The organism is Paraburkholderia sp. GAS348 (assembly GCF_050434205.1).
In the GTDB taxonomy this organism is placed as follows: Bacteria; Pseudomonadota; Gammaproteobacteria; order Burkholderiales; family Burkholderiaceae; genus Paraburkholderia.
The window spans coordinates 226,996-282,923 of record NZ_JBNPVT010000001.1; the positions used below are offsets into that span (position 1 = coordinate 226,996).

At 60.4% G+C, this 55,928-nt stretch carries 55 protein-coding genes and 4 pseudogenes (2 of these 59 only partly in view); 30 read left to right on the top strand and 29 right to left on the bottom strand.

The genetic code is table 11. The features are described 5' to 3' along the window. The 4 genes in view from P3T22_RS01045 to P3T22_RS01060 are tightly spaced (at most 25 nt apart) and all read left to right on the top strand, a layout consistent with a single transcriptional unit that may run on beyond the window. Window positions 1-180: the 3' portion of an aldehyde dehydrogenase gene (locus P3T22_RS01045; RefSeq protein WP_429323969.1), read on the top strand. Its footprint begins 1,311 nt before the window's first position; the window shows 180 of its 1,491 coding nt (coding positions 1,312-1,491); its start codon lies beyond the left edge, outside the window; it ends in the stop codon at window positions 178-180. 17 nt (window positions 181-197) lie between these two features. Then, entirely contained in the window at window positions 198-1,163 is a 966-nt protein-coding gene (locus tag P3T22_RS01050) for a VOC family protein (protein WP_063500484.1), read from the top strand. Next, window positions 1,156-2,421, top strand: a complete 1,266-nt coding sequence (locus P3T22_RS01055; RefSeq protein WP_063500483.1) for an NAD(P)/FAD-dependent oxidoreductase — start codon at window positions 1,156-1,158, stop codon at window positions 2,419-2,421. Before P3T22_RS01050 ends, P3T22_RS01055 begins: the two co-directional genes overlap by 8 nt. Before the next feature lie 25 nt (window positions 2,422-2,446). Continuing rightward, window positions 2,447-3,850: an MFS transporter gene (locus P3T22_RS01060; RefSeq protein ID WP_429323970.1), complete on the top strand. Its 1,404-nt coding sequence runs from the start codon at window positions 2,447-2,449 to the stop codon at window positions 3,848-3,850. Window positions 3,851-3,996: 146 nt separating this feature from the next. On the opposite strand, the gene P3T22_RS01065 is transcribed toward P3T22_RS01060, so the two are convergent. From P3T22_RS01065 to P3T22_RS01080, 4 genes are all read right to left on the bottom strand, one after another. Continuing rightward, window positions 3,997-4,458: a GNAT family N-acetyltransferase gene (locus P3T22_RS01065; RefSeq protein WP_063500906.1), complete on the bottom strand. Its 462-nt coding sequence runs from the start codon at window positions 4,456-4,458 to the stop codon at window positions 3,997-3,999. Window positions 4,459-4,753: 295 nt separating this feature from the next. Further along, entirely contained in the window at window positions 4,754-5,857 is a 1,104-nt protein-coding gene (locus P3T22_RS01070; RefSeq protein ID WP_429323971.1) for an NAD(P)/FAD-dependent oxidoreductase, read from the bottom strand. Window positions 5,858-6,005: 148 nt separating this feature from the next. Then, the gene (locus P3T22_RS01075) at window positions 6,006-6,209 is read right to left on the bottom strand and encodes a DUF3562 domain-containing protein (RefSeq protein ID WP_028195916.1); all 204 of its coding nucleotides are present in this window, start codon (window positions 6,207-6,209) and stop codon (window positions 6,006-6,008) included. A gap of 186 nt (window positions 6,210-6,395) precedes the next feature. Beyond that, window positions 6,396-7,460, bottom strand: coding sequence for a DMT family transporter (locus tag P3T22_RS01080; RefSeq protein WP_063500480.1), 1,065 nt, complete (start codon window positions 7,458-7,460; stop codon window positions 6,396-6,398). Between the two features lie 310 nt (window positions 7,461-7,770). Here P3T22_RS01080 and P3T22_RS01085 point away from each other — a divergent pair, with 310 nt between their 5' ends. From P3T22_RS01085 to P3T22_RS01105, 5 genes and pseudogenes are all read left to right on the top strand, one after another. Then, complete coding sequence (locus tag P3T22_RS01085; protein ID WP_063500905.1) at window positions 7,771-8,370, top strand: cytochrome b; 600 nt, start codon at window positions 7,771-7,773, stop codon at window positions 8,368-8,370. Window positions 8,371-8,440: 70 nt separating this feature from the next. Next, on the top strand, window positions 8,441-9,892 hold the full coding sequence (locus P3T22_RS01090) for a glycosyltransferase family 2 protein (RefSeq protein WP_063500478.1): 1,452 nt from the start codon (window positions 8,441-8,443) through the stop codon (window positions 9,890-9,892). Window positions 9,893-10,084: 192 nt separating this feature from the next. After that, entirely contained in the window at window positions 10,085-11,323 is a 1,239-nt protein-coding gene (locus tag P3T22_RS01095) for an aromatic ring-hydroxylating oxygenase subunit alpha (RefSeq protein ID WP_063500477.1), read from the top strand. Between the two features lie 446 nt (window positions 11,324-11,769). Next, complete coding sequence (locus P3T22_RS01100) at window positions 11,770-12,186, top strand: rubredoxin (protein ID WP_082855470.1); 417 nt, start codon at window positions 11,770-11,772, stop codon at window positions 12,184-12,186. A gap of 55 nt (window positions 12,187-12,241) precedes the next feature. Continuing rightward, window positions 12,242-13,087: pseudogene (locus tag P3T22_RS01105) on the top strand (diaminopimelate decarboxylase family protein); the annotation flags it as partial. Between the two features lie 59 nt (window positions 13,088-13,146). Here the strand turns inward: P3T22_RS01105 and P3T22_RS01110 are convergent. Beyond that, entirely contained in the window at window positions 13,147-14,067 is a 921-nt protein-coding gene (locus tag P3T22_RS01110; RefSeq protein WP_429323972.1) for a LysR family transcriptional regulator, read from the bottom strand. 123 nt (window positions 14,068-14,190) lie between these two features. On the opposite strand from P3T22_RS01110, the gene P3T22_RS01115 reads away from it, so the two are divergent. Together P3T22_RS01115 and P3T22_RS01120 are read left to right on the top strand one after the other, a co-directional pair. Continuing rightward, on the top strand, window positions 14,191-14,958 hold the full coding sequence (locus P3T22_RS01115) for a transporter substrate-binding domain-containing protein (RefSeq protein ID WP_429323973.1): 768 nt from the start codon (window positions 14,191-14,193) through the stop codon (window positions 14,956-14,958). A 37-nt stretch (window positions 14,959-14,995) separates the two neighbouring features. Beyond that, a complete protein-coding gene (locus P3T22_RS01120) occupies window positions 14,996-16,111 on the top strand; it encodes a succinylglutamate desuccinylase/aspartoacylase family protein (RefSeq protein ID WP_429323974.1) in 1,116 nt (371 codons plus the stop codon). A gap of 195 nt (window positions 16,112-16,306) precedes the next feature. Here the strand turns inward: P3T22_RS01120 and P3T22_RS01125 are convergent, their stop codons facing one another. The 11 genes from P3T22_RS01125 to P3T22_RS01175 form a co-directional block, all read right to left on the bottom strand. After that, window positions 16,307-16,822 (bottom strand): hypothetical protein, encoded by a 516-nt coding sequence (locus tag P3T22_RS01125; RefSeq protein ID WP_429323975.1) that lies wholly within the window; start codon window positions 16,820-16,822, stop codon window positions 16,307-16,309. A 208-nt stretch (window positions 16,823-17,030) separates the two neighbouring features. Beyond that, entirely contained in the window at window positions 17,031-17,546 is a 516-nt protein-coding gene (locus P3T22_RS01130) for a hypothetical protein (protein WP_429323976.1), read from the bottom strand. A 121-nt stretch (window positions 17,547-17,667) separates the two neighbouring features. Further along, complete coding sequence (locus tag P3T22_RS01135) at window positions 17,668-18,186, bottom strand: hypothetical protein (RefSeq protein ID WP_429323977.1); 519 nt, start codon at window positions 18,184-18,186, stop codon at window positions 17,668-17,670. Beyond that, window positions 18,183-18,842 (bottom strand): hypothetical protein, encoded by a 660-nt coding sequence (locus P3T22_RS01140; RefSeq protein WP_429323978.1) that lies wholly within the window; start codon window positions 18,840-18,842, stop codon window positions 18,183-18,185. The genes P3T22_RS01135 and P3T22_RS01140 overlap by 4 nt, the downstream gene beginning before the upstream one ends. Window positions 18,843-19,003: 161 nt before the next feature. Then, complete coding sequence (locus P3T22_RS01145; protein WP_429323979.1) at window positions 19,004-19,531, bottom strand: hypothetical protein; 528 nt, start codon at window positions 19,529-19,531, stop codon at window positions 19,004-19,006. Window positions 19,532-19,734: 203 nt separating this feature from the next. Next, on the bottom strand, window positions 19,735-20,169 hold the full coding sequence (locus tag P3T22_RS01150; protein ID WP_429323980.1) for a hypothetical protein: 435 nt from the start codon (window positions 20,167-20,169) through the stop codon (window positions 19,735-19,737). A gap of 205 nt (window positions 20,170-20,374) precedes the next feature. After that, window positions 20,375-20,890: a hypothetical protein gene (locus P3T22_RS01155; RefSeq protein ID WP_063500903.1), complete on the bottom strand. Its 516-nt coding sequence runs from the start codon at window positions 20,888-20,890 to the stop codon at window positions 20,375-20,377. A 484-nt stretch (window positions 20,891-21,374) separates the two neighbouring features. Further along, window positions 21,375-21,620, bottom strand: a complete 246-nt coding sequence (locus tag P3T22_RS01160) for a hypothetical protein (RefSeq protein ID WP_429323981.1) — start codon at window positions 21,618-21,620, stop codon at window positions 21,375-21,377. Between the two features lie 121 nt (window positions 21,621-21,741). Beyond that, window positions 21,742-22,305, bottom strand: a complete 564-nt coding sequence (locus P3T22_RS01165; RefSeq protein WP_429323982.1) for a hypothetical protein — start codon at window positions 22,303-22,305, stop codon at window positions 21,742-21,744. A gap of 191 nt (window positions 22,306-22,496) precedes the next feature. Continuing rightward, the gene (locus tag P3T22_RS01170; RefSeq protein ID WP_429323983.1) at window positions 22,497-23,012 is read right to left on the bottom strand and encodes a hypothetical protein; all 516 of its coding nucleotides are present in this window, start codon (window positions 23,010-23,012) and stop codon (window positions 22,497-22,499) included. Then, window positions 23,012-25,492: a DUF6531 domain-containing protein gene (locus P3T22_RS01175; RefSeq protein WP_429323984.1), complete on the bottom strand. Its 2,481-nt coding sequence runs from the start codon at window positions 25,490-25,492 to the stop codon at window positions 23,012-23,014. Before P3T22_RS01175 ends, P3T22_RS01170 begins: the two co-directional genes overlap by 1 nt. Window positions 25,493-25,703: 211 nt before the next feature. On the opposite strand from P3T22_RS01175, the gene P3T22_RS01180 reads away from it, so the two are divergent. Further along, on the top strand, window positions 25,704-25,877 hold the full coding sequence (locus P3T22_RS01180; RefSeq protein WP_158515381.1) for a hypothetical protein: 174 nt from the start codon (window positions 25,704-25,706) through the stop codon (window positions 25,875-25,877). Between the two features lie 269 nt (window positions 25,878-26,146). On the opposite strand, the gene P3T22_RS01185 is transcribed toward P3T22_RS01180, so the two are convergent. Together P3T22_RS01185 and P3T22_RS01190 are read right to left on the bottom strand one after the other, a co-directional pair. Further along, entirely contained in the window at window positions 26,147-26,413 is a 267-nt protein-coding gene (locus P3T22_RS01185) for a cupin domain-containing protein (RefSeq protein WP_063500465.1), read from the bottom strand. A 64-nt stretch (window positions 26,414-26,477) separates the two neighbouring features. Continuing rightward, a pseudogene (locus P3T22_RS01190) lies at window positions 26,478-26,608 on the bottom strand (phospholipase domain-containing protein); the annotation flags it as partial. Between P3T22_RS01190 and P3T22_RS01195 the strand changes: the two are divergent. The 5 genes from P3T22_RS01195 (at window position 26,577) to P3T22_RS01215 (ending at window position 34,464) form a co-directional block, all read left to right on the top strand. Beyond that, on the top strand, window positions 26,577-26,807 hold the full coding sequence (locus P3T22_RS01195) for a hypothetical protein (RefSeq protein WP_429324172.1): 231 nt from the start codon (window positions 26,577-26,579) through the stop codon (window positions 26,805-26,807). The pseudogene P3T22_RS01190 and the gene P3T22_RS01195 sit on opposite strands and share 32 nt — an antisense overlap. Window positions 26,808-26,957: 150 nt before the next feature. After that, window positions 26,958-28,937, top strand: coding sequence for an amylo-alpha-1,6-glucosidase (locus P3T22_RS01200; RefSeq protein ID WP_429323985.1), 1,980 nt, complete (start codon window positions 26,958-26,960; stop codon window positions 28,935-28,937). A gap of 51 nt (window positions 28,938-28,988) precedes the next feature. Beyond that, on the top strand, window positions 28,989-31,796 hold the full coding sequence (locus tag P3T22_RS01205) for an MGH1-like glycoside hydrolase domain-containing protein (protein WP_429323986.1): 2,808 nt from the start codon (window positions 28,989-28,991) through the stop codon (window positions 31,794-31,796). A 230-nt stretch (window positions 31,797-32,026) separates the two neighbouring features. Next, a complete protein-coding gene (gene zwf, locus P3T22_RS01210; RefSeq protein WP_429323987.1) occupies window positions 32,027-33,628 on the top strand; it encodes a glucose-6-phosphate dehydrogenase in 1,602 nt (533 codons plus the stop codon). A gap of 35 nt (window positions 33,629-33,663) precedes the next feature. After that, window positions 33,664-34,464 carry an ROK family protein gene (locus P3T22_RS01215; RefSeq protein ID WP_063500460.1) on the top strand — a complete coding sequence of 267 codons (801 nt, stop codon included), beginning with the start codon at window positions 33,664-33,666 and terminating at the stop codon, window positions 34,462-34,464. Between the two features lie 49 nt (window positions 34,465-34,513). Here the strand turns inward: P3T22_RS01215 and P3T22_RS01220 are convergent. Then, a pseudogene (locus P3T22_RS01220) lies at window positions 34,514-35,509 on the bottom strand (aldo/keto reductase). 456 nt (window positions 35,510-35,965) lie between these two features. Between P3T22_RS01220 and P3T22_RS01225 the strand changes: the two are divergent. From P3T22_RS01225 to P3T22_RS01240, 4 genes are all read left to right on the top strand, one after another. Next, on the top strand, window positions 35,966-38,158 hold the full coding sequence (locus P3T22_RS01225; RefSeq protein WP_429323988.1) for a TonB-dependent receptor: 2,193 nt from the start codon (window positions 35,966-35,968) through the stop codon (window positions 38,156-38,158). 77 nt (window positions 38,159-38,235) lie between these two features. Next, on the top strand, window positions 38,236-38,919 hold the full coding sequence (locus tag P3T22_RS01230; protein ID WP_063500457.1) for a Fe2+-dependent dioxygenase: 684 nt from the start codon (window positions 38,236-38,238) through the stop codon (window positions 38,917-38,919). Beyond that, on the top strand, window positions 38,916-39,050 hold the full coding sequence (locus P3T22_RS01235) for a hypothetical protein (protein ID WP_429323989.1): 135 nt from the start codon (window positions 38,916-38,918) through the stop codon (window positions 39,048-39,050). The genes P3T22_RS01230 and P3T22_RS01235 overlap by 4 nt, the downstream gene beginning before the upstream one ends. A gap of 120 nt (window positions 39,051-39,170) precedes the next feature. Then, entirely contained in the window at window positions 39,171-39,482 is a 312-nt protein-coding gene (locus P3T22_RS01240) for a high-potential iron-sulfur protein (protein WP_063500456.1), read from the top strand. A 50-nt stretch (window positions 39,483-39,532) separates the two neighbouring features. Here P3T22_RS01240 and P3T22_RS01245 read toward each other — a convergent pair whose 3' ends face one another. Further along, window positions 39,533-39,883, bottom strand: a complete 351-nt coding sequence (locus tag P3T22_RS01245) for a DOPA 4,5-dioxygenase family protein (RefSeq protein ID WP_429323990.1) — start codon at window positions 39,881-39,883, stop codon at window positions 39,533-39,535. A gap of 964 nt (window positions 39,884-40,847) precedes the next feature. On the opposite strand from P3T22_RS01245, the gene P3T22_RS01250 reads away from it, so the two are divergent. Beyond that, complete coding sequence (locus P3T22_RS01250; RefSeq protein WP_429323991.1) at window positions 40,848-41,321, top strand: hypothetical protein; 474 nt, start codon at window positions 40,848-40,850, stop codon at window positions 41,319-41,321. A gap of 56 nt (window positions 41,322-41,377) precedes the next feature. Here the strand turns inward: P3T22_RS01250 and P3T22_RS01255 are convergent, their stop codons facing one another. Continuing rightward, entirely contained in the window at window positions 41,378-41,791 is a 414-nt protein-coding gene (locus tag P3T22_RS01255; RefSeq protein ID WP_429323992.1) for a RidA family protein, read from the bottom strand. Window positions 41,792-42,182: 391 nt separating this feature from the next. Between P3T22_RS01255 and P3T22_RS01260 the strand changes: the two genes are divergently transcribed. Beyond that, window positions 42,183-42,512, top strand: coding sequence for a hypothetical protein (locus P3T22_RS01260; RefSeq protein ID WP_063500451.1), 330 nt, complete (start codon window positions 42,183-42,185; stop codon window positions 42,510-42,512). A gap of 259 nt (window positions 42,513-42,771) precedes the next feature. On the opposite strand, the gene phoU is transcribed toward P3T22_RS01260, so the two are convergent. The 3 genes from phoU to P3T22_RS01275 all read right to left on the bottom strand — a co-directional run bounded on the left by phoU (window position 42,772) and on the right by P3T22_RS01275 (window position 45,051). Next, entirely contained in the window at window positions 42,772-43,467 is a 696-nt protein-coding gene (phoU, locus tag P3T22_RS01265; protein ID WP_429323993.1) for a phosphate signaling complex protein PhoU, read from the bottom strand. A 221-nt stretch (window positions 43,468-43,688) separates the two neighbouring features. Then, the gene (locus P3T22_RS01270) at window positions 43,689-44,603 is read right to left on the bottom strand and encodes a CHAD domain-containing protein (RefSeq protein ID WP_429323994.1); all 915 of its coding nucleotides are present in this window, start codon (window positions 44,601-44,603) and stop codon (window positions 43,689-43,691) included. A 226-nt stretch (window positions 44,604-44,829) separates the two neighbouring features. After that, a complete protein-coding gene (locus tag P3T22_RS01275; protein WP_429323995.1) occupies window positions 44,830-45,051 on the bottom strand; it encodes a GDCCVxC domain-containing (seleno)protein in 222 nt (73 codons plus the stop codon). On the opposite strand from P3T22_RS01275, the gene P3T22_RS01280 reads away from it, so the two are divergent. After that, the gene (locus P3T22_RS01280; RefSeq protein ID WP_429323996.1) at window positions 45,050-45,361 is read left to right on the top strand and encodes a hypothetical protein; all 312 of its coding nucleotides are present in this window, start codon (window positions 45,050-45,052) and stop codon (window positions 45,359-45,361) included. The genes P3T22_RS01275 and P3T22_RS01280 overlap by 2 nt on opposite strands. Here P3T22_RS01280 and P3T22_RS01285 read toward each other — a convergent pair. Beyond that, complete coding sequence (locus P3T22_RS01285; protein ID WP_429323997.1) at window positions 45,358-47,325, bottom strand: hypothetical protein; 1,968 nt, start codon at window positions 47,323-47,325, stop codon at window positions 45,358-45,360. The two genes, P3T22_RS01280 and P3T22_RS01285, sit on opposite strands and share 4 nt — an antisense overlap. A gap of 324 nt (window positions 47,326-47,649) precedes the next feature. Between P3T22_RS01285 and P3T22_RS01290 the strand changes: the two genes are divergently transcribed. The 4 genes and pseudogenes from P3T22_RS01290 to P3T22_RS01305 all read left to right on the top strand — a co-directional run bounded on the left by P3T22_RS01290 (window position 47,650) and on the right by P3T22_RS01305 (window position 50,018). Next, window positions 47,650-48,003 (top strand): YciI family protein, encoded by a 354-nt coding sequence (locus P3T22_RS01290; RefSeq protein WP_429323998.1) that lies wholly within the window; start codon window positions 47,650-47,652, stop codon window positions 48,001-48,003. Window positions 48,004-48,160: 157 nt separating this feature from the next. Further along, on the top strand, window positions 48,161-48,574 hold the full coding sequence (locus P3T22_RS01295; protein ID WP_063500447.1) for a YciI family protein: 414 nt from the start codon (window positions 48,161-48,163) through the stop codon (window positions 48,572-48,574). Between the two features lie 54 nt (window positions 48,575-48,628). Continuing rightward, window positions 48,629-48,736, top strand: a pseudogene (locus P3T22_RS01300) (glyoxalase/bleomycin resistance/extradiol dioxygenase family protein); the annotation flags it as partial. Between the two features lie 4 nt (window positions 48,737-48,740). Then, window positions 48,741-50,018, top strand: coding sequence for an RNA polymerase sigma factor (locus P3T22_RS01305; RefSeq protein ID WP_429323999.1), 1,278 nt, complete (start codon window positions 48,741-48,743; stop codon window positions 50,016-50,018). A gap of 39 nt (window positions 50,019-50,057) precedes the next feature. Here P3T22_RS01305 and P3T22_RS01310 read toward each other — a convergent pair whose 3' ends face one another. The 3 genes from P3T22_RS01310 to P3T22_RS01320 form a co-directional block, all read right to left on the bottom strand. Beyond that, complete coding sequence (locus P3T22_RS01310) at window positions 50,058-50,747, bottom strand: class I SAM-dependent methyltransferase (RefSeq protein ID WP_429324000.1); 690 nt, start codon at window positions 50,745-50,747, stop codon at window positions 50,058-50,060. A 243-nt stretch (window positions 50,748-50,990) separates the two neighbouring features. Continuing rightward, entirely contained in the window at window positions 50,991-51,569 is a 579-nt protein-coding gene (locus tag P3T22_RS01315) for a DUF4337 domain-containing protein (RefSeq protein WP_063500444.1), read from the bottom strand. Window positions 51,570-51,772: 203 nt separating this feature from the next. Next, on the bottom strand, window positions 51,773-52,738 hold the full coding sequence (locus P3T22_RS01320) for a quinone oxidoreductase family protein (RefSeq protein ID WP_429324001.1): 966 nt from the start codon (window positions 52,736-52,738) through the stop codon (window positions 51,773-51,775). Between the two features lie 232 nt (window positions 52,739-52,970). Between P3T22_RS01320 and P3T22_RS01325 the strand changes: the two genes are divergently transcribed. Both P3T22_RS01325 and P3T22_RS01330 read left to right on the top strand, forming a co-directional pair. After that, complete coding sequence (locus tag P3T22_RS01325) at window positions 52,971-54,194, top strand: cyanate transporter (RefSeq protein WP_429324002.1); 1,224 nt, start codon at window positions 52,971-52,973, stop codon at window positions 54,192-54,194. 338 nt (window positions 54,195-54,532) lie between these two features. Further along, window positions 54,533-55,069 (top strand): GNAT family N-acetyltransferase, encoded by a 537-nt coding sequence (locus tag P3T22_RS01330; RefSeq protein WP_429324003.1) that lies wholly within the window; start codon window positions 54,533-54,535, stop codon window positions 55,067-55,069. A gap of 127 nt (window positions 55,070-55,196) precedes the next feature. Here the strand turns inward: P3T22_RS01330 and P3T22_RS01335 are convergent, their stop codons facing one another. After that, window positions 55,197-55,928, bottom strand: partial view of a GNAT family N-acetyltransferase gene (locus P3T22_RS01335; RefSeq protein WP_429324004.1) — the 3' portion only. The gene runs 6 nt beyond the window's last position; 732 of the gene's 738 nt are visible here — the last part of the coding sequence; its start codon lies off the right edge, out of view; its stop codon occupies window positions 55,197-55,199.

Genomic DNA, 55,928 nt, shown 5'->3' on the forward strand with positions numbered 1-55,928 from the left:
CTTGAGACCGGCACCGTGTGGATCAACACCTACAAGCTGTTCTCGATCTCGACGCCGTTCAGCGGCTGGAAGGAGAGTGGCATGGGACGCGAGAAAGGCCGTCTCGGCATCCGCGAATACATGCAGCAGAAGAGCCTCTACTGGGGCTTGAACGACGCGCCGCTGGCGTGGGCGAACTAATACGCAAGAGGCACATTATGACGATTCTCGGCATTGAACAGATTATCTACGGCGTGACGGATCTCGCCACCTGTCGCCGCTTTTTCGCGGACTGGGGCTTGCAGGAAGTGGCGCACGACGAAACCCACGCACGCTTCGAAACGCTGAACGGCTGCACGATTCTCGCCGTCGACGCGAACGACCCGTCGCTGCCGCCCGCGTTCGAAGAAGGTCCGACGCTGCGTGAAGTGACATGGGGTGTCGCAACGAAAGCCGAACTCGACGAATTGCGCGGCCGTTTCGCCGGCCAGCCGGGTCATTTCGAAACTGACGACGCGGTGGGTTGTATCGATCCGAATGGTATGGCGATTCGCGTTGAAGTGACCCGCAAGCGAGCGCTCGATATTCACGGTTCGCCCTCGAACGTATGGGGCCAAACGCTGCGCGTCGATCAACCGTCGCCGATATACGAACGTGCTGAACCGGTTGAAGTGGGTCACGTGGTGTTCTTCACGAATCAACTCGCGGAACAGGAAAAGTTTTACCAGGAACTGCTCGGCTTCGAAATGTCGGACCGTTATCCGGGCCGCGGCGCGTTCATGCGCTGCGCACCGCACGGCGGCCACCACGACATTTTCCTGCTGGCCTTGCCGGGCGGTAAGCGCGGTCTCAATCACGTGGCGTTCACCGTGCGCGATATCCACGAAGTGTTCGGCGGCGGCATGCATATCAGCCGCTGCGGTTGGGATACGCAACTCGGTCCGGGACGTCATCCGGTGTCGTCGGCGTACTTCTGGTACTTCCAGAATCCGGCCGGCGGTTTGATCGAGTACTACGCCGACGAAGACCAGCTCACGCCCGAATGGCAGCCGCGCGATTTCGAACCAGGTCCGACCGTGTTCGCCGAATGGGCGATCGACGGCGGCATCGACGGCAATACGCGTCGCCAGAAAAACGCGAAGGCACCGGAAGGCAAGTTCATGACGGAGCGGAAAAATGACTGACGCTGCTGCTGCAAAGGCTCAAGCCGCGCATGCCGGACTCGAAGCGCCGCGCACGATCGTCGTGATCGGCGGCGGTCAGGCCGCGGGCTGGGTCGTGAAGACGTTGCGCAAGGAAGGCTTCGACGGCCGCCTTGTGATGATTGCCGACGAGATCCATTTACCGTACGAGCGTCCGCCGCTGTCGAAGGCTGTGCTCTCAGGTGAAGCCGATATCGAAACCGTGCGTCTCGTGAAGCCCGACGATTTCGATGCGCTCAATGTCGAGGCATGGCAACCGGAGTACGCGACGTCGATCGATCGTGAACAGCGCATCGTGCGCACGCAGTCGGGTCGCGAAGTGCAATACGACCGGCTGGTGATTGCAACCGGCGGCGCGGCGCGCCGTTTGCCTGACACACTGGTGAAGACCTCGCACGTCACCTATCTGCGTACGCTCGACGAAGCCGTTGCCTTGGGCGAACGCCTGCGTGCAAGCAAACGCGTGCTCGTCGTCGGCGGTGGCTGGATCGGCCTCGAGGTCGCCGCGACCGCGCGCAAGCTGGGCGTGGAAGCGACGGTTGTGGAAGGCGCGCGGCGTCTGTGCGCTCGCTCGTTGCCGCCGATGGTGTCGGATTTCCTGCTGCAACTGCATCGTGAAAATGGCGTGGACGTGCGTTTGAACGCCTCGCTCGTGTCGATTGCAGATCATCCGAACGACGCCAACCGCATTCGCGCAACGTTCGCTAACGGTTCGACATTGGACGCCGATTTCGCGGTCGCCGGCATCGGCCTCACGCCGCACACGGTGCTGGCGGAAGCCGCGGGCATCAAGGTGGAAGACGGCATCGTCGTCGATCATTTCGGCGCGACCGACGACCCGCGCATCTTTGCGTGCGGCGATGTCGCGAACCATCCGAGCGCGTGGTTGAAGCGCCGCGTGCGGCTCGAATCGTGGGCCAACGCGCAGAACCAGGCGATCTCTGCGGCGAAGGCGTTACTCGGTAATTTCGAACCGTATGCGGACATTCCGTGGTTCTGGTCCGACCAATACGACGTCAATCTGCAAATCCTCGGCGATATTCCGAGCGATGCGCAACTCGCTGTACGCGGCGATTTGCCGGGCAAACGCGCCACGCTTTTCCACCTGGAAGACAGCGCGATTCGCGGCGTGATCGCCATCAACACGCCGCGCGAACTGAAATTGTCGCGCAAGTGGATGAACCAGGGTCGAACCATCGACCTTGCCACCCTGACCGACGCCTCGACGGCGCTTGCCTAACCACACTTACGGACGGCACCACGGCATGAGAACCATCGACAACACCATGGGGGACCGCAGCAGCGCCGGTGTCTCAGGCCCCGTGACCCGGGGCTCGATCATCGCGCGTCTTGAGCGCTTGCCGAAGAATGCGATGCAGGTGCGCGCGCGCATACTGATCGGCCTCGCAACGTTCTTCGACGGCTTCGACGTGATCGCGATCGCGGCCACGCTGCCGATCCTGATTGCGAAGTGGCATCTGACGCCGTGGGAAATCGGCTTCCTGATCGGCTCCGGTTCGGTCGGACAGTTGATCGGCGCGTTCGTGTTCCCGTGGTACGCAGAGCGCAAAGGCCGCGTGAAGGCGATTGCGTTGAGTTCGGGGATTATCGGTATTACGAGTATTGCGTGCGGTTTTGCGCCGACCTTTGCAGCGTTTGTCGCGTTGCGGGTGATTCAAGGGCTCGGGCTCGGCGGCGAATTGCCGGTGGCCGCGACCTATATCAACGAGATCAGCCGTGCGCATGGCCGTGGCCGTTTCGTGCTGTTGTATGAAATCGTTTTTCCGGTTGGTTTGCTCGCATCGAACGCGTTGGGTGCATGGATCGTGCCGCGTTTTGGCTGGCAGACGATGTACTTCATCGGCGGCATGCCGTTGATCCTGTTCTTCGTGCTGCGCAAGCTGGTGCCCGAATCGCCGCGCTGGCTCGCCGAACGCGAACGGATGGCCGACGCCGATGCAGCCGTGCATGCGTTCGAACGCGTGGTGAAAGGTCCGCTGCCGCCGGTCGCCAATTCGGCTGAGTTCGAAGCGATGGTCAATCGTCATCCGAAGCGCCGCATGAGCGATCTGTTCGGCCCGGCGTATCTGAAGCGCACGATGGCGGTGGCGATGCTGTGGATGACGTGCGGCTTTATTCAATACGGTCTGTCGACGTGGCTGCCGACGATCTATCGCACGGTTTATCACGCGCCGCTGCAATTGGCGTTGAATCTGGCGGTCGCGGCTTCGGTGCTGGGGGTGGTGGGGTCGCTGACGTGTGCGTTGCTGGTCGATAAGGTGGGCCGCAAGCCGATTATCAATTTTTCGTTCTTGGCGTGTGCATTGTCGTTGCTGCTGGCGGGTGTGTTTCACAACGCGTCGGTGTATGTGGTGGCGACGTGCTGCGCGTTCGCGCTCGGCTTCCTCGCTTGTGGTTTCATCACGGCTTATGTGTACACGCCGGAACTGTATCCGACGAGTATCCGTGCGATGGGCTGCGGTGTGGGCGGTGCGTGGCTGAAGGTGGCGGCGATCTTCGCGCCGGCGATCGTGTCGAAGACGATGATCGGCGGCAATCTGCAGGTGGCGTTTTATATTCTCGCGGCTGTGCCGTTCATGGCGGCGATTGCGGTGCACTTTCTTGGTATTGAGACCAAGGGCAAGGTGCTGGAGCAGCTCGAGGCTTGATGCTTTTTGGCGTGTGATGCGTTTGGCGGGCGGTTGATGTAGTACTGCAATGGCAGGAAGGCGAAGGGCGCACTGGGTGGTGCGCCCTTTGTTTCTGGGTTAGCCGTTTCCCTTTCCGCATGCAAACATGAGCCGCGTGCGGTGTATCACAACGCCTTGCGGTACACCACGAAGCCAGAGCGTTCCGCAACCTTGTCGTACAGCTTCATCGCCGTGTGATTCGTCTCATGCGTCTGCCAGTAGACGCGCTGCAAACCGTCAGCCTTGGCGCGCGCATACACCGCTTCGATCAGTGCACGGCCAACCCCTCTGCCGCGCTCCGCTTCCAGCGTGTAGAGATCTTGCAGATAGCAGGTCGGTGCCACCATGGTGGTGTGACGGTGATACAGGAAGTGCACGAGGCCGAGCAACTGGCCGTTGCGTTCGGCGACCATCGCGTGCATGGGCTCGTAGCCGTCGAAGAAACGCCCCCAGGTGACCTGCGTGATCTCGCGCGGCAATGCCGTTTCGCCTGAGCGGCCATAGAACGCGTTGTAGGCGTCCCACAGCGGCAGCCAGGCGTCGAAGTCGGCGGGGGTGATGGGGCGGATTTGAATCGCTTCGGACATGGATGTGGTTCCTTGTGTGGTGATGGTTGCGGGCGAGTGGATCGCCGCTGCCAAGGCTGGGTCGAGCAGGCGCAGACGGCCGCGCTGTCCGTCAGCATAAGAAATTTGTGGCACCATTGTTAGCTCCACAAAGCGACCAGAATTTGGAGCCACGCATTTGGACTACGGTCTGATGATGTCGAACGCCGAACGCCGAACGTCGAACGCCGAACGCCGAACGCCGAACGCCGAACGCCGAACGCCGAACGCCGAACGCCGAACGCCGAACGCCGAACGCCGAGCGTCGAACGTCGAGCTAGGCCGCTTCCGCTCTGAGCCAACGCGCGAGCCCGGCGTCGTCATCAGTATCTAACGCTTGCGCGACCCGGCGCCCGACTGCCGCGCCGAATTTATAGCCGTGCCCCGAGCATGCCGACACCACGAGCGTATTGCCGATGCGCTTCGAGAAAAAACGGTTGTCCGCAGTGAACGTGTAAGCGCAGGTTTTTACTTCGGTAACCGTATATTCGCCGATGCGTTTAAACGGCGGTGAAAACAGCCGGCGCAGACGGTTGCCTTCTCCGGGTGCCGCGATGCGATTGGCATCAGGATCCGGCGCACGCGATTTGTGCATGCCGGCGCCGAACTTCAGGCCGACACCGTCGATTGGCGGGAGCACGTAACCGCCGTTGTCGCCACCAATATCCCCGATAGCAGGCGCATTCGACCATGCGTCCTCCAAATCCGCGGGCGGCTCCATATAGGCGACCGCGTTGCGGTAAGTCATCAGGTTTTCGGCGAGCGCGGGGAACAGTCGCAGCGTCCACGCGCCGGCGGCGACCACGAGCCGGTCGGCGCGGATGATGGTGTCGTCCTCGATTCGCACCGAGGCCGCATGCGCATCGACTGCGAGCACCTTGGCGTGGGTGCGAATCTCGGCGCCGCGCATCTTGAGCCACGCTTTCATATCGTGTGCGATGCGTTCGCTGAACAACGCGCCACCATCGTGATCGAGGTAAGCGTAGCGAAACGTGGCGGGGTCGAGAAAGGGATAACGCTCGGCCGCTTCGTGCGGGTCGAGCCTTTCATAATCGAATTTCATGCGGTCGAGGCCGGCGCGGAATTGCTCGGCGCCGTCGCCTGCGTGTTGTGAAATGCCGAGCACGCCACAGTTCGCATAGTGGGATACGCCCAGGTCATTCCACAGCAGATCCCAACTATCCAACGCCTCGGCGATGCTGCGTGCGTAGCCGTCGGCATCGCCATAGACGCGACGGATCATGCGATGCCGGTCGCCCGAAGCAGCGAGTGGATTTGGAATCGAGCCCTGCTCGATCAACGTGATGTCGTGTCCCAGCTTCGCGAGCGACCACGCCGTACTCAAGCCGGCAATGCCCGCGCCTACGATTGTCACCCGCATGCCATCTTCCCCCGAGTCGATGTATCCGGGTCAGAGTCTAGCAGTGGGAAAAATAATTCGGTACGTGTTCTGACGAATCGCCACGCGAGTCAGCGGGGGGCGATCCAGCGTGCTGCCAAGCAGGCGGTGGTCTCCGCGCACCGCCGTATCAGTGTTTGTGTTTCGACGTATGGCGCAGTTTGTCGCGAACTTTCTTCGCGGCGAACAGCGGCACGTAATCGAATACACGCGCTTCGTGCCGGTAGTCGGCCAGTGTGTCTGCGTACATCTTCGAGACCGTTTCTGTGGGCGTATCGGTTTCCTCTGCGATGCTTCTCACCACTTCGTCGACGTTAGGCTCGGGCTGGGACATAGAACTCTCCGGGGCAAGCGGGGTGGGCAGGCGGGGTTGCCATGAACAGGCGCGCACGACAGGAGCTTCATTAGAGGATGCGACTGACCGTTATGCCAATTGAATCGGTCTATCGCATAAACCGTTCCACAGAGATTTTTGTCTTGCGCTGCAGCCGCCGCCCGCGCCGTGCGGCGAGGCGAGAAATCAATGCGTATGCCGGTGATGAATATCCGGAAAATGCGCGTGCGCATGCGTGATCGGCGCATGGGAATGCGGATGGGTGTGCGGCTCCACGCCGTCCCACGCGAAATCGTGCTCGTGCTGATGATGCGCGTCGTGCCGATGACGATGCGTGTGGTCCAGCGGGGCGTGCGTGTGCGGATGCTCGTGACGTTCGCGGATATGCAGCCAGACACCCAGCGTCATCAGAGCTGCGGCCACCCAGAACAGCAGCGGCGGCATCTCCGGCCACAGCAGCCACGACAAGGTCACGCCAAATAGCGGCGCGACCGAGAAATAGGCGCCGGTACGCGCGGTGCCGAGATTGCGCAGCGCGACGACGAACAGCACGAGACTCACGCCGTAGCCCGCGAACCCCGTCAGCATGGCGAGCGCGACGGTCGCGGCCTTGGGCCATGCAGCGCCAAGGGTGAGCGCGAGCGTCACGTTGACCGAACCGGCCACGAGCCCTTTTATGCAGGCAATGAACATGGCGTCGTGAGTCGACACCTTGCGCGTGAGATTGTTGTCGACCGCCCAGCACGCGCAGGCGCCAACCAGCAGCAGCGTGCCGGGCGGCAGGCCGGCCGCGCCTGGCTGCCACGACAATGCGACGCCGCCCGCGACAATCGCGGCCATGCCCAGGAACACCTGAATGTCGACGTTCTCGCGAAACACGATCCACGCGATCAGCGCCGTCAATACGCCTTCGAGATTCAATAGCAGTGAACCGGTGGCGGCCGGCGTCGTCTTCAGACCCAGCATTAACAGAGCCGGTCCCGCGACACCGCCCGCCACGATCGCACCGGCGAGCCACGGCACTTCGCGCAATGGGAAGCGGTGGTGACTGACCGGCTGCCCGTCCGCGTGGCCTTTCAGGCGGCGCGCCAGAATCACGGCGGCGAGGCCGGTGCCGCTGCCGAGGTAGAACAGTCCGGCCAGCAGAAACGGTGACAGCGAGCCAAGCAGCGCCTTGGCGAGCGGGGTGGTCGCGCCGAACAAAGCGGCGGCAAGCAGAGCGGTGAAAGCCACGTTGAAACGGGTAGACATAGGCGGAAAATTCGGTGGGTGGAGGCGTTGCCGACACGATACCGCTATCGGGCCGTGGCCGGTCGTCGTGGCGTCGGCTGACTCGCGCATTCTGATCATCGGCCAGGCGCCTGGAGCGCGTGTGCATGCTTCCTCCAGCCATGATTCGCCGCGCGGTCGAAATAATCTGAAACACATCATTAAGCGTCTGGCGGAATAAAACGTCACACTAATGCGTTTGCTTCATATCGGCGGCGCGACCGGACCTGCTTCGGCATGGCCGAATTTTCAAACAGCTTTCGCAGAAGCGCATTTGCAGACGGAACGACCCATGAACACCCACGCCGACCCCTTGGCCGATTCGACCGGCACGCCGCTGCCGTCGCGCTATACCCGCACGGCGATGACGCTGCACTGGCTGATCGCGCTGCTGATGGTCGGCAATGTCGTACTTGGCTTGACCGCCGAATCATGGCCTGACGACTGGGTGCGTCCGGTGGTCGATACCCATAAGTCGATCGGTATCACGGTGCTCGGTCTCGCGCTGCTGCGCATCTTGTGGCGTGTGTCGCACAAGCCGCCGCCATTGCCGCGCGAGTTTCCGTCGTGGGAGAAGAGCGCCGCGCACGTCGCCCATTTTCTGCTGTATCTGTTGATGATCGCGCTGCCGCTGTCCGGCTGGTTGCACGATTCCGCGTGGAAAGACGCGGCCACGCATCCAATGCGTCTGTTCAACCTGTTCCCCTGGCCGCGCATCGGCTATGTGATGAATCTCGACCCGGGGCTCAAGGAGACCTTGCACGACCGCTTCGGCGCCTTGCATACGTGGCTCGGCTACGCGCTGTATGCGTTGCTGGCGATGCATATCGGCGGCGCGCTAAAGCATCAATGGATCGATCGCAAGTCGGTTCTGAAACGCATGGTGCCGTAGGCACCATTACGCTGCTTTCTATCTCGCTGTCTATCTGATAACCGCACCAACGACGGACTCAGCAGTCATTTTGAAGAAAACTCTGGAACAGGCGCTCGCCCTTGCATCCCCGCGTATTTTGCCGCGTCCCGCCACGCTGCTGAGCACGCTGATTCATTTCAGCGTCGTCGTGCTGTGGCTGCTGCTGTTCGCGCGTGCTTTCTTTCTGCAAGGCGTGGTGGCGTGGTCGACGGGTATTGCGTACGTGGTCTATGACACATTGCTGCTTGCGTTCGTCACGTGGAAAACGCTGCCGCTGATGCGGCCCACGCCGCCGCTCGAGCCTGACTTCGATCCGCGCAGCTTGCCGAGCATGGGGGTGATCGTCGCGTCGCATAACGAGGCGACGGTGTTGCCGGTGACGCTCGCCGCGCTGCTGCGCCAGACGCATGGCCCGGCGCAAATCGTGATCGCCGACGACGGTTCCACCGATGCCACCCACGCGCTGCTCACCGAACGCTTCGGCCTCGCTGCCGCTGCCGACGGCGTGCTGAGCGCGCCGAGTTCCGTTTACCCTAATCTGTACTGGCTGCGCGTGCCGCGCGGCGGCAAAGCGCGTGCGCTGAACGCAGCCATCACGGTCATGACCACCGACACCGTCATGACCGTCGACGCCGACACGCTGCTCGACGACGACGCCACCTACGCGATGCGCGCCGCTTTCGCGAACGAGCCGAAGCTGGTCGCGGCGGCCGGCATTCTGGTGCCGGTGTGCGGCAAATCGGTTTCGGGCCGCGTGTTCCAGTGGTTCCAGACCTACGAGTACATGCGCAACTTCATTGCCCGCTTTGCGTGGATGCGCGCCGACAGTCTGCTGCTGATTTCAGGCGCCTTCGCGTCGTTCAAGCGCGACGCGCTGGTCGACGTGGGCGGCTTCGATCCGCAATGTCTGGTCGAAGACTACGAACTGATTCATCGGCTGCGCCGCTATTCGGTCGACCATGGTCTCGGCTGGGACGTGCGCGTGGTTGGCGATGCCCATGCGCATACCGATGCGCCGGGCAACCTCGGCAGTTTCCTGCGGCAGCGCCGCCGCTGGTTTGCTGGCTTCCTGCAAACGCAATACTGGAACCGCGACATGACCGGCAACCCGCGCTACGGCACGATGGGTATGCTGATGCTGCCGGTCAAGGCCATCGATACGATGCAGCCGATCTACGGACTCACCGCCTTCGCGCTGCTGCTCGGCTTTCTGTTCGACGGGCACGGTGCGATCGTCGTGTCGATTTTCAGCGTGATCGGCCTCAAAACGGCGATCGATCTCGCGTTTTATCTCTGGTGCATCCATCTGTACCGCCGCTGGACCGGCGAGCGCACCGGCTCCAGTTTGTGGATGGCGGTCCTTGCGGCGATCGCTGAGCCGTTCACGTTTCAGCTGGTGCGGCATGTCGGCGCGCTGCTCGGCTGGCTGCATTTCCTGCGTGGCGGCCGAGCGTGGGGCGTGCAACGCCGCTCCGGGCTCGTCACACACGACGAAAGTTAGCCGCCGATCGTCTTTTTTGACGCATGCAGGGTGGTAGACAGGCGCGATTGCGTCCGTGGGCTGCGCAGCGGGGCATGGCGTGTCGTCGGCGGAACCATGCCGCTTCAGGTTCGAGTAGACTGTGCAACGATGCCGGCCTGCGAATTGCAGTGCGGCAACCTTCTACCCGCTCGCGCACGGAGGCTCGACTTTATGCATGCTGTTCCCCCGCTCGAACAAGACACCGTCGACGCGCCGGTCGATGCGTCGCCTGCTCACGCAGCCGCGCAAACCAACGCCACAGCAGCAGGGAATTCCCATGCGCCGGATCATGCCGCCAGCGGCGCCCCGGTGCGCGATCTGCGCCGCGTCGGTATTCACCCTGATTACTGGTATCCGCTCGCGTGGTCGCGTGAAGTGAAGCGGGGCAAGACGCATGGTGTGACGTTCGCGGGTGAGCCGATCGTGCTGGCGCGTACGGAGTCCGGCAAGGTATTCGCGCTTGAAGATCGCTGCGCGCATCGTCAGGTGCCGTTGCATCAGGGCGTGGTGGACGGTGAATCGATCCGTTGCGGCTATCACGGCTGGACCTACGACTGCTCGGGCACGTGCATCGACGTGCCGTATCTCGGTCGCGAACGTTTGCCGAACGGCGTGCGTTCTTATCCGTGCCGCGAAGTCGAAGGACTGATTTTCGTATTCCCCGGCGACGCCGCTTTGGCCGAAGCGCGGCCGCTACCCGCGTTCGGCTCCGTATCCGACAAGAAGTACAAGACGCGCCGTTTCGGCCGTCCGGTGAATTGCCACTATTCGTTTATGCACGAGAACCTGATGGACATGAACCATCAGTTCCTGCATCGCCGGCAGATGGGGCAGATGCGCGCGCGTTCGGTGGGGCGGCGGCGCGGCGAAGGCTGGGTCGAAGTCGATTACACGTTTGCGCGCATGGCCGGCCAGCAGCCGATCGGCGAAGCGATCGTGTTCGGCCAGAGCCGCAAGACAGGCGGCGACAACGACAAGGACGTGATGACGATCCGCACCGAGTATCCGTATCAGACGCTGCAGATCCGCACGTCCGATCAGACGCTGGTGATGGATCTGTGGATTGTCTACGTGCCGCTCGATCGCGAGCAGCGCACGAACCGCACGTTCGGCCTGCTGTCGATTCGCAAACCGGGTATTCCCGGCGCGCTGAATCTCGCGTGGCCGCTGCTCGTGTGGTTCACCGAACGTATCTTCAAGGAAGACCGAGCGATCGTCGAAGCCGAACAACGCGCGCACGATTCGCAGGGTTCGGACTGGAATCACGAGGTGTTTCCGGTCATCAACGAACTACGCGCGTTGCTGCGCGAGAGCGGCGCGCCGGATCAGGTGGTGGGCGCCGGCACGGGTGGCGCCGCGGTGATTCGCTTCTGGGATTCACGGCACGGCAACCCTTTGTCGAGTACCTGATATTCGGTTTTTGGCGGCGCGGCCGTTGCCGCGATTGTGAGGGCGGTGTCTGAAGATGCCAGCGAGGTGAGTTTTTCGAAAGCTGGCTTTCCACCCGGTGGGGAATCAATCCATCTCCACCCGGTGGGGAATTCCAGCCGATCGAGCGGCGATAATGGCATCGAACACATGGAGGTTTGCGCCAATCGAGATGCGCCGGCCTCCGACCCGTGTACCATTTCGCTTTTTCCGATCTTTAAGAACACCCCGTGACTACGCAACAACTCCCCACCGTATCCCGCAAATCGCTCACTCTGCTGCAATTGCTGGGCCTTATTGGCGCCGCTGGACTGATCGCAGCCATCGTGCTGAATCAGTTCTTCTAACCCCCGCCGCGAAGCCCTCGCTTCAAACATCCGACTCTATGCCGGCGCTCGCCGCCGGCTTTATCGACATTCCGATTTGCCATGTACAAAAAGGGCGTAGCCGTAGAAATCCAGTTTTCTCCCGAACGGCTCAACGACGGCGCCGGCGATCCGTACTGGATCGATTTGACGCAGGTTGAAGCGCAGCGGCTGCTGGAAAGTCTGCAGGCACGCCTGGCTGAAAGCAGCGTAGCCACTGCCGCACCGTTGGTGGTGAGCCTCGATGAGACGCCGGCGTCGCAAGCGGTCGCTGCGCCGCAGGCGGCGGTAGAAAGCGCGGCCTCGGCGGACGACTTCAAACAGTGGGTCTGCGTGATTTGCGGCTGGATCTACGATGAAGCCGCCGGCTTGCCGGAAGAGGGTATCGCGCCGGGCACCTGCTGGGCAGATGTCCCGGCCGACTGGCGTTGCCCACTGTGCGACGTGGGTAAGGAAGATTTTGCGTTGGTCGAGTTTTAAGCCGGGCTGGGCATTGTGGAAACGTTTTGATGCACTGGGCAGGATCGAATGCGAATGGCTGCGGATCAATCCCGGTTTCGGCCACGGACACAGCAACAAGACCAACACGGGCGGCGAGCATAGCAAGCACGGCATCTGGCTCGATGACGTGCCGCTGGCGATAGCAATGGTGCGCCGTTACGGTCTGAAGTTGGTCGGATTGCACATGCATATTGGCTCCGGCGTCGACTACACGCATTTATCGCGCGTGTGCGATGCGATGGTCGAAGCGGTGCAAGGGTTGGGGCACGATATCGAAGCGATTTCGGCCGGCGGTGGTTTGTCGGTGCCGTATAGCGAAGGTGATCCGCGGATCGACGTCGAGCATTATTTCCGTCTTTGGGACGCTGCGCGTAAGCAGATCGAAGCGCATCTCGGGCATCGCGTGAGACTGGAAATCGAACCAGGGCGCTTTCTGGTCGCGCAAGCCGGTGTGCTGGTCGCCGAGGTGCACGCGCTGAACCGGCGGCCGAACCGGCAGTTCGCCTTGGTCGATGCGGGGTTCAATGATCTGGTGAGACCGTCGTTTTACGGTAGTCATCATGAGATGACGGTGGTGAACGGCAATGGCCTGCCGAGCGAAGCGCTGGTTGGCGCTTTCGCGGTGGCCGGGCCGTTGTGCGAAGCGGGCGATGTGTTCACGCAGGAGGCGGGTGGCGTCGTCACGAGCCGCGCCATGCAGACGCCGGAAGTGGGGGACTTTGTCGTGTTTCATGACGCCGGGGCGTACGGTGCGTCGATGTCATCGAACTACAACAGCCGGCCGCTGGCTGCAGAAGTGTTGATCGAAAATGGCGAGCCGCGTTTGATCCGGCGCAGGCAAACTATCGAGGAGTTGATTGCGCTCGAAACGCTGGGTTGAGCACGCCGATAGCCATGTAGCTGGAATGGCGGCATCAAGCTGACGGTTGCAACCCGGTTTCATCGCGCCCGCACCGTGCGCGTGTACGACTCAATCATCGTCGCGAGTTCCTGCGCGGCGGGCGTCACCGGAATGGCCGCGCGCTGCAACAGGCACACGTTCTGTTCGATTGCACGCTCGCGTACATTAATCGTCGTCAGCGTGCTCGCAAACGGCCCGCGTTTCGCGATGATCGACGCCTCCAGCGAAAGGCAGTCCGTTGCGCTAACCAGATGCAGCGTCTCGTACAGACCTTCCACTGTCGCGATGATTTTCGGCGGCGGTAAGCCGTGACTCTCCAACAGATGACTCAGGCGGTTGATTTGCGGATCGTCGGTGAGATTCGGCGAGCGCGTCGCCACCCACGTGCAATCGGCGAGCTCGGCAAGCGAGGTCGCGCCCGCTTTCGGATGACCGCGACGGCAGACGATCACCGGATCGGACGAATAGAGCGGCGTGACGGACAGATCGGCCGTGTCGGTGTGTTTCGATACCAGCGCGAGCGCGAAATCGAGCGTGCCTTCGCGAATCCACGAAATCATCATCCGCGAGGTGCCGGTGCGCAAATGCACCGCGACCCGCTCAAAGCGGGCACGGAATTCCATCAACACCGGCGCGAAGGCGTCGATGAGCGGCTCGGTCGTCATGCCGAACGTGACCTCGCCCGCGTAGTCGCCGCGCAATTGCTGCACTTCCTGTTCGGCCCGCTCGCATTCGCCGAGAATCGCGCCGGCCCGCTGCAACAAGCGTTGGCCCAGCGCAGTCAACGCGATCCCGCGGTTCGTGCGGGTGAATAAGGTCGCGCCCAGCATCGATTCGAGGTTCTGCAACTGCTGCGTGATGCCGCTCTGAGCGATGCCGAGCGCCCGCGACGCCGCGCGAATGCTGCCGTGCTCGGCCACGGCGGTGAACGCGCGTAGCTGGGAGATCGTCAACGCCATGAGGAGTCTGTGTGATCGGTAAAAGTGATCATGATATTACTTTCGAGACTTCTTTGAGGCGCGGTGGCGGCATAGGATGGCCCCGTACTCCGTAGTAATCCGCCCAACCCACACCCGCCTCCCATGAAAATCTCGCTGATGATCTTGAGCGCCGCGCTGGCTTTCAGCAGTGGTGCGTTTGCCGCCGACACCACCACGCTGCGCCTCGGTATCGATCCGACCTATCCGCCGATGGACGCCAAGGCGCCCGACGGCAGCTTCAAAGGTTTCGACGTCGATCTCGGCAACGAAATCTGCCGGCGCATTCAAGCGCGTTGCCAGTGGGTCGAACTCGAGTTCTCGGGGATGATTCCGGCGCTGCAGGCGCGCAAGATCGACGCGATCCTTTCCTCGATGGCTATCACGGAAAAGCGCGAGCAACAGATCCTGTTTACTTCAAAGCTGTTTCAGTTCAAATCGCGGCTGATCGCGCGTCAGGGGGCGCCGCTCGCGGGCGGTATGAACGCGTTGGCCGGCAAGCAGATCGGCGTGCAATCGGGGACGCAGTTCGAAGGCTATGCGTTGAAGAATTGGGCGCCGCTTGGCGTGCACGTGGTTGCGTACAAGAGTCAGGACGAGGTGTTCGCCGACCTTGAGAACGGTCGTCTCGATGGGGTGCTGCTCGGTACTGTCGAAGCCGACTACGGCTTTTTGCGCACGCCGGCCGGGAAGGGGTTTGCTTTTGTTGGCGAACCGCTTTCGATGGGCGATCGTGGTGTTGGCATCGGTTTGCGCAAGGATGAGACTGCGGTGCAGGCGTCCATTAACGAGGCGATTGCTTCGATGCGCAAGGACGGTACGTACGCGCAGATCGCGAAGAAGTACTTCGACTTCGATCCGTACGGCAACTGATTCTCTTACTCCCTATTCTTCTCCAACCCTTCCGTTCATGAACAAGCAATCGATTCCACTTCTATCGCCGGCTATCGGCACGCACCGCGAACTGGTGTCGTTTCACTTTGGTCCCGCGGATAGCGGACAGAAGATTTACATCCAGTCGTCCCTGCATGCCGATGAAACGCCGGCGATGTTGACGACGGTTTTGCTGAAGCGTCGATTGCTCGAACTGGAGAAACAGGGCGCGCTGAATGCGGAAATCGTGCTGGTGCCGGTGGCGAACCCCGTTGGACTGGGGCAGTACGTGCTGGGGCAGTTTATTGGGCGCTTCGATCTGGGTAGTGGCAAGAACTTCAATCGACACTTCCTGCAGTTTTCGAAGCTGGTGGCGCGGGCGAAGAAGGCGTTGGGTTCGGATGTTTCGGAGAATCGGCGGATTGTTCGCGAACTGATCGCTGCTGAGCTGGCAGAACAGAAGCCATTGACCGAATTCGAGTCGCTGCAATTGGCGTTGCTGAAGCTTTCCTTCGATGCGGATGTGGTGATCGATTTGCATTGCTCGTTGGAAGCGGCGATGCATCTCTATACCAGTGAGGCGGCGTGGCCTGAGTTTGAGCCGCTGTCACGGTATCTGGGGGCGCAGGCTTCGTTGCTGGCGACTAACTCGGGCGGTGAGTCATTTGATGAGACGCATAGCTTGTTGTGGTGGAAGTTGCAGCAGGAAATGCCGGCTGATAAGCCGGTGCCTAATGGGGCGATTGCTGTGACTGTGGAGTGCCGTGGGCAGCGGGATGTGTCTTATGAAGTGGCGCAGGAAGATGCTGACGCATTGATTGATTATCTGGTCTGGCGCAAGGCTATTAAGCTTGATGCGAAGCCTTTGCCCGAATTGCTTGCGCCGGCTACGCCGCTTGCTGGCAGTGAGCAGTTCTATGCGCCTGTTAGTGGGATTCTGATTCATCGCGCGAAGATCGGCGACACGATTCGCGTTGGGCAGGCGCTGTTTGATATCGTCGATCCGCTGACTGATGAGACGACTACGCTGTGTAGCAAAACCGAAGGGGTGTTTTATATGCGGCGCGCGATTCGGTTTGTGACGGCTGGTGCGCCGTTGGGTCGGGTGACTGGGACGCGGGCTTTTAGGACTGGGGTTTTGTTGGGGGCGTAAGGATTGCGGGTTGCCTTCTTCCGCGGCGTTGCATGAACTCTTATCGCGATGACGTTTTCCTGATGCGACTCGTTGGTTGCGTAGCAATCGCGAGCACCAGCGGCCACTACGGCGCAGCAATGCGAAAGGCGCGATCACGCGCCTTTCCATTTGGTTTAGCAAACGAACCTGTTGAAAGCTAGGTTGGCGCGGCGGCTATGGCTCGATGCGGAAGCGCTCCGGGGGCTCGATAAAAAACGGATAGAAACTGCGTGCGCATTCCATGATATCCGCAGGACCGTAAAACACGCCTGTCCCCCACGACCTGTCGCCGAAAATGATCCAGTCACCAGGCAAAGGCAACACCACATAGTGTTCGGAATTGGTTCCGAACGAATCGGCGAGACTTCCGCCCGGGTCCTCTAACAGGAATTGGAAGAATTCGTCATCTGTATTGTTCGCTCGATGAATGAAGCCAGGGTACTTTCCAAAATGAAAATTGAAGTAGCTGAAGGGATCGGGTTTCAAGACCAACGTAGCGAAATCACTTGCACCCTTCAACGCGACCAGGTGTCGAATAAGCTCGAAGAATTTTTGAGTCTGGAGATCAATGGAGTCAAAATAAAGCAGGTCCGTTGACGGTTTTTCCCGAAGCATCCGGACGCCTGCACTCGCACGCTCCCAAAGCGGCGTGAACGTTTCGCGATCGTGGATGAAATCAATGTTGCTCATTTAGCCTACCCACCGCATATTTTTTCCCTCGTCGCGCCCGACAGTCTTTCCGTGGCTGCCCGTGATGTGCGGGCCGACATGCTGCGGCGCGGCAACGCCGAGCGAATATCATCGACTGTGAAATGCGCCACTGCTCGCGAGCGGTGATCGCGCCTTTTTCGGTCGGATCAGAATAGAAACATGTTAGTCAATCGGTTCTATCACGCTGCTACGGTTCGATGCGGAAGCCGTTCGGCGGCGTGCCGAAATACGGATAGATCTTGCGTGCACACGCCATAATGTCGGGTGGTCCGTAGAAGACACCGGTATCCCACGGGTGATCCCCGAAGGCAATCCAGTCACCTTCCATCGGCATTATCACGAAGTGGTCGTAGTTCACGCCAAGTGCATCAGCCGGACTGTCGCCAGGGTCCTGCATCATTAAATCGAAAAATTCGTCGTATGTGTTATCCCGTCCATACACGAAGCCCGGATATTTTCCAAAGTGGTAGTGAAAATACTTGAAGGGGTCCGGTTTCAAAATCACCGTTGCAAAGTCAGTCGTGCCCTTGATGGCAAGTAGCGTCTGTACAAGTCCGAATAGACGTGGCGTAACAATGTCGAACGGATCGAAGTAAAGCAGTTTTTCACGCGGCACATTCGCGAGCAACCGCACGCCCGCGTTCGCGCGATCCCATAGCGGGGTAAACTCCGTCAGATCATATATGTAATCTAATTGGCTCATTACCTATCCGGTCTAACCTTGAACTTCGCCTGATCTTCACCCGCGATGTACCTGGAACAAGCGCCGCCGCCCTAAACGACAAGCGGCGCTGGTCGAAGTTGTAAAGTACTTTGAACCGGGTTCAGGTCGATCGCGGGGGCTGGTCCGGATTTTCGTAGAAGGCGAACGACTCCCTGGCGAACATCATCACGTCAGGCGGACCTGTCAGGACACCAGTGCCTCCATCCCATCCCCGATCGGCATACATAAACCATTCGCCTGATATCGGAAGGACAACATACTGTTCCGAGTAGTAGCCAATCGCGTCGGCTGGACTATCACCAGGGTCCGTCATCAGCATCTCGCTAAAGTCATTGTTGCTGTGGTGCGCCTTAACGATGAATCCTGGATACTTGCCGAAATGGAAATGAAAGTAGCTGAACGGATCTGGGTCCAAAACGATCATAGCGAATTCACCCGTTCCCTTGAAGCTCGCGATATCTCGAATAAGAGCTTTGAAAATCTTCGTGCCGATGTTTGAAGAATCGAAGTGAAGCAGATCCGAGGCTGGAGTCACTGCCACCTTTTGCGCACACACGCACGCACGCTGCCAAAGCGACAAAAACGTTTCACGGTCGTGGATGAAATCAATGTTGCTCATTTAGCCAGCCGGATTTTGAGGGTTGCATCGGCCGCACCTGGAGGATAAAAATCTGCGGTGGGGTTGCCGTGATTCGACTCATCCCGGACGCCATAGCGGCTCCCGTTCTTTGAGAAGATATCCATCTTGCCATCCTTGGTCAGTGTCTGAGTCCAGCCGTTGTTCCGCAAGTTTGCCTCAAATTCTGCCTTGCCAACATCGGTCTCGATATTCCGTGTGCTTCGACCCGTCGTAATGTCTCTGTACTCTGATGCAATCCGCCCCGGCGGAATCCCATCAACCTCCGTCTCCGCGGCGGGCTTGCACATCGCCTTGATGCGCTCCCAGTTTTCAGCAACCTTCTTCGTGCCCTGACCGATGCCATATCTGACTACCGGATTCTGCAGAAGCCGGTAGACCAGCACGATACCGCGCACAGTACCGTCAATCAGTCCCGCCGAGAAATGGCATCCGCTACATACGGTCGACGTGCCCAGGAAGTTATCGCCCAGCAAGCGGCGCGCGCCCTGGAGATTGGCGGGCGGCCCTACCGGTGAATCACCGTAGTTATAGTTATCAATCCACTGGTTGATTTCCTCGTTGGAAATCGCGATGTCCGTGCCGTCATTCAGATCAAGAACGCTGCCGTCCTTTGCAACCGTGCCCGTACGCGACACGATCTGGCCATCTGGTGAATAGCCGCACCTGACCTTGAGTTCGGAGGAGGATGTAAAGGCGTGATATCTCCCGAAATGATGATAAAAATAGTCGTCCGATGTTGAAAGAGGCGCGACAACCGCAACTTTTTCTTGATCAACGACGTTTTGTATCTATAGCACTAGTCAACTATCCGAAAATTTGGACCTGGGTAAAGGAAGAAAGGATAGTGTTCGTGACTGAACTTGAGGACATCTGAGGGCCCAGTTAAGGCGCTCATTTCCTTGCTCCAGTTCCCGTAAACGAACCAACTCCCATTGACCGGAACAATCGCATAACGTTGAGCATTGCTTGCCAACGCATCTGCCAAGCTATCACCTGGGTCAGCGTTTAGAAATGAAAAGTAGTCGTCGACACTGTGCTCTGGGCCCACGAAGAAGGCGGGATATTTTTTGAAATGGTGATGAAAATAAGTAAACGGGTCGGGGCGGAGCGCGAGTACGGCGAAAGTATCTGCACTCTCGAACGCTAGGAGCGCACGGATAAAGAAGAAAACCGTCGGCGTGGAGATATCGATCGAGTCGAAATAGAGCGTCGGCTCGGTGCGTGACGAATCCGCCAATGCTTGCACCGCTGCATTAGCGCGATTCCATAACGGCAGGAAATCTTCTAAATTGTTCACAAAGTTACTTTTTTGTCGATCAATCATTTTCCATCCAAGCGGATTTCTATAGTAGCTTTTCCACCACCCTCGGCGTAAGCGGCGGTAATGGTCCGTTCGTTCGGATCATCCGGAGTGGGCCGATTCGTAACGTAACCCGAACCGGGTTCAGGTCGATCTGAAGGTCTGGTCTGGATTTTCGTAGACCGCGAAAGACTCCCTGGCGAACGACATCACGTCAGGCGGACCTGTCAGGACACCAGTGCCTCCATCCCATCCCCGATCGGCATACATAAACCATTCGCCTCATATCGGCAGCACAACATACTGTTCTGAATAGAAGCCAATCGCGTCGGCTGGACTATCTCCGGGTCCATCATAAGTATGTCGATAGAGTCATCGTTGCTGTGATGCGCCTTGACGATGAATCCAGGATACTTGCCAAAATGGAAATGAAAGTAGCTGAACGGATCTGGATTCAGAACAATCATAGCGAATTCACCCTTTCCCTTGAAGTTCGCGATATCTCGAATAAGGGTTTTGAAAACCTGCGTGCCGATGTTTGAAGAATCAAAGTGAAGTAACGCCGAAGCTGGTGTCGCTGCCACCTTTTCAACGCAGGCACGCGCACGCTGCCAAAGCGACATAAACGTTGCGCGGTCGTAGATGAAATCAATGTTGATCATTTAGCCTGCCGAATTTTGACAGTTGCATCCTTGGAACCAGCACCGAGGTAATCTGCAGTTGCCCAGTCCTGATTCGTCTGCGCTAATTGCAGCTCGTGGCACTACCGCACGGTTCGCATGCTGGAATAACGCATCTTTCGGATATATGGAATGGCGCGATCCGCTACACCTGTTCCGTATCAGGTGGAAGTGTGCTTCCGCTTACTTAGCCAACAATTTTGAAGCCTTCCCTGGGATCAAGAAAAAACGGATAGAAATTGCGTGCAAACGAAATAATGTCCGGAGGGCCCGATAGCACGCCCATCTCCCATTTTCTGTCTGAGTACACGAACCAATCTCCGGGGATCGGCAAGACTGCATATCGTTCTGAGTTCGCCCAAAGACAGTCCGCCGGGCTGTCGCCCGGGTCCTTTTGCCAGGACTCAAAGAAGTCGTCATCGGTGTGTTCAGCACGATGTACAAAACCAGGGTACTTGCCGAAATGAAAATGAAAATAGTTGAACGGGTCCGGCTTCAGAACTAGCGAGGCAAAGTCTGTGGTGCCCTTGAATGCAAGCATGGCTCGAATGAGATCGAAGAATTTTTGAGTCGATATGTCGACGGAATCAAAGTAAAGCAGATCCGTGGACGGAATGTCGGCCAGTGATTTCGCGCCTGCGCTCGCACGCTCCCAAAGCGGTAAGAAAGTCGCGGAATCACCAATAAAGTCAATGTTGTTCATCTTGGAGGTCGTACCCACCACATATCATTCTCGCGCCGCGACCGACAATCCGAACGTTGCTGACCCCGAGGTGCGGGCCGAGATTCTGCGGCGCGGCAACGCCGAACGGAGATCATCGACTGTGAAATGCATCACCGCCCGAGAGCGGTGACCGTGCGGCAATGACGACCACTAGCGGCCACCACCCTGAAGCAATGAAGGAGGAGCGATCACTCGCGCCTTTTTCATTTGGTTCAGCCAATGAACACTGTTAAAAGCCCTGCTTGACGCGGCGGCTATGGCTCGACGCGGAAGTGCTCCGGGGGCTTGATGAAAAACGGGTAGAAACTACGAGCGCGTTCCATAATGTCCGGGGGGCCATAGAACACACCGATCTCCCATGACCTGTCACCAAAAGCGATCTAATCACCGATCACCGGAAAAATCACGTAATGCTCGTGATTCACTCCGAGCGCATCCGCTGGACTGTCTCCAGGAGCCTGCATCATGAAATCGAAGAACTCGACATACGTGTTGTCTCTCTCATGAATGAACCCCGGATATTTTCCGAAATGATAGTGAAAGTATTCGCCTGCAAAAGTTCAAAGAACTTGGGCGTCGCAATATCGAACGGATCGAAGTACAGCAGTTCTTCGCGCGGCACATTCGCAAGCAACCGCACGCCCGCGTTCGCGCGATCCCATAGGCGGGTAAACTCCGCCAGATCATTTATGTAATCTAATTGGCTCATTACCTATCCGGAAAAATTTTGAACTTCGTCTGATCTTCACCTGCGATGTACTCGCAACCAGCGCTACCGTCCTAAACGGCACGCGGCGCTGGCCGAAGTTATAAAGTAACCTGAACCGGGTTCAGATCGATCGGGGAGGCTGGTCTGGATTTTCGTAGAACGCGAACGACTCCCTGGCGAACGTCATCACGTCAGGCGGACCTGTCAGGACACCAGTGCCTCCATCCCATCCCCGATCGGCGTACATGAACCATTCGCCTGATATCGGCAACACAACATACTGTTCTGAATAGAAGCCAATCGCGTCGGCTGGACTATCTCCGGGGTCCATCATCAGTATGTCGATAAAGTCATCGTCACTGTGATGCGCCTTAACGATGAAACCCGGATACTTGCCAAAATGGAAATGAAAGTAGCTAAATGGATCTGGGTTCAGAACGATCACAGCGAATTCACCCGTTCCCTTGAAGTTCGCGATTTCTCGAATAAGGCCTTGGAAAATCTGCGTGGCAATGTTTGAAGAATCAAAGTGAAGCAACTCCGAGGCCGGAGTCGCTGCCACCTTCTGAGTGCAGGCACGCGCACGCTGCCAAAGCGACGTGAACGTTTCGCGGTCGTAGATGAAATCAATGTTACTCATCGTGTTGCTAGCAGGATCTTGAAATTTGCTGACGCGAGCCAGCATGGAGGGAGTCTGCATTGCGCTCGTCTTGGTTCAACTGCACTGATTGCAAGCCATAACACGGCCGTAAAGATTCATACATCGGAATAGAGGGCTCATCGGGTACGCTGAAAGGGCACGATCAGTTGCGCCCATCCAATATCTGCCGGGAGCGTGCCTCAGCTCTAGCCAGCCAACAAACTTGAAGCCATTGACTAGGGCTCAATCCGGAAGCCAATCGGAGGTACGATGAAGAACGGATAGAAATTCCTCGCACATTCCATGAGGTCCGGAGGGCCATAGAACACACCGGTCTCCCACGACCTGTCACCAAAAGCGATCCAGTCGCCATCAACCGGCAATAGCACATAGTGTTCATGATTCACTCCAAGCGCATCGGCTGGACTGTCACCCGGATCCTGCATCATGAAGTGGAAGAACTCTTCGTCGGTGTTCTCTGCGCCGTGAACGAAGCCCGGATATTTGCCAAAGTGATAGTGAAAGTAATTCAACGGATGTGGCTTCAGAATCAATGTCGCGAAGTCGCTCCTGCCTTCGAACGCCAGCAGTGTCTGTATAAGGTCGAAGAATTTTTGCGTCGCGATATCGATCGGATCGAAGTAGAGCAACTCATCGCGCGGCGTGCTCGCAAGCAACTGAATGCCCGCATTCGCGCGATCCCGTAGCGTCGTGAACGACGCCAGGTCGTGGATGTAATCTAGTTGGGTCATTACTTACCACCTTGAGGTTTATCCAATCGAATTTTAACCGTGGCCTTGTCTGCACTGGTTGGAAAGTATTCGGCCGTAGGACCACCGGACCTCGACTCGTCTCGCACCGTGTACTTGAGATCGCCCTTTTTGAAAATATCGGTTTTGCCGTCCTTGCTTAGCGTCTGCGTCCAACCCTCATTACGCAGATTTGCTTCGAACTCAGCTTTCGTCACGTCCGTCTCAATGTTCCGAACGCTAAATCCTTCTGTTGCGTCTGCCCATTCGGAAGTTGTGCGCCCCGGCGGAATCCCATCGACCTCTGTCTCCGCGGCGGGCTTGCACATCTCCTTGATGCGCTCCCAGTTTTCAGCAACCTTCTTCGTGCCCTGACCGATGCCATATCTGACTACCGGGTTCTGCAGAAGCCGGTAGACCAGCACGATACCGCGCACAGTACCGTCAATCAGTCCCGCCGAGAAATGGCATCCGCTACATACGGTCGACGTGCCCAGGAAGTTATCGCCCAGCAAGCGGCGCGCGCCCTGGAGATTGGCGGGCGGCCCTACCGGTGAATCACCGTAGTTATAGTTATCAATCCACTGGTTGATTTCCTCGCTGGAAATCGCGATGTCCGTGCCGTCATTCAGATCAAGAACGCTGCCGTCCTTTGCAACCGTGCCCGTACGCGACACGACCTGGCCATCTGGTGAATAGCCGAACCTGACCTTGAAGACGCGGCGGATACCGCCATTCGCAGGACTCGCATTTTCATTGAATTTGAATAGGTCAATGCGTGCGCGCCTGTCGTAACGAAGATAAAAGTCGCCGGTTGGGTTGTAGCCGTACAGAACACGGTGAGCCGCATCACGCGAGATCATTTCCGTGGCGTCCGGAATCTCGCCGAGCGCGATGATCGCGAAGGCGTTAGCCGTTGCGTCGCGCGTGACTTGCCATTGTCCGGTGACCTTTCCGTTCGCCATCTGCTGAACGAACGCGAGCCGGTTAAATGCGTCATAGGTCATCCCGTACGCCATCGTCACGCCGTCCGCCTTTCCTGCGTCGAAGGCGCTGGCGCCGGTCGCGTCGGTAGTCGGTATCTCGCTAACGCCAGTCGTATTACCGTTCGCGTCGTACACGAAAGACTGGATCAATCTGGGTGACGCAATCATCGACGGACGCAGACTTGTTGCGTCGGCATAACGGATGGTGGATATCGACGTACCGGACGCACTTCTCACTGTCGCCCGAACTGGCCGTCCAGTGTCGTCGTAGCTGTATTCGGAGGTGCCGCCGCCTGCGTCTGCATCTTTCAGGAGATTGCCCGACGCATCCCAGGTCGAACTGCTATTGCCCGCCGTGGACGTGGTCCCGGTTGGTCGGAGCATTCCGCCAATCGACGACATATTCAGCGTGGTGGCGCCTTTGCTACCGGTGATGACCGTCGAGCCAGTGTTATAGGCAAACTGTACGTTTTGCGCGGCGTTGGGATGGCTAACCGCCACGGCCCGTCCCTGAGCATCGTAGCTCCACGTCGCAACGCGGTTGCCCGCCTCATCGATCTCGCCAGTCAGCGCATTCTTGAAACGGGCATCGTCGTAGACATAGCGGTGGGCATAGCCATCAGGCCAGGTGACCGAAACGAGATTGCCATTCGCGTCGTACCCGTACTGCGTCATGCGGCTCAAGGGGTCGTTCAGGCGTGAAAGACGGTTCTTGTCGTCATAGTCAAGGCGAAGCGTGATGTCGTTCTTCGCGTCCGTGCCTGCTGCATGCTGCGTGATCGTGGTCAGCAGCCCTGAGCCACCGTAGGTCAGCGTTCGGACAAATCCTGTCTTCAGGCTCTCCGAAAGCAACATGCCTTGGGCAGAATACGATTCGACGGTATCGGTCTTGAGATCGGTCAGCGTCCATCCGGAGCCGTTCTGTACCAGCGCAAGGCCGGTAAAGCCCGCTGTACGCCAGGTGCCGGCTGACCAGTTGAATGTGACAGGTTCACCGTTCTCGCGATACGCAAGCACTTTGGACGAGCTACCGCTGTTGGCGTTCGCGAGTCCCAGGTTGCGTTGCCAGCTATGGAACCAGACCGGTCCCATCGCCGTGGCGGAATTGCCTAGTGACTTGGATCGGTAGGTCCGTGTGAACCGCATCGGAATGTCGTCGCCGCTGACGAAGTCCGCTTCAGTCAGGGTGACGGCACCATTGCCCGGATACACCGGGTCAGCGACGGGACAGCTCGCTTCTGGTTCTTCCGTAGTGGGTGTCGCGCACCACGCGTCGATAAGCGGCAAACTAACGCAGTTGTAGTACTGCATGCCGCCTGGTACGCCGGCGTATGCATCCCACCGGCAGGTGGGCGAACCCGGTTTTGCGCCGGTTGCTGTCCACACCGCGTTGCAGTCCGCCGCGTTTGCGCCGAACGCGAACATCAGTAATGCGAGTGCCGCCAGTAGACGGGCCAGGTTGCCTGCTGGCCCAAAAAACTGTTTGTTTATTCTCATACGTCTCCCTTTTTGTCTCGCGTCGTTAGAAATGCGTAATAACTCGACACTGCATCGGGGAGTTGGGAGTCAAAATGGGACAACTCTGAAAAACGCCGTCGCGCGATACTTCTTCACAAATCGGCTGAAATTGGCAGCTTCAAAGCAGGGCCGGCGCTAACCTGCGCGCCAACAACGACCACCGTGCGGGCGTCGAGCGGAGGCGAAAACGATGGAAGTTTCGATCTACAACGAAGGGGAACATTCGGTACGCGCCGTCGTTGACCGTGACACCATCAACGATTCGCCGATTGATGCGGGCTTGACCGACAAGTTAGGCACGCCGGGCGGCATCATCGAACTGTGTGAGTTGAAGGCAGGGGCGGACGAAGTACGAGCGTCGTAATTCTTGGACAAAAAAATGGCCCGCTGTCGGCCGGCCCTTAGTAGGCAAAAGAACGCGGCTTACACCAGCTAATGCTGGGTGGACGCGTTGCCCTGAAGGGGGCATGTCTTCGTAGACGCAGAGCTCTCGCAACTTCAGGCGCTAACGTGTAATGACAAGGACGTCATGTTTTCGGGGGCGCTGCGCGCGCCTTAAAATCTGTTGCCGCGACGGCGATCATGGTGCGGCGCTTTACGGCTTCACTCCGCACGCCGACAATTCACGCGCTCCTACTTCCTTCCTACCAGATACGTCACACCATTCGGCCCGTAGCGTTCGGCATGCGGTTTGTTCGCTGGCAAGTGGAAGACGTCGCCGGCTTTATACGTCTGCTCCGTCTCGCCCACGCGGATGTGCAACTCGCCGTCCAGAATCAAGGCCTTCGCCTCGAACGGATGCTCGTGAACATCCATCGAGGTGTTCGCCTCCCGTGTCACAACGACGGTTTCAGCGAAACCTTCTTTCGTCAGGTTTTCAGTAAACGTTTCGCGGTCCATGGCGTCTCCATCGTGAAGCAGTGGCGGACATTCAATGTAACGCTGTCCGTCAGTTCATGCAGAGCGTCTCGCTGGGCGACTTGGCAGCCTCGACCGTGTAGCGCCACGGACATCCGTACGATTCGTCGAGTACACATAGAAATGCGCACCTTGGCTGCCGCTATTGGCAAACACGATTTCAAACGTGTTCTTCTTTTGCGCGACACCGTTATTAACGGTGCTCGGCGATGAAGACACTGACGCCGAGGTGGAGTCATCGGCGCCACAACCGCTCAACGCGAATGTTGCAAGTGCAACGAAAACGGCGCTGGCTAGGCGGGTGTCTGTTCGCATGGCTGCATCACAATTTGTGACGGCGGATGCAGTGTCCATTCCCTTCGAGAAATATTTGTGAAACGTTTGCGAGTGAACAAAGCTTAACAATTCGTGTTGGCCGATCGAAAGGAAACGGAAAGCCGTAGGCAGGACAATGGTCACGCTAACGCCCGCGCCTGAAGTCCAGGCACACCGAAAGATTTGCAGTTTGCATAACCTCGGTAAGTGCATGACACACATCGACCGACCGTTCGACATCACGCGCCTCGAAGACGAATGGCTCGAAGCAGACGGCTTTGGCGGCTTCGCATCGGGAACCGTCGGCACGCTGCGTACGCGCCGCTATCACGCGTTGCTGCTCACGGCCACGCGTGCGCCCGGTGGGCGCGTGGTGCTCGTCAACGGTATCGAAGCTTGGCTCGAAGCGGACGGTAAGCGTTATCCATTGAGCATGCAGCGATACATGCCGGACGTGATCTATCCGGACCTGACGGCGAGTCTTCTCGAGTTCGACACCGAGCCGTGGCCGACATGGCGTTTCCAACTTGATCCGCACCTAACGCTGATAGCGGAAGTGTTCGTGAGCAAGGCGACGCGCGAAACAGTTTTGCGCTGGCGGCTGGAAGGCTCAGACGCCACTTTTGCCACGGCCGCGTTCAGTCTGAAAGTCAGGCCGTTGCTCTCCGGCCGCGACTACCACGCGCTGCACCATGAGAATTCCGCGTTCAACTTCAACGCGCAGACAAGTGGCGGCCAGGCCTGCGTGAGTTGGCAACCCTACGGTGACCTGCCGGTCATCGACGCCGTAACAAACGGCGTCTACACGCACGCGCCTGATTGGTACCGAAACTTCTGCTACGTTCGCGAGCGCGAGCGTGGCCTTGATTTTAGTGAGGACCTTGCCACGCCCGGCGTGTTCAGCTTCAATCTAGCCGATGGTGAAGCGGTGATGATCTTCAGCGCGTCGATCGCATCCTCGACATCGGCGCGGGCAGGCACGAACGCACTCGCCTACGCCACCGAACTCGCGCGCATCGAACAGCAGCGCCGCAGCGCACTCGGCTCACGGCTGCAGCGTTCCGCCGATGCCTACGTCGTAGCGCGCAACGAGGGCCGCACGATTCTCGCCGGCTTTCCATGGTTCACCGATTGGGGCCGCGACACGTTCATCGCCATGCGCGGCCTGCTGATCGCGGCGGGCCGCCTCGACGAAGCCGAAGCGATCCTGCTCGAATGGTCGGGCGCCTTGTCCGAAGGCATGCTGCCGAATCGCTTCCCCGACTATGGCGACACCCCGGAATACAACTCCGTCGATGCATCGTTATGGTTCGTCATCGCCGTCCACGACTATCTGGCGACGAACCACGCGAACGCCGACACCCGAACGCGCCTGCAACAGGCAGTCGAAACCATCCTCGCCGGCTACACGAACGGCACGCGCTTCAACATCAAGGCATCCCCCGACGACGGCCTCCTGAGCGCCGGCGTCCCCGGCGTACAACTCACGTGGATGGATGCAAAGGTCGGCGACTGGGTGGTCACGCCACGGATCGGCAAACCCGTGGAAGTGCAGGCGCTCTGGATCAACGCATTGCGCATTGCAGCAACGTGGAATCCGCAATGGCAGCCGCCTGCGCAGCGAGCACTGCAATCGTTCCATGAACGCTTTACCGATCCGTCGACGCAAGCGCTAGTCGACAACGTCGACGTGGATTTCCTGAAAGGGACAGTCGATCGCTCGATCCGTCCGAACCAGATCTTCGCCGTGGGCGGTCTGCCGTTTCCGTTACTCGAAGGCGCGGCGGCGCGCGCAGTGGTCGATCAGGTCGAAACCCAGTTGCTCACGCCGCTTGGCCTCAGAACGCTCGCGCCGTCCGATCCTGCCTATCGCGGGCACTACGGCGGCGCCCCGCTGCAGCGCGATGGCGCCTATCATCAAGGGACAGTCTGGCCATGGCTGCTAGGCCCGTTCGTCGAAGCATGGCTGCGGGTTCACAGCGCCGAACCGGACGCCCGTGCACAAGCCAAAGCACGCTTTCTCGACCCGCTGTACGCGCATCTCGATCACGCCGGCCTCGACCATCTCTGCGAAATTGCCGACGGCGACGCGCCGCACACACCCGCCGGCACGCCGTTTCAGGCGTGGTCGCTGGGGGAGTTGCTGCGCATCGAAAACCTGCTTGCCCGATTGGAGTCCATCGCCCCTTAAACAGCGCTACGATGTGAGTCCCACCGCCAGGCCCGACGCAAGGACATCGTCATGCCACCGCTGCGCGCTGCCAATCTGTTCGACACGATCGAAGGTGCCCGCCTGCACTCGGCCGACTGTGCCCATTGGCAGCGCTGGGGGCCATATCTCAGCGAGCGTCAATGGGGCACAGTGCGTGAGGATTACAGCCCGGACGGCACCGCCTGGGACCACTTTCCACACGACCACGCGCGCAGCCGCGCCTACCGTTGGGGCGAAGACGGCATTGCCGGTTTCGGCGACGACAAACTCAGCTGGTGTGTGTCGCTCGCGCTGTGGAACCGCAAAGACCCAATCCTGAAGGAACGTCTGTTCGGCCTCACGAACGCGCAGGGCAATCACGGCGAGGACGTCAAGGAGTTGTACTTCTACCTCGATGGCACACCTACGCATTCGTACATGCGGATGCTCTACAAGTACCCGCATGCCGCCTTTCCGTACGACGACCTGATTCAGGAAAACGCGCGACGCGGCGGTGACATGCCGGAATACGAAATCCTCGACACCGGCGTGTTCGACGATTTGCGTTACTTCGACGTGCAGGTCGAATATGCGAAGCACGGGCCCGACGACATCCTGATGCGCGTGACGATCGAGAATCGCGCGGACGAGGCGGCCTCACTCGATGTGCTGCCGCAAATCTGGGCGCGCAACTCGTGGTCGTGGAAGGAGAACAAGGACAAGCCGTCGCTCGTTGCGGGCCACGACCACAACGGCGAAGTGCACGTGGTCGGCCGTCAGCATGGCCATGAGCCGATCGTCGTGACAGCGTGGTCGAAAGACGCGCCGCAGATGACGTGGCTGTTCTGCGAGAACGACACCAACGTCAAGCGCCTATTCAACATGGATGGCACGGGGCCGTTCAAAGACGGCTTCAACGACTACCTCATCCATGGCGACGAACAGGCGGTACGCCGCGACGCCGGCACCAAGGCGGGTGCGCACGCGTCAATTGAGCTCGGCCCGCATGGCCGCGCCGTGGTGACCATGCGCTGGCGTCCGCAGTCGAGTCCCGATGACGCGCAACTCGATGCCGATGCGGTATTCGCTCACCGCATCGCCGAGGCCAATGAGTTCTATGGCGCGCTGCAGCACGAGATCGACGATCCCGACGCGCGCCTCGTGCAGCGCCAGGCGCTTGCCGGCATGTTGTGGTCCAAGCAGTACTACCAGTACGACGTGCAGCGCTGGCTCGAAGGCGATCCACTGCAGCCCAAGCCGCCTGGGTCCCGCAAACGCGGGCGCAATGCGGACTGGCGGCATCTGTGCAACGCGGACATCGTGTCGATGCCTGACAAGTGGGAATATCCGTGGTACGCGTCGTGGGACCTGGCGTTTCACGCGGCCGCCTTCGCGCTGATCGATCCCGCGTTTGCCAAGCGTCAATTGCTGCTGCTGGTGAAGGACCGCTATCAGCATCCAAACGGCCAGATGCCCGCTTACGAATGGGCGCTCGGCGACGCGAATCCCCCTGTGCATGCGTGGGCCGCCTGGCGCGTGTACGAAATCGACCGTGCGCTCACGGGCAAAGCGGATCGCGATTTTCTGGAACTCGTCTTCCACAAGCTGTTGCTGAACTTCACGTGGTGGGTGAACCGCAAGGATGCGGACGGCCACAACGTCTTTCAGGGCGGCTTTCTCGGGCTGGACAACGTCGGCATTTTCGACCGCTCGTCGCCGCTGCCGACCGGCGGCCATATCGATCAGGCCGACGGCACCGCGTGGATGGCCGCGTACGCGCTCGACCTGATGCGTATCGCGCTCGAGCTCGCGTATGCGAACCACGTGTTCGTCGATATCGGCGTGAAATTTTTCGAGCACTTCCTGTATATCGCCGAGGCCGTGAGTTGCGACGACGGTTGCGATACGGGGCTATGGGACAGCGAAGACGAATTCTTCTACGACAAACTGCGACTGCCCGACGGCAGCAATATTCCGATGCGCCTGCGCTCGATTGTCGGCCTGATTCCGCTTTTCGCCGTGCACGTGCTCGAAGAACGTTTGCATGGTCACTTGCCGGGTCTGCGCGAGCGGCTCGTCTGGTTCCTCGAACATCGCCCCGATCTGGCGAAGCTGGTGTCGCGCTGGAACGAGCCCGGCAAGGGCAATGCGTTGCTGCTCTCGCTATTGCGCGGGCATCGGATGAAAGCATTGCTGCGCCGCGCGCTCGACGAGAGCGAATTCCTCTCCGATCACGGCGTGCGGGCGTTGTCGCGATTCCATCGCGACCATCCGTTCGAGTTCAACCACAACGGCACCAGCGTCACCGTCAAGTACCTGCCGGCCGAATCCGACACCCGCGTGTTCGGCGGCAATTCGAATTGGCGCGGACCGGTGTGGATGCCGGTGAACTATCTGCTGATTGAATCGCTGTACGAATTTCATCGCTACTACGGCGACGATTTCCGCGTCGAATATCCGACCGGCTCGGGGCAGAAGTTCTCGCTCTGCGAAATCGGCGACGAACTGGCGCGCCGGGCAACCACCTTGTTCCTGAAGGACAAAAACGGCGAACGTCCGGTGATGGGCGCGTATCCGCTCCTGCAGGCCGACCCGCGTTCGCGCGATCTCGTTCTGTTCCATGAGTATTTCCATGGCGACAATGGGCGTGGTGTGGGCGCTTCGCATCAAACCGGTTGGACCGGGCTGGTGGCGTTGCTTCTGCAACCGAGGGCGATGGCCGCGTCGGGTAATGTGCCGCTGGCAGGCGAGCCGGACCGGGCGCCGATTCCCACGTCGACTACGGCGCCCGCCCCCGCTTGCCCGCCGGAGTCTGCGCCCGAACCTGCGTCTGCGCTGACAACGGCAGTGAGCAAGTAGCAAGTAGCAAGTAGCAAGTAGCAAGTAGCAAGTAGCAAGTGGCGAGTGGCGAGTAGCAAGTAGCGAGTAGCGAGAATCGAGTAGCGACCCAGCCGCGCGCGAGGTTACATAACCCATACAGCGCGCGCCGGGCAGCTTGAGTCGTTGTTTTTGAACTGTGCGGGTTCAAGCGTGGTCTTTCATGTACCGCCACGTCCGTTCCATTGGCTTCCCTTCCTTAAGCGAATCCCATGTCGACTACTCCGAACACCCCAACTTCCGCCCCTCGCGAACCCAGCTGCAAAGTCAGCGCGGGTCCCCATGAGGCGCCGTCGTCGCCGGCCGGCAAGCGGCCTGCGCCGCCTTGCACGCTGGTGATCTTCGGTGCGGGTGGCGACCTGACCAAACGGCTGCTGATGCCCGCGCTGTACAACCTCGCGGTGGACGGCCTGCTCGACGACGGCATGAAGATCGTCGGCGTGAATCACGGCGAGCGCGAGACGAGCGCATGGCGCGAGGACCTGCACACGTCGCTGCAACAGTTCGCCGCCGACAAAGCCAGCACCTTCCATGCCGGCAAGCTCGACGACAAGGCGTGGGAGTGGGTGGCGCAACGGCTCGAATACATGGCCGGCGAATTCGAAACCGATGACACGTTCACGAAGCTCAAGCAAAAGCTCGATCAAACGCCGGGCGGCAACGTGATTTTTTACCTGGCGGTCAGCTCGCGCTTTTTCAAGCCGATCGTCGAGCATCTCGGCAAAGCGGGCTTGCTGAAAGAAGGCGGGGGCGACGCGGGCGGCTTCCGCCGCATCGTGATCGAAAAGCCATTCGGTACCGATCTCGCCTCGGCGCGCGATCTGAACGCGCACATTCTGTCGTACGCGAACGAGTCGCAGGTGTATCGAATCGATCACTTTCTCGGTAAGGACACCGTGCAAAGCATTCTCGCGGTGCGCTTCGCGAACGCCTTGTTCGAACCGAACTGGCGGCGCGAATATATCGACAGCGTGCAAATCACCGCTGCCGAAACAATCGGCGTGGAGGGGCGCGGCAAGTTTTACGAGCAGACCGGTGCGTTCCGCGACATGCTGCCGAACCACCTGTTCCAGTTGCTCGGCATGGTCGCGATGGAGCCGCCGAATTCGTTCGACGCCGAAGCCGTGCGCGACAAGAAGGCTGAAATCTTCGACGCGATCCAGCCGCTGAGTGCCGGCGACGTCGTCTTCGGTCAATACGACAAGGGGCCGGCGGGCGTCGGCTATCGTGAGGAGCCGGACGTCGCGCCGGGCAGCACGACCGAAACCTACGCCGCCGCACGCGTGTACGTCGAGAACTGGCGTTGGGCGGGCGTGCCGTTTTATCTGCGCACCGGTAAGCGGCTTGCCGCGCGCCGTACGGAGATATCGGTGCAACTGAAGCCGGTGCCGTTCCGTCTGTTCCGCGATACGCCGGTCGACGCGCTAACGCCGAACGTGCTGACCTTGCGCATCGATCCCGCGCACGGCACGAGCTTCGACTTCAACGTGAAGACACCGGGGCCGGTGATGCGGGTCGGCGCGGTGCAGTCGTCTTTCGACTATTCAGATTTCTTCGCGGAACGGGCCAATGTCGGCTACGAGACCTTGTTGTACGACTGCATGCTTGGCGACGAGACGTTATTCCAGCGCGCCGACAGCATCGAAACGAGCTGGTGCGCGGTGGACGACGTGCTGCACCCGAAGATCGGTGGCGCGATACCGGTGCACGGTTATCCGGCTGGCAGCGAGGGGCCCGCTGAGGCAGACGCGCTGCTCGCACGCGACGGCCATGCATGGCGGCCTTTGAAGCGGGATGCAGTCGAAAAGAAGTAGCTTCGTGAGACGCACCAACACAATCGGGGGACCCCGTGGCCACACGTAAGACGACAGTAAAAAGCAGTGCCGAGCGGATTCTGGCGATCGATGTCGGCGGCACAGGCCTGAAAGCCGCGATTATCGATGCCGGCGGCCAGATGAAAACCGAGCGTTTGCGCGTGCCGACGCCGCATCCGTGCACGCCGGATCAACTGGTGGATGCGTTGGTGAAGCTGGTCGAGCCGCTCGTCGAAAAGGAGCGGCCCACGCTGATGTCGATCGGCTTCCCGGGCGTGGTGCGCAACAATCGCATTCTGACGGCGCCGCACTTTGGCGTTGAAGGCTGGCACGACATTCCGTTAGCGGAGTCGCTGGCACAACGCCTGGGCGGTCTGCCGGTGCGGATGATCAACGATGCCGAGATGCAGGGCTTTGCCGCGATCGAAGGTCATGGGCTCGAGTTCGTGCTGACGCTTGGCACGGGCGCGGGCACGGCGCTGTTTCGCGATGGCGAGTTGATGCCTCACCTCGAGCTTGCTCATCATCCGGTTAGTAAGAAGGGCGCGGCGTACGACGAGTACATCGGCGACGCGGCGCGCGAAAAGGCGGGAAATAAGCGCTGGAATCGCCGGGTCCAGAAGGTGATCGGGATTCTCGATTCGCTGGTGAACTTCGACAAGCTGTGGATTGGCGGCGGCAACGCGGCGCGGCTGACGTTCAAGTTGCCCGCAAATGTCGCGACCGTATCGAACGATGCGGGGATCGAAGGCGGCGCGCGGCTGTGGCATCCGAAGTCGCTGCGCGAAACGCGGCAGTTGCCGGAGGCCAATGAGCGGACGGGCCGGTTCACGTGATGCGCGCGTCGGTGGGCGAGCCGTGTTGCGCGCCGTCAAAGGCACCCCACTATCTGGCCGCATCGCCCCATCGATATTCGTGGGTAACTTCATCGAGCTGTGCCTTGACTTGTGCATCGAGCACCAGTTCCGAAGCAGCCAGCGTATCGCTCAACTGCTCAGCGCGACTGGCGCCGATGATCGCCGAGCTAATCAGCGGATTAGCCAACACCCACGCAAGAGAAATCCGAGTCAAAGACTCGCCGGTTGGTGCCGCAATCGCCTTCAACTTTTCGATCGTGTCGAATTCGCGCTTGTGCCAGTACCGCTCCTGGTACATCGCCCCCGCTTGCCCGACGGTTTCGGTAAATCGCCCGGACGTGGGCGCGGCATCCACCCGATGCTTGCCCGTCAGCAACCCACCCGCCAGCGGGTTATAAGGCATCACGGCTAATTGCTCTTCAGCCGCCAAAGGCAGCAGCTCCCTCTCGATCTGCCGGAACAACAGGTTATAGCGGGGCTGCACCGATACAAACCGCGCCGTGCGCAGCACATCAGCGCGGCCCAGAGCCCGCGCCAGCCGATAGGCCAGGAAATTCGACACGCCGATATACCGTGCCTTGCCCGATCATACGATCACGTCCAGCGCCTCGAGCGTCTCATCGAGCGGCGTATTCGCATCGTCGGAGTGGAGCTGGTACAGGTCCACATAGTCCGTGCCGAGCCGCCGCAACGATGCGTCGATCGCATCCAGCAGATGCTTGCGCGACGCGCCTTGATCCCACGCCGACGGCCCCATCTTGCCAACCGCTTTCGTCGCCAGAATGAAGCGGTCGCGTTTGCCCTTCAGCCACCGTCCGACGATTTCCTCCGTGCGCCCGGCAATGCTCTCGCCGCCGCCGAGCGGATAAACGTTGGCGGTATCGATGAAGTTCACGCCGGCATCTGCCGCCGTGTCGAGAATGCGATGCGAGACATCTTCTTCCGTCTGCAGGCCAAAGGTCATTGTGCCGAGGCAGAGGCGCGAAACGGTCAGGCCAGTGCGGCCGAATTTGCGATATTGCATGGTCAACTCCGAAGCAGGACGGAACGGTTGCGGTATGCAGTGTTGCAAAAAGGATAAACGGTGCGGCGATTTCGTGTTCGATCCCCCGTGCATGCAGGCTTGGATGATTGTCAGTATTTAGAAAGTTTTTTGGTGTTGCTCAGTTGCGCAAATCGCCTTGCGGTTGGCTGTCTGATATTACAAATATGTAATGTGCTGCGAGAGATGACGCATTAAAAATTACGAATTCCATACTTCAGTAAAAAATGGAAACAATTTGATTACAGCGAGTAAACTTCAGCGCCATTGATGCGCCACCGCGTATGTGGAATGATATCGATTCTCATTTAACCATCAGCCAGCCATCCCGTCGTCTTTGCTCCAAGCAGGAGACCGGCAGCCAGCCAATTGCGGTTTTGTCATTGATTCCATGTCGAACATGCGGATCTGGCAAACGCACTTCTGACGGGATTTCCCATGTTCAATCACACGCCGCTGGCGACAGCGTTAGCGCTAGCTTTTGCCGTGCCATTCGCCACGCCCGCGGTCGCGCAGACCGCGCCGCAAACCGCATCGCAGCCGTCGGCTCAAAACGCGCCGGCGAATACGGCGGCCGATAACGCGACCTTGCCGGCTATCGGCGTCGCGGCACAAGCCGAACAACAGGACTTCCAGGCAGACCGCGCCAGCGTCGGCGCCAAGACGCCCACTGCGTTGCGCGATATCCCGCAGACCGTCACCGTCATCAACAAAGCCGTCCTCGCGTCACAAGGCGCCACGTCGTTCCAGGATGCGCTGCGCAATGCGCCGGGCGTGACGATCGGCGCGGCCGAAGGCGGTCAGATTGGCAACAACATCAATTTGCGCGGCTTTAGCGCACAGAATGACATCTATCTGGATGGGTTCCGCGATCGCAACCAGTACTATCGCGACACCTTCGACCTCGAGGAACTCGAAGTACTGTACGGCCCGTCGTCGATGTTGTTCGGCCGCGGTTCGACCGGCGGCGTGATCGACCAGGTCAGCAAGAAAGCGAACCTGAAAGACTCAGCGGAAGTCTCGGCAATGGTCGGCACCGACGACCGCTATCGCACCACCGTCGACGTGAACCATAAGCTGACGGATACCGCGGCCATCCGCCTGAACGCATTCGGCCAAAGTCTCGGTTCGACGCGCGACGTGATGAAGAACAAGGACTACGGCATCGCGCCGGAAGTACGCTTCGGCATCGGCACGCCGACCGAAGTGACGATCTCCGCGCTGATCCAGCACAACTACGACATGCCGGATTACGGCGTGCAGGCGTTGAACGGACATCCTTCGCCGGTGCCGAAAAACACGTTCTATGGCCTTACCACCGACCGCACGATTCAGGACGTGCAGACGTTCACCGCCGCGATCAGGCACAAGTTCTCCGACAGTCTCACCCTGAGCAACCAGACGCAGTTCTCGCATTCACTGACCGACGCGCGCGAAACCGCGCCACAAGCCGTGTTGACGGGCCCGCTCGCCAGCAGCACCGCGCTGACTAACGGCAACTACACGACGTTGTCGCCGTCGCAGTTGTTCATCAAGTTGCAGAGCCATGATCGTGTGATCGAAAACCACTCGCTGTACAACGACACGATGCTCGAATACAAGTTCGACACCGGACCGCTCAAACATGATCTGATCGCCGGCTTCGAACTCGGCCACGACAGTTACACGAACCAGGCGTACACGCGCAACAATTTGCCGGTCGTTTCGATGGTGGATCCGGCTTATCTGTCGTCGCCCGCGGGCGTGACCACGACTGTCGGCAACCACGCCGATTCCGGGTCGAATGAAATCGCGGCCTACCTCAACGACACGATATCGCTCGGCCAACACTGGAAGGTGATCGGCGGTTTGCGTTGGGACCGCTTTCAGGCGCAGATCCACAACTCGATCACGGCGCCGCTTTACGCAAGTCAAACCAACTTCTTCACCAGTGTGCGCGCCGGTGTGATTTACCAGCCGACCGACTGGCAGTCGTACTACGTGTCGTATGGCACGTCGTTCGATCCGTCGCTCGAAGCCTTGACGGTGACCAACCTGACGCAGAACCTTGCGCCGGAGTCGACCAGGTCGTATGAAGTGGGCGGCAAGTGGGATCTGCTGGGCGGCAATATTTCGGTAACCTCCGCGTTCTTCCGCGAGGAGATGACTAACGCCCGCACGCAAGTTTCGCCGACTGAATATGAACTCGACGGCGACGTTCGCGTCGATGGTTTCCAGGCCGGCGTTACCGGGCACATCACCGACAAGTGGCAGGTGTTCGGCGGCTACACGTATATGGACGCCGTCATCCTGAAGGCGCTCGACGGCACGCAAGGGCACGTGCCGGCCAACACGCCACGCAATACGCTGACGCTCTGGACCACGTACGCGATCACGCCGCACTGGGAAATCGGCGGCGGCCCGACCTATATGTCGCCGCGCTACGCATCGAATACGAACTACGTGCAGGTCCCGGGCTACACCCGCTGGGACGCGACCGCCGCGTATCACGCGAAGAAATACGACGTGCGTCTGAATCTGCTCAACCTCACCAACAAACAGTACTATGACGCGCTGATTCCATCGGACGGTGGCCGTTCCGTTCCGGGTATCGGACGCACGCTGCTGGCGACGTTCGACTACCGGTTCTGAAGCGTGCCTCATTGATCCGGCGGGCTTGCCGCTCTCGCAAACGGCAGGCCGACTAAACGAGGCCAAGGAAACTCAAGATGCTGCTGCACATTCCGAATGTACTGAACGCCGAGCAATTGCGCTTTGTGCGCGAGCGGCTCGACAGCGCCGGCGATGCATGGGTCGACGGCCGCGCGACGGCCGGTTATCAGGGCGCGCCGGTCAAACGCAACCAGCAGATCGCCGAGCATTCACCGCTTGCGCGTGAGCTCGGCGATGTGATTCTCGCGTCGATCGAGCGCAACCCGCTTTTCATCAGCGCGGTGTTGCCGAATCAGGTGTACCCGCCACTCTTCAATCGTTACGAGGGCGGCATGCAGTTCGGCAGTCATGTGGACGGTGCGGTGCGGGTGCTGCCCAACGGCGTCAAGCTGCGCACGGATGTGTCGGTGACGCTGTTCATCTCCGAACCCGGCGAATACGACGGCGGCGAACTCGTTGTCGAAGACACCTACGGCGTGCAGCAGGTCAAGCTGCCGGCGGGCGACATGATCGTATATCCGGCCACCAGCCTGCATCAGGTCACGCCGGTCACGCGCGGTGCGCGCCTCGCCAGCTTCTTCTGGGTGCAAAGCCTCGTGCGCAGCGACACGCAGCGCGCGTTGCTATTCGATATGGACACGGCGATCCAACGTCTGAACGCCACGCATGCCGACGATGCTGCGCGCCGTAGCCTGGTGGGCTGCTATCACAACCTGTTGCGTACCTGGAGCGAAACGTGAGCGTCCCCGAGGCGATTGAGTTCCAACCGGCCGAGGCCATCAAGGCCATCGAGGCCGTGCCGAGCGAACCGAAGCGGCTTGATCGAGGCGAACTGAAAGCTCGCCAGCATGAAAGTGGGCGCTCGCGCTAGAATCCTCGCAGACCGCCAAAACTGTTGGCGCCTGCCCGGACTCACGCGCAGAACTACCGGCTTCTCGGCGCGCCCAGTCGGCCTGTTCTGACGAGCATCCCCACTTCCAATCGGACCATTATGCAAACCTCACGCCGCCATTTTCTGATGCTGAGTGTGGGCGTGAGCTCATCGCTCATGCTGTCCCGCGTCGCGTTCGCCGACACCGCGAACACACTGAGCGAAGCCGATCCGAAGGCGCAGGCCGTCGGCTATAAAGAGGATGCGTCAAAAGTCGACAGGGCGAAATTCCCGAGCTATGCCGCCGGACAAACCTGCGCCAACTGCTCGCTATTCCAGGGGAAAGCCACAGACGCCTACGGTGGCTGCACGCTGTTCGGCGACAAGCAGGTCGCCGCGCGCGGCTGGTGCAGTTCGTATTCGAATATGTGACCGCGCAGCGGCCCGCGCGCGGGTATGGATGCTATAAGAACGTCTTGGCCTTAGTTCAAGGCGCTCAGTACCAGGTCATGCGAATGACCGATCCATATTGCCGCGTCGCGGTGGTCGCGCAAGGCGTCGCCGGTATTCGGGTGTAGAAAAATATCGAGCGCGCCATGATTCAGCGTGAGCCAGCCGACGAGTTCGGCAAACTGCTCCTGCGCGAACGCGAGCTGATACGACCACATCGGGTGTGGCCCGACCGGGCGTTCGTGAAAGCGGCCCATTTGCAGTTTGCCGTTCCAGTGCGCTTCAATCTGCTCGCGAAAGGTCCACGCGGTGTCGCGGCTGCCTGAATCGAAGTAAACGTGGGCGTGCCAGCTCTCGATGGCTGAGGTGTCGCGAAAGGTCATAGCAGGGTCCGTTGCGGTTCCGTTCTTGTCAGACATTCATTTTGCTTGAGTTTCCGCTGACGCGTGCGGCCCACGCCCCGGTGCCGTTTGTCAGCGCTCCGTCTTGCTACGAATGCACCGTCAAGCTTGACGCGTCAGGCGTAAGCGGCGTTTGGCGGCGTTTGCGATTCGCTAGCCGCGGAGCGCGTTACCAGAGCGCGTTGCGCGCAGATTACGTCTGACGAAAACGCCGCGCTGCGCCGATTCAGCAAACTGGCCTGCCAATTCCCCTCGTTTCGCGCAATTGCGTTCCCGGGCGCTCACATAAACTGTTTTCCATGGAGCGACAAGTCACCGAGCCCATGGACGCGGTCTTCCCCCGCGTTGTTTTGAACCGTACCGTTGATGGCAGTTTGCCGCGGTTGTCTAACGTGGCAGGGCAGTAAAGCAGTTGGAAGTCGAAGCAATGCAAATAGTGCGCAATCGAAACAACAATGCGCGCGGATCATCAGGGGGTTGCAGCGAGGTGATGTTGAAGGCGCTGGACCGAGCTGCAATGCAGTTGCAGCAGTAGTAGCAGTAGCAGTTCAAGTAACAATAGCTTTGTTAGTTTGTGGTGGCTACAGGTCGGCAAGCATCCACGCGCCTGTACGACTCATCCATCCTGTCCGGCCCTGTTCCCTCGCGGGAATAGGGTTTTTTTTCGTCGATGGGGCCAATGCGACTTGTATTTAGCCGGTCCGAACCTATATGCCAACGTTGCATTTCGGCCTCGCCGCAGCGGAAAGTTTGCTCGCGCGCGGCGAGATATCACGCGCAATCCAGACTTGGGTTGTTTAAGTCTGTCTTAATAGTTGCTTGCCATGATGGCTACACAGACTCAAATTAGGGGTCTGTCAAGCCGCCGGCGCATCGGCGGCGTTTGCCACTGAAGAACACAGCATTCGGTGGCAAAGCCGAGAGTTAGCGAAGGAGTTGAATCGATATGTCCAGTAAATCGCGAGTCCGTAAGCACACCCAGCCGGCCATGTCCCCGCTGCTGCGCGCGCTGACCTATAGCCGCACTGCCCACGAGCCAGTCACCGTGGCGATGCTCCTGCAGTGCTACACCGCCCTCGATGCATTCCGGCGCGGCCGAGGCTCGCGGGATTTGCACCTGACGTTGAGCCGGCATTTGCTGGTGTCGCAAGAGTTGGCGCGCCTTGGGCTTGGAGAGGATGTTCTTGCCGATATTCAGAGCGCACATGCGGCGATGGTGCAGCTCGACGCGCGTGAGCATCATGACGGCGCCTGGATTCTCGCGGATGGCGAGTACGCCCGGCTTTGCGCGGCGCTGGCGATTCTGGACGGACAACTGTCCGCCGCATCGTTGAGCGAGATCGCGAACGCGGAAGCGAAGATGGTCGAGGGGCTGATGAGATCGGCTCGTGCGCAGGCTATTGTCGAAGCGACGGTCTAAGCCGCGTCGCCGCTCTGCGGTTGGGTCAATACGCAACGTGCTGCAAGACTTCGGCGTTATTTCCGCAGCGCCGCGATCATCTTGATTTCGACTAACAACTCGGGGCGCGCAAGCGATGCCACACCGAGAATCGTCCATGCAGGGAAGTCGGAGCGGATGTACCGCTCCTTTACGGCCCGGAAATCGCCGAGTTGTGACGCTACGTCCACGTGATATGAAACCAGTTCAACGAGGTCGGTGAAGTCGAGACCGAGGTGCCGAAGAATGACTTCTGCACGCTTGAACGCCAAATCGATTTGCTCTTCAGCCGACGCGGGAATGGTCCCGTCCGCTCGCAGCCCGACCTGCCCTGCAATGAAGACGAGACCGTTCGCCGACACAGCAGGCGAATACTGGAAAAGGTCGAAAATCTTGTTGCCGCCGAACGTTTGATCGTTTTCGGGTATTCGCAGGCGCTCAATCTTGCTCATTTTTAACCTCGGCTCCAAGCAGGTGAATACGCCGCGAGTCAGACACGGTCAATAGCGGTGATAGTAGCCGCCTGCAGGCACAACGATGCAGCCACCCAACGCGCTGCCAAGACATACGGCCATCAGTATTAGCGCAAAAATTCTTTTCATAACGTGCCCCACGTGGAAGTTGTGAACGCACTATATTGAGACGGCAGATTACCGGTGTTTTTGTGTGTAACGAGACGTGTAATTTGAAACACCTACCCCTCCCGCGCTATTCTCCGATAGCCTGCCCACGCGAAATATTCGGTTTCACAACTCACAACTCCACGGTCAACATCGTGGTCGTCCGAGACGTTGAGGAGATGAACGGCCAGAAGCCGTCCCCTCAACTGGATTGGAGAAGAACATGCACAACGTTGCCTATAAACTCGCCGCTATTGCAGCACTGGCCTTGTCATTCGCGGGCACCGCGTCGGCGCAAACGAGCTGGAATGCGACGCACCCACGCCGTGCCGAGGTCAACCATCGCCTCGCGAATCAGGACCGTCGCATTCATCAGGAAGTGAGGGAGGGCGAAATGTCCCACGCCGAGGCGGCGAGACTGCATCGCGATGACCATCAGATTCGCCAGGAGGAGCGTGACATGGCAAGCCAGAACGGCAGCCATATCACCAGGCGCGAGGATTACGCGTTGAACCAGCAGGAGAACCGCGCAAGCCGGCAAATCGGACAATAACGCCTATCGCCAACGCCAACGCCAACGCCAGCGCCAGCGCCAGCGCCAGCGCCAGCGCCAGCGCCAGCGCCAGCGCCAGCGCCAGCGCCAGCGCCAGCGCCAGCGCCAACGCCAACGGTAGCTAGGATACGGCGCTGCCGTTGGCGGGCGACGCGCTCTCTTCAATGTCGGTTGCCCTCAGACTTCTGGTGGCAATCGCCATCGCAACAAATGCCTGCATGCTGCCTCGCCGAAGTCGCCGGATGTGGGCGGATACTATTCAGTAACGCTCAATCTGCTCTCGGGGCGCGTGGCGAACGTCGGTACCCTTAACAATGTAGACGACGAGCTCAGCGATGTTAGTGGCGTGGTCGCCGATACGCTCGATCGCCTTCGCTATAGACAGATAGTCAAACCCCGTCTGGATTGTCCGAGGGTCTTGCGTCATGGACGTGATGAGCCTGCGCACGAACGCCTTGAACTCGTTATCGATGGCTTCGTCGTCCCGGACAATCTGTGCCGCCGCAACGCTATCCATCCGCGCAAATGCATCCAACGCGTGACGAAGAATATCTGCGGCCATTTTGCCGGAGGCTTTGATTTCAGTGATGTTGACGGTCCACGGGTTGGCCTCCATGGCAATGCGGCGTGTTCGCTTCGCGATCTTCCGTGCCTCGTCGCCGGCACGCTCGAGGTTGGTGATGCACTTCGAGGCGGCCATCAGGAGTCGCAGGTCGCGAGCGGTGGGTTGCCGGCGAACGATGATGTTGCTAACTTCTTCGTCGATTTCTATTTCCATCGCGTTGAGCCGGTGTTCGCCCTCGAGGACCTGCTCAACAAGTGTCAAATCGAACGTGTTCAATGCCTCTGTTGCGCATGCAATCTGCGCCTCCACCAAGCCGCCCATTTCGAGCAACCGCGTTAAAAGCAGATCGAGATCGAGGTCAAACCCGCTGGAAAGATGCTTATCCGACATCTTCGCTCCTCAGGCAAACTTGCCTGTGACGCAATGCTCAGTTACACAATTCGCTCGCGTCCATCTTACGACTGGCAAACGATATAAACAGTATATACGGTTGTTGGGCGTTTTCAGAATTGCATTGGCGAAGCCGTCCAACGCGCGGAAACGAAGCAGCGGAAATCAGCGAGGAGGTGAGTCACCCTGTGGGTTGGGACGGGGCGGCGGCTGAACGGCTATCATGCCGTGCGCAATGCCTCGTGTGCGTTGTGCATGTGGTGCTTCTTCAGGTTCTGCAGATACCCAACGGCCTCTTTGACCACCTTTGGCTCACCGAGCTGGAACGAATACTCCCGAAGCAACGTTTCGCTCGTGACGAGGTCATTGAGCTTCCCGAGTTCGTCCTGCACCGACGTCAACCGCTCAATTGCGGCCTGATGACTGCCATCGAGGACCGGTGAAAAGAACTCCAGCAGATATCGCAGCTTCTTACCTGCGATGCGCACTTCATGAAGCGCAACGTACCCCGAACCTTTCTCCGATGCCGCTCGCTTCACCCGCTTCCTCAACGCGTTCTCGGCTGATTCCACCCGGTCCTCGGCAAACCCGGCAAGCGTAGGGCTGCTGGCTCGCGAATCCAGCTGCTGTCGCGCACCTGCCAGTGCGCGCTGGAGTATCTGCTCGACACCGGCGTTCCCGATGGTTCTTCGACTAAACGACAGAGCCTCAGCGCGATGCTCGTCCACAGACTCGAGAAGTGCGGCAAACGTGTGCTGCATCGACTGGTCAGCGCTAAGCAGGCCGCGCAGGATATCCCAGTCGCGAGTTTTGCCTGCGGCGTTGGCGAGAGATTTGAACTCGCCACGCTGCAGCTCCGAGTCTTTCCGGTCGAGTAGTGGCTCGTACGCCCACCAGAGCGAACGCAAACGGCGCAGCGCGACGCGAAGCTTGTGCAGTACTTCAGGGTCCGCTTTCAAATGTAATGCGTGGGCGCGCCGAGCGGCATCTGCAGAAATTGACGTCGCTAGACATACAAACCCGTCTGCCGTCGACATGGACAGGGTGATCGAATCCACTCTCTCACTGCCGTCGCCGGCAATCGAGGTGGACGCTCCTGTTTCTGGTGTTGCCGACACGAGAATCTGGGAGTTCATTTCCGGGACGCCCTCGAATACGACAGGATGAGCAGAGGCAGTAAGCGACGAATACCCGCTCGCTGGGGATTGCGCCACGCGCCGTGATTGCGGACGCTATCTGGCCACTCATTCGAATCGTACAACGACGAAATCCGGAAAGCCAATGCGCCCTCTTGACCGCACCTATGTGTCTCCGGAAAGTCCGCCATGTCTGCAAATGCTTAACGACGATGCGGGCCGTAAGTCAGCGAGGCGGACACCTGCTGGCGCGATATGAGCAGTACACACAACAAACTCCGGGTTTCGGCTTGAGCACTGCTTTGCAATGACCGCGGCCCACCTCGAAATATTCGGTTTCAGAACTCACAACCCCTTGGTCAACATGGCGGGCATCCGAGGCGTTAAGGAAATGAGCGGAGAGAAACCGTCCCGTCACCTGGACGGGAAACGTGCTGGAGCGGAACATGAAAAACACGAACGAGCGGTCCCTGCGTTCGCAGGTCGAAAAGTGGCTCGCACCGGCTCCCGCAACACCCGTTCATGTGACCAGATTTAGTCGCACTGGATGGAGCGGACGACGCTACGTGTGCGTCGAGACGTCGTCACCAGCCGGAGCGCACGCATTGTTTTTCTTCAGGCACGATGACGGCAGTTGGTGCGTCTTTCCGCCTGTTGCCGACAGGCGGAAGCCGACTGCAGCGCATCCTGTGGCACGAGCGGTCCAGACGCACGCAATGAGCAATTTGCCGGAAGGCCCCAGCGCTACGCTGTTCTAATCGTTGTACTGCGTCATATCGTAGTAGGTGATCCCATTCTGCCCGCCACCCAACTGCACGAGCCGCGAACCGCCAGACGTCAATGCCGGGAACGGGCAATTCGTGCAAGTCTGCACGCCTGAGGCATTGACCCCCGCATAGACGGTGGCTTGATACTGACCGACCGTGGTGTTGTTCGGCGCGCCGGTCGAGAAGCCGTCGATTGCAGTCGTCGAGCCGGAGCCCGTTCCAGGGTAGGCCTGGATTTGCACGGACGTCACCGGATAGGTGGGATTCGGTCCGGTTACGATGCTCGACCATGTCGCGCTCATTGCGTACTGCACGCCGGCCAGCGATCCGCCTGGCGTGAGGAACTGGGTCGCGAAGTCGGGCAGCAGCGTCGGCCACGCAACTGTGCTGCCGGCCGCCGCGTTCAACGGACTGCCCGGATTGATGATCGACGACTGGCCAAGCTGCGCGCCGTTCTTGTCGTAGAACGTGACGGTGTAGGTTGCGTAGAGCGGCACAGTGCTCGCGTCGACGGATTGCGCCGAGTAGTAGCCGCTCGAAGCCGCCGGCGTGAAGTTCGCGGTCGACGACAGCGACTGCCATGACCAGCGATACAGCTCCGTATTGCTGTTGGTCGTCGCCGGTGAAACCGGCGACGCGCTCAACGGCAGATCCGACAGACCCAGCGAGCTGATGCCGAGCGCATTGCGCTGCATCAGCCAGACCGGCGCAGCGAGGCCAGGCCCCGTGACGGAAGCCGAATATACCGTCGGATTCGAAGTGGTTGGGATCGCAATCTTGAGACCCGACTCGTAACGGTTCACGTCGTTCAGCTTCGAATCGAGGAAGGTGCGGCGCTGGATTTGCGACATGATCGAAACAGCGAATTGCGACTGATTGCCGATCAGATCCCAGCCAAGCTGGGTGCCGTTGGCGAGCGCGACGGGCGTGGGAAGCTGTTGCGCGATGGTGTAGAGCACGCCGCCTGCAGCGCCGCTCGCCAGTGTGACCGGCAACTGCACGAGCGCAAGCTGCTTGCCGTTGCGCGTGAAGAAGGCGAGTGTCTTTGGCGAACCGAACACTGCGCCACTTAGGATCGCGTCGGTCAGGCCGTGGCCTGCGGCCAGATCGGCCGAGCCGTTCTCGAGGAACGCGGAGCCGATTGCCGGCGAGCATGACGTGTTGAGCGTGCCGTTTGCCGCGCAGGCAGTCAGCAGGGACGCGAGGGGCTCCAGATAGTTCGCCGCCGCCGCCGCCGGCGGCGCTGCCAGCGTGATCGACTGGGCAGTCTGGTTGTTCAGCACGACGGTCGTGCCGGGCGCCGCATTCGACAGCAGCAACAAGCCGCCATTAGCCGCCGGCACCACCGACACCGTGTCGATCACCGCATCGGCGCCGGTGTGATTCGGCGTAAAGGCCGTGCCGATGGGATCGAAGCCCGCCGTCTGGATGCTGTTCTGCGCGAGGATTTTCGCCAGCATCGTATCGAGTGTGATGGTGGCGATCTGCACGGACGGCAGCGTCACCTTGGCCAGCGCCGTGGCGGATGCGAGGTCGATCGGGTTGCCCGAGGCCGTCAGCATGGCGGCAATCGCGGTGGTCAGCGTGGTGACGTTGGCAACAGCCGGCGCCGTACCGTTGGGCAGTTTGGCGAGCACGGAGACGAGCGGGGCGGAGACGCCCGTGGTGTCTGTGGCGACGATCAGGAACGGCGCGGTCATGCCCTTCACCGAGATCGTGTACGCGCCCTGGGTGTTGGTGGTTGCCGTGGCCTGAGCGCCGGTCGCATCGGTGAGCGTGACCGTCGCGCCCACCACGGCGGTGCCGGTGGCGACCGTGCCGCTCACCGAGGTGGCGGTGACCGTCGGCGTGCTCGCTGACGTCGAGCCGGACCCGCCGCCGCCGCAACCGCTCAGCTGGATCAAGGCAAAGGCCACGGCAGCCGCGACGCCGCTACGCACTAACGATCGATGCATGAATTTCCCCGATGCTCTGTTTATATGATTCGTTTGTTATGCCGGCAGACTATGCCGATGAGTTTGACTGTGTTTTTTGCGCGGTGCTGCCGGATTGAATGCGGATTATCTACTGCGATTAATCGATAAACGGCAAATTCATGACGGGCTTTAGCGCGTTCGGAGAATACTTCAAAGTACCGGTCTTGTGTCGTGCGGCGAAGCGGGTTTGCTGGCGTCATCCGCGCTTGCTAGACTGCCTTTCGCAACCCAACTGTAAGCGCGGTTTTGCCGTCGTACGCCTGCCTGGCGTTCACGTCCACGGCGCGATCAATCGGAGACGCCATGTCTTACATGCTGCTTATTGTCGAATCCCCGGATCAACGCATTGAACGCGGCGAGCAGGCGGGGCGGGAAGTCTATGACCAGATGGTGCGGTTTGCCGCCGGCCTCAAAGAGCGCGGCAAGCTGCTCGCAGTCGAATCGCTGACCGCCTCCAGTGACGCCGTGCGCGTGCAGGTGCGCGACGGTCGGCCAAAACTGCTCGACGGCCCATTCGCCGAAGCCAAGGAAATGATCGGCGGCTTCTTCCTGCTCGATTGTGAAACCCGTGAAGAAGCGGTGGCGATCGCGCAAGCCTGCCCGGCGGCCTCGTGGTGCACCGTCGAAGTCCGCAAAGTCGGACCTTGCTTCATCTAAGCGGGTCCGCGTCACTCGCGGCTATTTTTCTGGGGGTTTTCCCTAGGCCTGCAGCAAATATGTCGATCCGGTCGCGCATCGCTCGTCGTGTGAGTAGGGAGCCAGCAAACAGACAGCGGCTCGCCACTTACCACACGCTAGCCAAGGAGCGATTGCGATGCGATTCATGATCATAGTGAAGGCGACTGCCGTCAGCGAAGCCGGCGGCCCACCAGACGACGCCTTGATGGCCGCGATGGGCGCCTACCATGAAGAACTGGCCAAGGCCGGCGTGCTGCTCGACGCAACCGGCCTGCAACCGAGTTCGAAAGGCTGGCGCATCCACTACAGCGCTGGCAAGCGCACGGTCATCGATGGTCCGTTCGCGGAAACCAAAGAACTGATCGCCGGCTATACGCTGATTCAGGTTCGCTCCCGCGAAGAAGCTATGGAATGGGCGCGGCGGTTCCCGGCACCGTTCGGCGAACAGGCCGAAGGCGAAATCGAAGTGCGGCAACTGTATGAGCGCGAAGACTTCGAGCCGAGCCCGGAACTGGAGCGCTTCCGAAAACTTGACGCGACCAAACATTGATCGCCGCGCCGATCCGGCCACGTCGAAAGGATTCGTCATGCATAAGCAGATCTACGTCGATCTCGCCGCTACGGCTTCATGTACGGGCATGGCTTCGAAGATATCGACGGACACATCTGGGAGCTGATCTACATGGACCCGAACGCCAAGGCAGCGGGCTGATTCCGTGACAACGCCGGCCACCCATCGTGCCATCGAGGCAGTCTGGCGGATCGAATCCGCCAAGGTCATCGCCCACGTCGCGCGGATCGTGCGCGACGTGGGGCTTGCCGAAGAGCTCGCGCAGGACGCGCTGGTGGCGGCGCTCGAACATTGGCCTGATGCGGGCGTGCCCGGCAATCCGGGGGCGTGGCTGATGGCGACCGCGAAGAACCGCGCCCTCGACCGCTTGCGCCAGGAATCGCTGCATGCCCGCAAGCGCGAAGAGTTGGGCCACGATCTCGACGCATTGGAGGCGCACCTCGTGCCGGATTTCGTCGATAGCCTCGATGCCGCACGCGCCGACGATATCGGCGACGACCTGCTGCGGCTGGTGTTCACGGCGTGCCACCCGGTGTTGTCCACCGACGCACGCGTCGCGCTGACGCTGCGCCTGCTCGGCGGCCTCACCACGGACGAAATCGCACGTGCGTTCCTCGTGCCCGAGCCGACCATCGCGCAGCGCATCGTGCGGGCGAAGCGCACGCTGTCGGCGGCCAAGGTGCCGTTCGAAGTGCCGCAAGCGGATGCGCGCGCGCCACGGCTCGCCTCGGTGCTGCAGGTGATCTATCTGATTTTCAACGAAGGCTATTCGGCCACAGCCGGCGACGACTGGATGCGTCCGGCGCTGTGCGAGGAAGCGCTGCGGCTGGGGCGCGTGCTGAGCGGGCTCGTGCCGGACGAAAGCGAAGTGCATGGCCTTGTTGCGTTGATGGAAATCCAGGCGTCGCGCACACACGCGCGTATCGATGCCGAGGGCAGGCCGGTGCTGTTGCTCGACCAGGACCGCAGCCGCTGGGACCCGCTGCTGATCCGCCGCGGGCTGGCCGCGCTCGCCACCTCGCACGCGCTGGGCGGCGCGAGCGGTCCGTATGCGTTGCAGGCCGCGCTGGCCGCGTGTCATGCGCGCGCCCGCCGCGCCGAAGAGACCGACTGGGCGCAGATCGTCGCGCTGTACGATGCGCTGGCGCAGGCGGCGCCTTCGCCCGTGGTCGAGTTGAACCGGGCGGTGGCAGTCGGCATGGCGTTCGGACCGGCTGCCGGTCTGGAAATCGTCGATGCGCTCGCAGCCGATGCAGCGCTCGCGAACTATCACTGGTTGCCGAGCGTGCGCGGCGATCTGCTGGAGAAACTTGGCCGCATGGAAGAGGCGCGCGCCGAATTCGAACGCGCTGCCGCCATGACGCGCAATGCGCGCGAGCGCGAGCTGTTACTCGAGCGTGCCGCGCGCGGCATCGCGCATTGAGTGGTGCCGCGCATCGAATCTGCGCCGTTTAGCGCCGTGTCAGCCGGCGCAGGCCCACAACAGATAGAACTCGCGTGGGCCGAATTCTTGCGGTGGATCGAGCAGCGGCTCGACGTAACGCGTGATGCCTATGCGGTCGAAACCCGCGGCCATGCAGGCGGCTTCCAGAGCGGCCGCATTGTCGACGGTGAAGCCGTATTGCGCGAACGGCATCTCTACGGCTGCCTCGGGCGTGATCGCCGCAATCACCAACACGCCACCCGAGCGCAGCACGCGGTGTGTTTCCTTCAGACCGGCGGTCAAGTCAGGCCAGAAATACGTGGTGTTGATCGCGATGGCTTTGTCGAACGAACCGGACGGGAATGGCAAGGACATGACGTCGGCAGTTTCGAGCCAGACCCGGCCATCGCGGATAAAGCTTGCGTTGCGGCGGCGGCCCTCGGCGATCATGGTCGGCGATAGATCGATGCCGGTGAAGAAGAGTTCTGCGGCTTGATCCAGCACAGATGCGATATGACCGCCGTTGCCCAGACCGATCTCGAGAATCCGCTCATTCGCGCGCAGGTCGAGTAGATCAAAGGCCGCGTCGATGACAGCCAGATTGGTGCGCTCCAGCATGTCGCCGACTGCCAGGCCGATCTCGCCTGCCGGGCAGCCGAGTTGCGGAAGCAGAACGCTTTCGTCGAGGTTCGCGACCAGGTCGCCTGCAGCGTTAGGGGATGCGTTCACGGTGAGTCCTCCATGACAGGTGCGCCGAATCCGGCAACGCGGACACGCGATGCAAGATCGTGGCGCCCTGAATTTATGTCATGAAAGTCGGACTACTGAGCATTCAATCCGCGCATCTTTGATTTATGACAAAGACGCGCGCGGCGGGTTTTAGGGCTGACGTCGAGCCGCATGCCGACGCCTGCCCGCTTTGCTCAGGCTAACCCGCGGATGCGTTTCCATTGAGGTACGTCGTTCACGCAATCAAGCCGAAAAGAACGCTACGACCGCAGTGATCACACCCGCAGCCGCAATACCGAACGACAGATTGCGCAGCCAGTTCTTGCGGGTCAGCAACGTGATCGCGCACAGGGCAATCGCCACCTGTATCAAGGTCGTGGCCTGCGCCCAGCGATGATGGCCGTGCAGCAGCGCTTCACTTTTAGCGTCGTTGTCCACGACTTCCTTTTCGATCGCTTCAGCCTTCGCGCGAATCGGCTCTTTCTGCTGCTTGTACTTGTCGACGTCGGCGACGAACTTCGCGTGCGCATCGGCATTGCCGAGCGACAGCGCCGCGCCGAGTTCAGCGAGATTCTCTTTCTCGCCCTTGGCCTGGTAGTAGTTCCATTGGTTCGACGCCTCGGTCTTTTTAATCGCGGCTTCGTTCTTGTAGTACAGCGCCAGATTTTCGCTGTTGCCGCTCTGGTAGGCGCACAGTGCGCCGATCGTCGCGAGGATCGCGGTCATCACGGCCATGCGGCTCGCAAAGGGGTCCTCGTCGTGGTGGCCGGCGTGTTCAACCGCATGGTCGTGCGGACCATGCACTTCATATTCTTCAGACATCTGATTCTCCGAGCGAAGCTTTTCTTGTGATCACCGGGCGGCGCGCATGGCGGCGGCCCATGTGCGGAAGATGCTGCGTGCGCTGCGCGCCGGTCCGGCGGGCTCAATCTTAGCGTGAGGCGCGCGGTGATGGAAAAGGTATCCGCACGAAGCGGCGTCGATGAATGCCGGCGGCCAGCCACGCCCGCCGGTCGCTTCGGCAATTACATCGTGATGACGACCCGGCCGTGCGTGCCGGTGGCTACTGCCTCATAGGCCTCGCGCGCCCGCTCGAGCGGAAATGCCTGCGCGATGGCCGGCCCTTGCAGCTTGCCGCTTTCGAACCCTTCGACCAGCGCGGCCATCAACGGCGCCGATTCGGCGACGCCGAGCTTGGCGCTGTCCACGCCAAGCAATTGCGTTTCGTTGTGATAGAAGTCGATCAGGTCGAATTCCACGCGGCGCTTGCCGGTGCCGCTGATTTCAAGCACCCGGCCGCGGCGCTTGACGAGACTCAGTGCGGTCTCGAACACCACGCCACCGACCGTGTCGTACACCACATCCGCGCCGGCGCCGCCGGTTAGCGCCCTCAGGCGCCCGGCCGTGTGTTCGTCGAGCGGAACGTAGTCGTCGATCAGCCGGCCCGCGGGCGTATCGGCGGAAAGCGGATGACGGTTGACGGCGATCACGCGCGCGCCCCGAGCTTTCGCGATCTGCACCACCGCGCCGCCGACGCCGCCGCCTGCCCCGATCACGGCAATCGTCTCGCCCGCTTGCAGGTTGGCATACTCGACCGTGCCGAGCCACGCGACCACGAAGTTCACGCCGATCGCGGAGGCTTCCGCATGACTGAGCGTGGTGGGCTTGCGCGACAGAGCGGCGAGCGGAATCTTGATGAGCTCGGCATGCGTGCCGTCGCGCGTGAAGCCGATATCGCCGCCGGTGCCCCAGACCTCGGTGCCGAGCCATGCCTGCGGACCGTCCACCACGACACCGCTGAAGTCGCGGCCGGGCGTGCGCGGCAGGGTAGTGTGTTCGAAATGTCCAGAGACGTTCTTGACGTCGCTTGGATTCACCGAGGCCGCCTTGACCTGTACGACGGCGCTGTCCGCGTCGGCTTGGGGCGTCGGCAGATCGACGTATTCGAGCACCTCGGGGTTGCCAAACGTCTTGAACTGAATCGCTTTCATTGCATGTCGCTCCTGTCGGTTCTTGCGCCGCGTCGTGCAGCCGATGAGCGTAGTCTAAGGGACGGATGCAAAGGCCGTGCGACAAGGGCTTTCGAATTTCTGACAAGACGTGCCATTGCGTTCCGCACTGGAAGTCAGTCGAATATTTAATTTCCACATGATGGCGTCGCCCCTTACCCTTTCGACAGGGCTGATGATCCAGCCGGTTTTCAGACCCTCAGGGAGCATCCGAATGACTGATTCCAACACAGCAAGCGCCACCCGCTTGTCGCGCACGGTCGCGGAGTCGCCCGGCGCACTGGTCCTGCTGGCGCTGGTGGTGCTGGTGGGTCTCAACCTGCGGCCCTTTCTGACTTCCGTCGGTCCCGTGCTGGAGATCGTGCGCAACGACACCGGCCTTGGCTTCCGGGCTGCCGCGATGCTGACCACATTGCCCTTCGTCCTGATGGGCGTGGTCGCCGGCGCGGGCGTTGGGCTGGCACGGCGTTTCGGCGAGAAGCCCGCCCTGACCGCCGCGCTGCTGTTGCTCGCCGCCGGCTGCACGTCGCGCTTATGGGCAAGCAGCAGCGCAAGCCTGATTACCGGCGCCGGCATCGCCGGTGCGGGGGTGGCGGTCATCCAGGCGCTGATGCCGGGCCTCGCCAAGCGCTGGTTTCCCGATCGGGTGCCGCTCGCGATGGGACTCTACTCGGCGGCGCTGGTCGGCGGCGGAGCATTCGGCGCGGTGGCAAGCCCTTGGCTCGCCGCGCATGGCGGGTGGCATCTTGCCCTCGCCGTGTGGGCCGTGCCGGCACTCGGCACGCTCGCGCTGTGGTTCACGAGTGCGCCGCCCGGCGCAGCCCCGTCCGGCGCCGCGCGGGTCCCGATCGCGGGCTTTTTCGGCAATCTGCGCGCCTGGCAACTCGCGGTGTATTTCGGTCTCGCCAACAGCGGCTATTCAAGCGTGGTCGCGTGGCTGCCATCGTTTTATCGGCAAATCGGCATGAGTTCTCAGGCGAGCGGCAACCTGCTCGCCTGGATGGCGGTGTTCCAGGCGGCGGGAGCGCTGGTGATGCCGATGCTAGTCCGCCGCGCCGTGGACAAGCGCGGGGCCTTGTGGCTGACCCTCGCGCTTCAGGCCGCAGGCTTCGCCGGCTTTGCACTGGTGCCGGCGCTTGCGCCGTGGTTGCTGGTGGCCTGCGCAGGCGTGGGACTGGGCGGCTTCTTCTCGTTGAGCCTGATCGTGACCCTCGACCATCTGCCCGACGCCCAGCGCGCCGGTGCGTTGGCCGCGTTCGTGCAGGGGGTGGGTTTCCTGATCGTCGCAGCCGGCCCCTGGCTGATCGGCTGGCTGCGCGACGTCGGCGGCAGCTTTGCTACTGCATGGACGATGCACCTTGCGGTGGTCTTGGCGATGGGCGCGCTGACCGCCGCGTTCTCGCCGGCCAGCTACCGGCGCAGCATGGAACGCGTGTGAGGGGTATCCCGTGAAATGAACCTGATTGGGTTCAGGCGGGGGCGAATCCGATGTCGTACCCGCCTCGAGCGCGATCACCGGTTATGCAGCGGGGCCGGCTGCTGACCGGCACCATAACAAGGCCGATTTATCTTTTTCAAAATAAGTATTGCTTATCATTGAGCTGGACGTGTGGCGCATGCCGGCAACGACCGCAACCTGCGACGGACGCTGCGATGATCTTCGCTCGCCGCCGGGATTTCGGCAGCGAACCTGGCGCACAAAAAATCTGCGATCATCCCAGGCACTCTTCAACGCTTCTTAACCCCAAAGCGTCCACGCCAACCACCAGCCCGCCTATGTCCAGCCGCCCCACGCTCCTCACCACCGACCGCCTGATCATGCGCCCGCACACGCGCGACGATTTCCTCGAAAGTTATGCGATGTGGTCCGATCCCGAAGTGATTCGCTATATCGGCGGCAAGCCGTTCACGCGCGAAGAAGTCTGGGCGCGCCTGCTGCGCTACGCCGGGCATTGGGCGATGCTGGGATACGGTTACTGGGTGGTGCGGGAAAGGGATAGCGGCCGCTTCCTGGGTGAAGTCGGCTTTGCCGACTACCACCGCGAGATCGAGCCTTCTTTGATGGGCACACCTGAAATCGGCTGGGCGCTCGACCCCGCTGTGCACAACCGCGGCTACGCGACCGAAGCCGTGCGCGCCGCACTCGCCTGGGCCGATGCGCATTGGCCTGACGGCGAGACCGCCTGCATCATCGCGCCGGAAAACCAGCCGTCGCTGCGCGTCGCTCACAAGTGCGGTTACCGTGAGCAGCTTCGCACGACGTACAAAGGCAAGCCGACCATCGTGCTGCGGCGAACGGCAGGCGTTGCCTGAGTCGTCGCGCGGCACGCCGCCTGAAGTTTCGTCAGTCTCTTCAGTCCATGCATGAAGGCTCGGAATCATCGAGCCGGCGCATGCCGACCACCTGGCCAGCTAGCAACCGGCCCGCAACCCGGCTGCCTTATTGGTCGCTTTGGCTCGCCACCGCCCGCTGCTGTGCGATCAGGTCGGCCAGCCGTTCAACCTGCTTGCCCTGCGCATCGAAGTTGCCGGCATCCAGCCAGTGCGCATAGCTCGGCCGCAGCGCGGGCCATTCGCTGTCGATGATCGAAAACCACGCGGTATCGCGATTGCGTTCGCGATACACGATCGCCTGCCGGAAGATCCCTTCGAACGTAAAACCATAGCGCAACGCCGCCGTGCGCGACGGTCCATTCAGCGAATCGCACTTCCATTCGAAGCGGCGATAGCCGAGCTCGTCGAATACATGATTCATCAGCAGGAACATCGCTTCGGTGGCAATGCGTGTGCGCTTCAGACGCGGTGAATAGGTGACGTGCCCGACTTCGATCACGCCGTTCGCACGGTCGATGCGCATCAGCGCGAGCGTGCCGACTGCGTTGCCGGTCGCCAGATCGATGACCGTGTAGTGCAGCGGATCAGGCGATGCGGCCATGCGCGTCAGATGCTCGCGATACGCGGCCAGGCTCTCGAATGGGCCGACCGCCAGATAGGTCCAGTCGCGGCCATCGGGCGCCGAGTTGTAGGCCTCGTACAGGTCCGTCGCGTGGCGTTCTACGTCCACCGGTTCGATCCGGCAGTATTGGCCCACCAGCGGCCGGCCGGGTGACTGGGCGCCTTTCCAGCCCGGCACAGGGGCGCCGATCGGCTGCTCGAAAGCGTTACGTCTGGG

Bases quoted from the DNA above. Each gene is read 5' to 3' on its own strand.
- P3T22_RS01050 (WP_063500484.1), top strand. From the start codon at position 198: ATGACGATTCTCGGCATTGAACAGATTATCTACGGCGTGACGGATCTC.
- P3T22_RS01055 (WP_063500483.1), top strand. From the start codon at position 1,156: ATGACTGACGCTGCTGCTGCAAAGGCTCAAGCCGCGCATGCCGGACTC.
- P3T22_RS01060 (WP_429323970.1), top strand. From the start codon at position 2,447: ATGAGAACCATCGACAACACCATGGGGGACCGCAGCAGCGCCGGTGTC.
- P3T22_RS01065 (WP_063500906.1), bottom strand. From the start codon at position 4,458: ATGTCCGAAGCGATTCAAATCCGCCCCATCACCCCCGCCGACTTCGAC.
- P3T22_RS01070 (WP_429323971.1), bottom strand. From the start codon at position 5,857: ATGCGGGTGACAATCGTAGGCGCGGGCATTGCCGGCTTGAGTACGGCG.
- P3T22_RS01075 (WP_028195916.1), bottom strand. From the start codon at position 6,209: ATGTCCCAGCCCGAGCCTAACGTCGACGAAGTGGTGAGAAGCATCGCA.
- P3T22_RS01080 (WP_063500480.1), bottom strand. From the start codon at position 7,460: ATGTCTACCCGTTTCAACGTGGCTTTCACCGCTCTGCTTGCCGCCGCT.
- P3T22_RS01085 (WP_063500905.1), top strand. From the start codon at position 7,771: ATGAACACCCACGCCGACCCCTTGGCCGATTCGACCGGCACGCCGCTG.
- P3T22_RS01095 (WP_063500477.1), top strand. From the start codon at position 10,085: ATGCATGCTGTTCCCCCGCTCGAACAAGACACCGTCGACGCGCCGGTC.
- P3T22_RS01100 (WP_082855470.1), top strand. From the start codon at position 11,770: ATGTACAAAAAGGGCGTAGCCGTAGAAATCCAGTTTTCTCCCGAACGG.
- P3T22_RS01110 (WP_429323972.1), bottom strand. From the start codon at position 14,067: ATGGCGTTGACGATCTCCCAGCTACGCGCGTTCACCGCCGTGGCCGAG.
- P3T22_RS01115 (WP_429323973.1), top strand. From the start codon at position 14,191: ATGAAAATCTCGCTGATGATCTTGAGCGCCGCGCTGGCTTTCAGCAGT.
- P3T22_RS01120 (WP_429323974.1), top strand. From the start codon at position 14,996: ATGAACAAGCAATCGATTCCACTTCTATCGCCGGCTATCGGCACGCAC.
- P3T22_RS01125 (WP_429323975.1), bottom strand. From the start codon at position 16,822: ATGAGCAACATTGATTTCATCCACGATCGCGAAACGTTCACGCCGCTT.
- P3T22_RS01130 (WP_429323976.1), bottom strand. From the start codon at position 17,546: ATGAGCCAATTAGATTACATATATGATCTGACGGAGTTTACCCCGCTA.
- P3T22_RS01135 (WP_429323977.1), bottom strand. From the start codon at position 18,186: ATGAGCAACATTGATTTCATCCACGACCGTGAAACGTTTTTGTCGCTT.
- P3T22_RS01145 (WP_429323979.1), bottom strand. From the start codon at position 19,531: ATGATTGATCGACAAAAAAGTAACTTTGTGAACAATTTAGAAGATTTC.
- P3T22_RS01150 (WP_429323980.1), bottom strand. From the start codon at position 20,169: ATGATCAACATTGATTTCATCTACGACCGCGCAACGTTTATGTCGCTT.
- P3T22_RS01155 (WP_063500903.1), bottom strand. From the start codon at position 20,890: ATGAACAACATTGACTTTATTGGTGATTCCGCGACTTTCTTACCGCTT.
- P3T22_RS01160 (WP_429323981.1), bottom strand. From the start codon at position 21,620: ATGAGCCAATTAGATTACATAAATGATCTGGCGGAGTTTACCCGCCTA.
- P3T22_RS01165 (WP_429323982.1), bottom strand. From the start codon at position 22,305: ATGCTGGCTCGCGTCAGCAAATTTCAAGATCCTGCTAGCAACACGATG.
- P3T22_RS01170 (WP_429323983.1), bottom strand. From the start codon at position 23,012: ATGACCCAACTAGATTACATCCACGACCTGGCGTCGTTCACGACGCTA.
- P3T22_RS01175 (WP_429323984.1), bottom strand. From the start codon at position 25,492: ATGAGAATAAACAAACAGTTTTTTGGGCCAGCAGGCAACCTGGCCCGT.
- P3T22_RS01180 (WP_158515381.1), top strand. From the start codon at position 25,704: ATGGAAGTTTCGATCTACAACGAAGGGGAACATTCGGTACGCGCCGTC.
- P3T22_RS01185 (WP_063500465.1), bottom strand. From the start codon at position 26,413: ATGGACCGCGAAACGTTTACTGAAAACCTGACGAAAGAAGGTTTCGCT.
- P3T22_RS01200 (WP_429323985.1), top strand. From the start codon at position 26,958: ATGACACACATCGACCGACCGTTCGACATCACGCGCCTCGAAGACGAA.
- P3T22_RS01205 (WP_429323986.1), top strand. From the start codon at position 28,989: ATGCCACCGCTGCGCGCTGCCAATCTGTTCGACACGATCGAAGGTGCC.
- zwf (WP_429323987.1), top strand. From the start codon at position 32,027: ATGTCGACTACTCCGAACACCCCAACTTCCGCCCCTCGCGAACCCAGC.
- P3T22_RS01225 (WP_429323988.1), top strand. From the start codon at position 35,966: ATGTTCAATCACACGCCGCTGGCGACAGCGTTAGCGCTAGCTTTTGCC.
- P3T22_RS01230 (WP_063500457.1), top strand. From the start codon at position 38,236: ATGCTGCTGCACATTCCGAATGTACTGAACGCCGAGCAATTGCGCTTT.
- P3T22_RS01240 (WP_063500456.1), top strand. From the start codon at position 39,171: ATGCAAACCTCACGCCGCCATTTTCTGATGCTGAGTGTGGGCGTGAGC.
- P3T22_RS01245 (WP_429323990.1), bottom strand. From the start codon at position 39,883: ATGACCTTTCGCGACACCTCAGCCATCGAGAGCTGGCACGCCCACGTT.
- P3T22_RS01250 (WP_429323991.1), top strand. From the start codon at position 40,848: ATGTCCAGTAAATCGCGAGTCCGTAAGCACACCCAGCCGGCCATGTCC.
- P3T22_RS01255 (WP_429323992.1), bottom strand. From the start codon at position 41,791: ATGAGCAAGATTGAGCGCCTGCGAATACCCGAAAACGATCAAACGTTC.
- P3T22_RS01260 (WP_063500451.1), top strand. From the start codon at position 42,183: ATGCACAACGTTGCCTATAAACTCGCCGCTATTGCAGCACTGGCCTTG.
- phoU (WP_429323993.1), bottom strand. From the start codon at position 43,467: ATGTCGGATAAGCATCTTTCCAGCGGGTTTGACCTCGATCTCGATCTG.
- P3T22_RS01270 (WP_429323994.1), bottom strand. From the start codon at position 44,603: ATGAACTCCCAGATTCTCGTGTCGGCAACACCAGAAACAGGAGCGTCC.
- P3T22_RS01280 (WP_429323996.1), top strand. From the start codon at position 45,050: ATGAAAAACACGAACGAGCGGTCCCTGCGTTCGCAGGTCGAAAAGTGG.
- P3T22_RS01275 (WP_429323995.1), bottom strand. From the start codon at position 45,051: ATGTTCCGCTCCAGCACGTTTCCCGTCCAGGTGACGGGACGGTTTCTC.
- P3T22_RS01285 (WP_429323997.1), bottom strand. From the start codon at position 47,325: ATGCATCGATCGTTAGTGCGTAGCGGCGTCGCGGCTGCCGTGGCCTTT.
- P3T22_RS01290 (WP_429323998.1), top strand. From the start codon at position 47,650: ATGTCTTACATGCTGCTTATTGTCGAATCCCCGGATCAACGCATTGAA.
- P3T22_RS01295 (WP_063500447.1), top strand. From the start codon at position 48,161: ATGCGATTCATGATCATAGTGAAGGCGACTGCCGTCAGCGAAGCCGGC.
- P3T22_RS01315 (WP_063500444.1), bottom strand. From the start codon at position 51,569: ATGTCTGAAGAATATGAAGTGCATGGTCCGCACGACCATGCGGTTGAA.
- P3T22_RS01320 (WP_429324001.1), bottom strand. From the start codon at position 52,738: ATGAAAGCGATTCAGTTCAAGACGTTTGGCAACCCCGAGGTGCTCGAA.
- P3T22_RS01325 (WP_429324002.1), top strand. From the start codon at position 52,971: ATGACTGATTCCAACACAGCAAGCGCCACCCGCTTGTCGCGCACGGTC.
- P3T22_RS01330 (WP_429324003.1), top strand. From the start codon at position 54,533: ATGTCCAGCCGCCCCACGCTCCTCACCACCGACCGCCTGATCATGCGC.